Source organism: Flavobacterium sp. HSC-61S13 (assembly GCF_024171535.1).
GTDB lineage: Bacteria > Bacteroidota > Bacteroidia > Flavobacteriales > Flavobacteriaceae > Flavobacterium.
Map to the genome: position 1 here is coordinate 57,672 of NZ_JALJZV010000004.1, position 57,671 is coordinate 115,342.

Consider the following 57,671-nt stretch of genomic DNA (forward strand, 5'->3'; position numbering starts at 1 on the left):
GATTACTGCTGTGCGTACCGTATATTTTCACGGGCATAAAACCGCTTTTTTAGTTGATTATAAATATTTTCCAAATAGAGAAATTAAAAAGGGGATTGCACAACCGTGGCATATCGCCAAAGATTATAATACCGTTAAGGCTACAGAACGATTAGAAAGTACCAACAAGGAACTTCAGACCGTGGCATTTATCATTATCAAAAACGACAGTATTTGGTATGAGAGTTATTATGATGGTTATGATAAAGACTCTAAAAGCAATTCGTTTTCTATGGCCAAAAGTGTGGTTTCTGCCGCTCTAGGAAAGGCCATCATGGAGGGGAAGATCAAGAGTTTGGATCAAAAGGTCATTGATTTCTTACCGGAGTTAAAGGGAACTTATAAAGATCAAGTTACCGTAGGTGATTTGTCGTCCATGGCATCGGGTTTAAATTGGGACGAACAGTATTACAGTCCACTTTCGATCGTTACGAGAGCGTATTTCGATAAAGACCTGAGAAAAGTGATGTTGGGATTGGATATCAGTACGAAGCCGGGTCAGCATTTTGAATATAAAAGTGGCGACACCCAATTGTTGGCGATGGTTTTGGAAAAAGCCGTTAAGAAACCGCTGGCAGTTTATGTGTCTGAAAAATTCTGGCAACCTTTAGGAGCTGAAAATGATGCTTTGTGGCAATTGGATCATGAGGGCGACGGTATTGAAAAAGCGTATTGTTGTATCGCCAGCAATGCTAGGGACTTTGCCCGTTTCGGTAAATTGTATCAACAGCATGGAAAATGGGAGGGTCAGCAAATACTCGATAGCGCTTTTGTCGCCAAATCGATTCAACCGCGTTTTCCAGAAAGTCCGGAATATGGTTATGGCTGGTGGTTGAATAACTACCGCAATAAATCCATGTTTTATATGCGAGGGCATTTGGGGCAATTTGTTATCGTAATTCCTGAAGACGATATGATTATCGTGCGTTTAGGGCATCTTAAAGGGCTTCAAACCACTGCCGATGCACATAGCAATGATTTTTATATCTATGTCGATGAGGCATACCAAATGTTGGGACAAAGAAAATAACTAAGATGATCGATAAAATACTTTTAGAGCATATTTTGTTTCTCGATATTGAAACCGTACCAGAACAAGCGGCTTACGAGGATTTGGATCCGGAGATGCAAATGTTGTATGAAGCTAAAACTAGTTATCAGCGAAAGGACGCTGTCAGTGCGGAGGAATTTTATTCCCACGCTGGGATTTGGGCCGAGTTCGGTAAAATCGTTTGTATATCTGTCGGTTATTTTGTTTTTAAAAACGACATCAGGCAGTTTAGAACCACCTCTTTTTTTGGGGAAGAACCGCAGTTGCTAAAGGATTTTAGCGCATTGCTGGAAACGCATTTCAGCAAACCTCAATACGTGCTGTGCGGACACAATGCTAAGGAGTTTGACTATCCATTCCTAGCGAGACGAATGATTATTCACGGATTGAGAATACCGGCGAAACTCAATTTGTTTGGAAAAAAACCGTGGGAAATTCCTCATTTGGATACTTTGGAATTGTGGAAGTTCGGCGATTTTAAACACTATACTTCTTTAAAGTTATTGACGAAAATATTGGACATACCTTCGCCTAAAGGAGATATAGACGGTAGTCAGGTGGCTCAAGTCTATTATCAAGATCAGGATATCGATCGGATAATCACTTATTGCGAAAAAGATGTCGTTGCTGTTGCTCAGATCGTTTTGCGCTTCAAAAGACAGGATTTGTTGGTTGAAAATGAATTATTTTCAATTTGAGTTAAAGAAAAGTTAAAAGATGTATTTATGTAGGTTAGTTGGCAAAACATCTGCAAATTTGTGTCATTAAACAAAGAAAAATGAACAGTTATAAACATTATTCATCAAATTTTACCATGTGGATTCTATCCGCGAGGGATCTTGTTGTGTAGTTTTATTTCAGAATAAAAATATATATTTAGAGCCCTCGCCTTTTGCGGGGGCTTTTTTTTTACAGAAATTTAAAAGTGATCGAGTCCTTTTTTACAATTATAAAACCGCGTGTTAGTGTGGGATTTACTGTTGAAAAGGCGTTAGAGAACTGATAATCATTAAAAGAATACAGTATGAGTTTTAATTATTTTACATCGTCATTTATTTGCAAGTGTATGCATAATATGCACTTGTGGCTTTGCAGTTGCTTAAATTGATGTGTTTATAAGTTCGTACGAATGAAATAAAAAGTCTTTTTGGTAACTGCTCCAGAAAGACTTTTTTTATAGAATAAAATGAGATTTTTTAATTTAAAAACAAAAATAGGTAATGGGTAAAAAACTAGTAAAAGTACTGGGATTCTCAGCAAAGGAGAGCCAGTTTGTCGTCAAGTCAAAAGATTTTTCTTTGACATTAAACAACGAAGTGGGATTTGTCACTTCAAAACCGTCAAGTTCGGTTGAATTTCTATTGGCTAATTTGGCAGGCAGTATACACGCAGTGGGTAAGGCGGTTGCTAAAGAGCAGCAATTAAATTTGAGATCGATTCAGTTGGAGATTTCGGGAGAAATTGAAGCGTCTAAATGGGAGGCTTCTGAAAAAAGAGGGGATGTTGGATTTAAAACCGTCCATGTTGTGATCAAACCTACTTCAAGTGCTTCTATCGTAGCCTTGAAGAAATGGATGGATTCTGTGAAAAACCGTTGTCCAGTATATGCAAATATGAATAAATCGACTGCGGTTATTTTAACTTTGGTAAAAGAATATGATGTGGTTAATGTGGCGTAATAATGGCATAGCCGGCTATAAGGAGAAAGCGTTCTCTTTTTAATTAGTTGGAAAGAGAACGTTGTTTTTAAAGGCTTAGCATTTTTTATTTTAATACATTGCACTATATTTTTAAGCACAACATTACAGTATGTCATTAAAGAAAGTTTTAGAAGTTAATTCCGTCGCTATCGATTTTAAGGTTGATAAAATCTGGAAGCCCATTGTAAAAAGGCTTTCTTTTTATATTGGTCACAATGAGATTGTTGGAATAGTTGGGGAGTCGGGTTCTGGAAAATCCGTAACGTCTTTGGCTTTGATGGGATTGTTGCCTCAAGAGGTTTCTAGAATATCCAATGGAGAAATTGTTTTTGGTGATGTTGATTTGACCAAAATCAATCAAAAGGAATGGCGCGGAGTACGTGGCCAGAAAATAGCTATGATTTTTCAAGAGCCGATGAGTTCTTTAAATCCATCGATGACTTGTGGACTTCAGGTTGCGGAAATGTTGATGGAGCATACTTCGGCATCAAAAAAAGAAATCCGATCTGCGGTGATCTCACTTTTTGAGAAGGTTAAACTACCAAATCCCGAGGAGATCTTTATAAAGTATCCGCATCAGATTTCTGGTGGACAGAAACAACGGGTGATGATTGCAATGGCGATTGCCTGCAAGCCGGAACTGCTGATTGCTGACGAGCCAACTACGGCTTTGGATGTTACCGTACAGCAAGAAATTATTACATTATTACGGGATTTACAACAAGAAACCGGTATGAGTATATTGTTTATCACGCATGACTTGGCGTTGATATCAGAAATCGCACATCGTACTATTGTTTTGTATCAGGGTGAGATTGTCGAACAAGGTCTGACCACTCAGATTTTTGAAAATCCCACACATATTTATACCAGAGCTTTAATCAAGTCAAGACCATCATTGGATTACCGATTGGATCGATTGCCTACCATATCCGATTTTTTAAACAACACATCGATTTCCGAAATCGTCACAGACGAAGAGCGTCAACAGCGTCACGAGGAATTGTATAAGCAATCACCTTTGTTGGAAGTTCGCGATTTGGGTAAAACGTATTTTAATGGGGGAAATTGGTTTAGAAAGAAGGAGTTCCAAGCGCTTTCGGAGGTTAATTTAAAAATTTACGAAGGAGAAACTTTGGGATTGGTAGGGGAAAGTGGTTGTGGAAAATCAACTTTAGGAAATGCTATTTTGCAATTGGATCCCGCTACTTCGGGCACTATCTTTTATAGAGGACAGGATATTACAAAATTGTCCAAAAGTCATCTTCGCGCATTGCGAAAGGAAATACAAATTATTTTTCAAGATCCTTATTCTTCGTTAAACCCAAGAATTACTGTCGGAAAGGCTATTATGGAGCCGATGAAGGTACATGGTTTATACGGTTCTGATCGGGAGCGTAAAATGAAGACCATCGAAATTCTGGAGCGAGTAGGTCTTGATGAAAGTTGTTTTAATCGCTATTCTCACGAGTTTTCGGGAGGGCAACGCCAGCGAATTGGCATTGCTAGAACCATTGCCTTACAGCCTAAACTGATTGTATGTGATGAATCGGTTTCCGCTTTGGATATTTCGGTACAAGCCCAAGTTTTAAACCTGTTGAACGAACTGAAGGAGAATTTTGGATTTACCTATCTGTTTATTTCTCATGATTTGGCTGTTGTCAAATATATGTCGGATCAAGTAGCTGTGATGAGTAAGGGGCAAATCGTTGAAATGAATGAGGCCGATGATTTGTATAGAAACCCACAAACGGCATACACTCAAACTTTGATTCAGGCAATACCCAAGTCGAGACAGTAAGGTAGTGGCTAGTGGATGAGTACTAGTAAATAAAAAAGCCCTTTCATGATTAAGTAGAAAAGGCTTTTGTAGTTTTGATTAATATCCTCGGTAAGGAACTTCTTTTTCATGAAATTCAATGCCGTAATTCTCTAGTTCTTTGAGAATCGGTTCGTAAACATCTTTATCTATCGGCATTTGTACACCGGGTTTTGTAATGATGCCTTTTAAAATTTTTAAGGCGGCAATGGCAACGGGTAGTCCAACGGTTTTTGCCATAGCTGTATAGGTTTGATCGTCGCCGATACACACCATTTTGGAATCGATTTCCTTGTGTTCGCCATTCAATTCATAACCGAATTTGTGATACATCACAATCATATCCTTGTCGTTTTCCTTTAACGACCAGCTGTCGCTGAGTATTTTTTCGAGTATCTGTGCAGGAGTTGCATTTTTTAACCCGATGATTTTATCGGGATTAAAGATATCCAGTTCCATCAATTTATCCCACATGATGTCATCTTGGTCTAAATTTAAGGCCAAACGCAGTTTTATCTCCACTGAATCTGTACGGTGATAAGGCAGATAGGAATTAATAAAGTCGCGATACGACATATGTTCTGAATTGTCGATGGTGTAGGAGTCGTCGGTTAGTCCTAATTCTACAAACATATTCCATGCTTTGGAATAGCCAACTCTACGAATAGTTCCTCTGAAAACCGTTAGGGCATCGTCTAATCCGTATATCGAGCGGTATTTTAGTGAATCTCTATTGGCGTAACCTTCAAAACGGCCGTAGCCCTCAATTTCCATAAACTCAGTTCTTCTGAAAACCTTGTTGTATGGAATGTATTTGTATTGACCTTCCTGGATGAATTTCGCTGCGCCACCTTGTCCGGCAAGGACTACGTTTCTCGGATTCCATGTGAATTTGTAATTCCATAAGTTGTCGTCCGATTCGGGTGCAACCAAACCTCCACAAAACGATTCAAACAAGATGGTTTTACCGCCTTTTGCGCGGATTTCATCGAGTATCTTCATTGCGCTCATATGATCGATACCGGGATCTAATCCAATTTCATTCATAAAAACCAAGCCGTTCTTTTTGACCTCTTCATCTAAAGCGGCCATCTCTGGGCTTATATAAGAAGCGGTTACCAAGTGCTTCTTGTAGGTCAAGCAATCTTTGGCAAGTTCGATATGCATAAAAGCGGGTAACATGGAAATAACAATAGAGGCTTTGGCTATTTCTTCTCTTCTGTGCTCCACATCAAATAAATCAAGAGAAATAGCTGTTGCATTAGGATGATTTTGGGTCTTCTTTTGAGCTAATTCTAACGAAAGATCAGCTATAGTTATATGTAAATTTTCTAAATCAGATTTTTCTAACAGATATTTAATAAGAGATGAAGCAGATCTTCCGGCTCCAACAATTAAAATATTTCTCATAACTTGGCTTTTAATTAAGATACGAAAATAGCGATTTCGTTAGCGTTAAAAAATAAAAAACCCATTTAATTTGGGAAGGGAAATTAATTTTAAGAATCGTATATTTGAAATAAAAATAGTATGGACAAAAAAATAATCGGTTTGGCGGCTTTTATGGGCGGAATTGCCGTGATTTTAGGAGCATTTGGTGCTCACGGTCTTAAAGCCGTACTCGATGAGAATCAGTTGTTAACGTTTGAAACTGGCGTGAGATACCAGATCTATCATGCCTTGTTTTTGCTGTTCGTGGGTGCTGTACCTATATTGACTAGTAAAACAAAAAAAATTATAGGGTATTTAGTCGGTTTTGGAGTTTTGTTTTTCTCTGGATCCATCTATTTACTCGCGACAAACGGTTTAACTGCGGTTGATTTTAAATTTTTAGGACCCATAACGCCGCTTGGTGGGGTTTTATTAATTGCAGCTTGGTTTACGGTCGGCTATCAAGCCATTTTTGTCAAAAAAGGGATTTAAAAACGATTTTAGTGTCGTTATTTTTAAATTTATTTCTAAGTTTGCAAACATATTAACAACAACACATTTTATAGATATGAATGTTTCTAAATCTATCTCGTTAGAAAAATACGGAATTGCGGATGCGGTTGAGATTATACACAACCCTTCTTACGAATATTTGTATGACGAGGAAATTAGCCCGAAGTTAGAAGGGTTCGAAAAAGGCGAGGTAACAGAGCTTGGAGCAGTTAATGTAATGACAGGTGTGTTTACGGGACGTTCGCCTAAAGATAAATATATAGTTAAAGATGCGGTTACAGAAAATACAGTTTGGTGGAATTCTCCGCAAAGTGTAAATGACAATAAACCGATCGATCAAAATACTTGGAATGCGCTTAAAGAAACTACGGTAAAACAGCTTTCGAATAAGAAGCTATTTGTTGTTGATGCGTTTTGTGGTGCTAATGAAAACTCTCGTTTGAAAGTGAGATTTATCATGGAAGTAGCTTGGCAAGCACATTTTGTTAAAAATATGTTTATCCGTCCTACTCAAGAAGAGTTGGATAATTTTGGTGAGCCGGACTTCGTGGTTATGAATGCTTCTAAAGCTACTTTTGACCAATATAAAGACTACGGGTTAAACTCGGAAGTATATATCGCTTTTAACCTTACAGAGAAAATCCAAATCATTGGAGGAACTTGGTATGGTGGTGAGATGAAAAAAGGAATGTTTGCTATGATGAACTATTATTTACCATTAAACGGAATGGCTTCAATGCATTGTTCTGCTAATAAGGGTAAAGATGGTGATGTAGCTGTTTTCTTCGGTCTATCTGGAACGGGTAAAACAACACTTTCTACAGATCCTAAGCGTGAATTGATCGGTGATGATGAGCACGGATGGGACAACGATGGTGTTTTTAACTTCGAAGGAGGTTGTTATGCAAAAACCATTGATTTGAGTAAAGAACATGAGCCGGACATTTATAATGCCATCCGAAGAGATGCTTTATTGGAAAATGTTACGGTATTAGAAGGAGGGAAGATCGACTTTAAAGACGGTTCTACCACTCAAAATACACGTGTTTCTTACCCAATTTATCATATCGATAATATTGTTAAGCCGGTTTCTAAAGCGGGACATGCGACTAAAGTGATCTTCTTAACAGCAGATGCTTTTGGAGTGATGCCACCGGTTTCTAAATTGACGCCAGAACAAACAAAATATTACTTCCTTTCTGGATTTACAGCTAAATTAGCGGGTACTGAAAGAGGAGTTACTCAACCAGAACCTACGTTCTCCGCTTGTTTCGGAAAAGCATTTTTATCTTTACATCCAACCCAATATGGTGAGGAATTAGTGAAGAAAATGGAGGAGCATAATGCGACTGCATATATGGTGAACACCGGATGGAATGGAACAGGAAAGAGAATTTCTATCAAGGATACAAGAGCGATTATCGATCGTATTTTAGATGGTTCCATAGAAACAGCTGAAACTGAAATTGTTCCAATTTTTAACTTGGCAGTGCCAAAAGCTTTGGCGGAAGTGGATACAACTATTCTAGATCCTAGAAATACGTACCAAGATGCAGCGGAGTGGAATGCTAAAGCAAAAGATTTGGCTGCTTTGTTCGTAAAGAATTTTGCAAATTATACCGATAATGAAGAAGGACAATCTCTAGTTGCTGCAGGGCCACAGATTTAAGGTACTTTTTAAATATAAAAAAGCCCGATAATTTTAAATTATCGGGCTTTTTGTTTTTAAGGCTAAATACAGGTTGTTTTGTGTAAGACTAACTACGATGACTGCAAGTCTGAAAAAACTTCCTTAAATCGCTTAATAAGGCGGTTGTTTGTCTAGGCTATACGGGTTTGTTGTAAAACAAATGGCCTATCTTTTTGAGATAGCCCATTTGCTTATTTTCTATTCGGTTTTCGAATCTATAAAATATTTAATCGATCCACATTTATCCCGCAAACCTACTAGTTACTAATTACTAGTCACTGATTACTATTTATTAGCTTTGGCAATGTATTTCTCGAGCGCCATAGTCATCGAAGGAGCCTCAGGGCTTGGTGCCATGATATCTACTCTAAGACCGTGGTCTAGTGCTTCTTTTTGTGTGGTGCTTCCGAAAACTGCGATACGTGTATCGTTTTGTTCGAAATCTGGAAAATTCATAAAAAGAGATTTTATTCCGGTAGGGCTAAAAAACGCCAATACGTCATAATATACATCTTTTAAGTCCGAGAGGTCACTCATCACTGTTCTGTAGAAAACACCTTCTGTCCAGTCAATTTTCAAAGCGTTTAATGTCGTTGGGACATCGGCGTTTAATTGATCTGAAGCGGGTAATAAAAACTTTTCGTCTTTATACTTTTTAATTAAAGGTGCAATATCAACGAAGTCTTTAAGACCTACATAGATTTTTCGTTTTCTGTAAACTACATATTTTTGAAGATAGTAGGCTACGGCTTCTGATTGGCAGAAATACTTTAGAGTTTCAGGAACTTTATATCTCATTTCTTCAGCTACACGAAAAAAGTGGTCAACAGAGTTTTTACTCGTTAATATGATTGCAGAATAATTATTCAAATCAATCTTTTGCTGGCGAATTTCTTTGGCTGATACACCCTCAACATGAATAAAAGGTCTAAAGTCAAACTTTACCTTTAATTTTTGTTGTAATTCGAAATACGGTGAATTTTCTACTTTAGGCTCTGGTTGAGAAACCAAAATTGTTTTCACTTTCATATATTTTATGTTCTAATGCTCTAAGATTTTGTAAACCAATAATAAAGGAAAAAATAGGGAGCTATTTCAAGAGTGCAAAGATACAAAATAAAATAAAAGAATCTGTTAAGAATTAAATTTTGATAATTCCTTAAAAAGATAATGTATAATATGATGTTTGTTGTCATTAATGCAAGCATTATGATGAAAAGAGGGATTTTGCTTGAAAAATCATTATAAAAAAGAATGAGATTAGCCGGTAATATCAGTAAAGATACATAGGTACGGTAATTGACTTTTTGTAAATTGAATTGTTCGGAAAATTCCTCAATGTTGAATGCAATCGCTACGATTTTCTCGATTAAGTATTTGGCTAAAATAAAAAAGGTAATGAAATTTAGGATTCTGATAAAGGAGATAAACGAGTAATGGTTGAGATAGCCAAAGCTTTTTAAGCAAATCTGTACAAAGAAAGTACCCGATATCAATTGTACTAAAAAAAGGGAAATAGTAAAACTGTTTTTGATGTTGGCGCTGTCCTTGTAGATCTTGGTGTATTTCTCCGATACAATGAGGCGAAGATATTCGGCGAAACGAACTTCGTAAACATTTTTATTGATAGCAATAATACCAAAGCAAAGCAAAAACAGCAATGTTGCCCAGTCTTTGTTCTCAATCACTCTTTGGGTTAATGTAAAATCCATCATATCGGGTGTAAAATTACTAAATTTTTTTTCAGAAAAGGATATTGTAATTTATTTGTGGAATAACTTTATAGAAAAAGTTTACTTTTGCAAGTAAACCTTATTAAAATGGCTCAAGGAATTGTCATTATTCCCACGTATAATGAAATCGAGAACATACAGCATATCATAACCGTTACGATGAGTTTACCGGATCACTTTCATGTTTTGGTGGTAGATGATAATTCTCCTGACGGAACTGCTGATCTGGTTCGATCGTTGCAAAATCAATTTCCAGAGCGCCTTTTTTTAGAAGTGAGAAGTCAAAAGGAAGGCCTGGGTACGGCCTATGTGCACGGGTTTAATTGGGCCTTAGCCAGACCGTACAGCCATGTTTTTGAAATGGATGCGGATTTCTCACATAATCCACTGGATTTACCCTTGTTATTAAAAGCGTGTGAAGAAGGTGCTGATATGAGTATCGGGTCGCGTTATGTAACTGGAGTAAATGTAGTCAATTGGCCTTTAAACCGCGTTTTGCTGTCGTATTTCGCCTCAGTTTATGTGCGTTTCATTACTCGAATGAAGATCCGCGATACTACTGCTGGTTTTATCTGTTATAAACGGGAAGTTTTAGAGCGTATTTCTTTAGATCGTATCCGATTTATCGGGTATGCCTTTCAAATTGAAATGAAGTACCGCGCCTTTGATCTAAAATTTAATATCGTTGAGGTTCCTATTATTTTTACCGATCGAACTGTGGGCGAATCCAAAATGTCAAATGGCATTATTAAAGAGGCTATTTTTGGCGTGATATCGCTTCGAATTAAACAACTACTAAACAAACTATAATGAATACATTTTTAATTAAAAACGGACAACTAGTCAATGAAGGAGAAGTTTTTGTTGGGGATATCTTAATCGAAGAGGGCCGCATTGCAAAAATTGCGCCCGCTATTGAAAATATAAATAATGCCCGGGTGATTGATGCTCAGGGATGTTGGGTTTTACCGGGTATGATTGATGATCAGGTTCACTTTAGAGAGCCGGGTCTTACGCATAAAGGGGATATTGAAAGTGAATCGCGTGCAGCTATTGCAGGAGGAATTACTTCTTTTATCGAACAACCCAATACGGTTCCCAATGCAGTTACTCAAGAATTGTTGGAAGATAAATATCAAATCGCCAGCGAGAAATCTTTTGCAAATTATTCCTTTATGATGGGGGGAACCAACGATAACTTGGAAGAGGTTTTAAAGACCAATCCTAGAAATGTCGCTGGTATTAAATTGTTTTTGGGTTCATCTACGGGTAATATGTTGGTGGATAAGGAAGAGGTTTTGGAGAAAATCTTTTCGAGTACCGATATGTTAATCGCGGTGCATGCTGAAGATGAAGCAACGATACAGCAAAATTTGGCGCGTTATAAGGAGCAATATGGAGAGGATATTTCCGTGGCTTGTCATCCTTTAATCCGCAGTGCTGAGGCTTGTTATTTATCCTCGTCTAAAGCGATTGCCTTGGCAGAGAAAACCGGTGCAAGGTTGCATGTTTTTCATGTGTCTACCGCTATAGAGACCAAACTTTTTAGAAATGATATTCCGTTGCGCGATAAAAAAATAACTGCAGAGGTTTGTGTGCACCACTTGTGGTTCTCCGACGAAGATTACGCGACTAAAGGCAATTTGATTAAATGGAACCCAGCGGTTAAGAGCAGTTCAGATCGTGCGGCGCTGTGGGAAGCATTACTAGATGATAGAATTGATGTGATCGCAACCGATCATGCTCCACATACTTTGGAAGAAAAGGCAAAGCCTTATAGTCAAGCACCTTCGGGAGGTCCTTTGGTACAGCACGCCTTGGTGGCTTTGCTCGAAGCAAGTAAAGAGGGTATGATAAGTATTGAGAAAATTGTTGAGAAAACAGCGCATAATCCAGCTATATTATTTCAAATTGAGCAGCGTGGTTTTCTACGCGAGGGGTATCATGCCGATTTGGTTTTGGTAGATCCAAATTCAGATTGGACGGTCAGTTCTGATAATATTTTGTATAAATGTGGATGGTCGCCTTTTGAAGGTCAGACTTTTAGTTCAAAAATAACGCATACCTTTGTCAACGGGAATTTGGTGTATGAAGACGGGAAAATAAATGAGAAAAAATCAGGACAACGTTTGTTGTTTTTAAGATAGTGGTTATGAAAAAAATGGTTTTGTTGTGTTGCCTTTTGAGTCTAATTTCTTGTAAGGAGGAATTGGAGAAGCCGAAGAAATTTATCGAAAAAGATAAAATGACCGATGTTTTGTACGATATGGCTTTGCTAAACGGTATGGAGAGTATGGGAGTTTTTTATGCCGATACGACTGCCTCGATAATTACTGCTTCCTCCATTTTAAAAAAGTATAAAATCGACAGTTTGACCTTTGTTGAAAACAACCGCTATTATATTGAACTCGAAGATGAATCGTATTTTCAAATTCAAGAAGAGATCAAAAAACGCTTGGAAGTCAAGAAAGAAAAATTGAAAAAGGAAGTGGAAGCTGAGCAGGAAAAGGCAAAGTTAAAGGAGGAAGATGAAAAGGTAAAGGCAGTGAAAACTAATGTGAAATTAAATAAGTTGAGCAAAGTGGCTGTAGAAAATCAGCCGCAGGAATAAAGGAATAATCAAGCGTGTTGATTATTTTGGAATTATCATAAATAGAATTAGAATGAGAAGCTTTCGCGGTAGCCCGGGAATAGCTTCTTTTTTTTGCTGTAAAAAGCGATATGATGTAATCCAGTCTCCAAGCCAAACTGGTTACCATTGGAGAAGCGTATAGATTGGGTCTTTTTTTGCCCAGTAAATCAGCCAGTTTGTTGAGTAGATCTTGAAAATTGATGTTTTCGGAAATCACGACGTAATTTTGGTTTTTTATCGAGCTGTTCATCAATTGAATCATGATGCGGCACACGTCTTCTACGGCAACAATCCCTACGGTTCCCTTGGTATAAAAAGGCATTCCCTGATTGATTTTGTTCAGCAGTTCGCCCGAGCTTTGGTTCCAAAATCCAGAACCGAAAATTACACCTGGATTAACGATAATAACCGGAAGTCCCTCTTGACTTGCCCGCCAAACTTCGATCTCACTGCCGTATTTACTGATGGCGTAGTCGTTGTGGTAGCTGTCGGGATTCCAATTGGCGGTTTCGTCTATAGATTTGTTTTTGTCGATGGTTTCTCCCAATGCAGCTATAGAGCTAACATGGCAAAATTTATCGATTTGATAAGCTATGGAAAGGTTGACTAGATTAGCTGTTCCCTCAATGTTGGTTTTGCGTAAGATTTCTTCTTCTTTCGGGTCAAAAGTCACATAAGCGGCACAGTGATAAACTTGTCGAATATCGGTAAAGGCATTTTCCAGAGCAGGAATGTCATTTAAGTCTGCTTTGATCCATTCGATTTTTTGAAATAAAACCTGCTTATCGGCATCGGCAAATAACTGTCTGGTTTTCTCAATATTTTCTTCTGTACGGTAGATGGCGCGAATCGCTTCGTTTTCTTGAAGCAATTGAAGCAGCAAATGCGCTCCTACTAAGCCGGTTCCTCCTGTGACTAATATCATATGCAGACAAATGTAGAAGTTTAGTTTTACATACTGAAATTTTTTTGTACTAATCACGGGTTTATCGAATCATGGATTTGCCAATAGGCGAATTTGCGAATTCAATTGTTTATATTTGTAAAAAATAATTAATTAAATGAAGAATTTTATTGAAGAAGTGACTTGGAGAGGAATGCTCCACGATGTGATGCCAGGCACCGAAGAACATTTATTGGAGCAAATGCGTGTTGCGTATGTGGGAATCGACCCAACAGCGGATTCATTGCATATTGGACATTTAGTAGGAGTGATGTTGTTAAAACACTTTCAATTGGCAGGGCATAAACCCGTAGCCTTAATTGGAGGAGCAACGGGAATGGTGGGAGATCCATCAGGAAAATCGAACGAGAGAAACTTGCTCGATGAAGATACCCTACGCCACAATCAAAATGCTATAAAAGGACAGTTAGAGCGTTTTTTAGATTTTAATTCCGGAACGGATAATGCCGCGGAATTGGTGAATAACTACGATTGGATGAAAGATTTTTCATTCTTAGATTTCATTCGTCAAATCGGGAAGCACATCACGGTCAATTATATGATGGCAAAAGATTCTGTGAAAAAACGTTTAAATGGTGAGTCAGCCGAGGGAATGTCTTTTACAGAGTTTAGTTATCAGTTGTTACAAGGTTATGATTTCTTACATCTGTTTCAACAAAAGCAAGTGACTTTGCAAATGGGTGGTTCGGATCAATGGGGGAATATCACTACGGGTACCGAAATGATTCGTCGAGTGGCTTCAGGTAAGGCTTACGCATTGACTTGTCCATTGATTACAAAAGCAGATGGTACTAAATTCGGAAAGTCTGAAGGAGGGAATATTTGGTTGGATGCCGCGAGAACATCACCTTATAAATTTTACCAATATTGGTTAAATACCTCGGATGCGGATGCTGAGAAATACATCAAAATATTTACATTTATTACGAAAGAGGATATCGTAACGCTTACGAATGAACATCAAGAAGCGCCGCATTTACGTGTGCTTCAAAAGCGTTTGGCTGCGGAGTTAACCACTATGGTGCATTCACAAGCGGATTTGGACAATGCAATTCAAGCGTCAAACATACTGTTTGGAAATTCGTCATCTGCAGATTTAAAACAGCTGGATCAACAAACGTTTTTAGATGTTTTCGAAGGGGTTCCTCAAGCGGAAATCAGTCGCGAAGACATCGAAGCGGGATTGAGCATTATAGATGCGCTAGCGGGTAAATCGGGCTTCACAACATCCAATGGAGAGGCTAGAAGAGCGCTACAAGCCAATTCTATTGCTGTAAATAAAGAGAAAGTTACCGAAGAGTATACTGTTACATCACAAGATTTAATCAACGACCGTTTTGTATTGTTACAAAAAGGGAAAAAGAATTATTTTGTGCTCGTTATAAAATAAACTATACCACCATCAGATTACAACCTCTGATGTCGGAATGATCAAAGCGACCCAACACTTCGAAAGAATGGTTGGGTTGTTTTTTTCCCAAATCTTGAGTAGCGATAAAGGAGCAGGAATTGATATTGGCTAAATCAATCACATTGATTCCTCCGGTTTTTCCAGCGGGTAGATAACTCAAGGCATCTTCGGTATCGCGAATTAGGATATCCATCCAAGGAGGGCATTCAAAAACGCCATTACCCAAGGAGTAGGCTTGTGAGAGTAATTCAGTCATGCCGTATTCGGAGTGAATTTCACTAACACCAAAACCGTGACATAAGATCGTGTGAAGTTCTTCACGGATCATTTCTTTACGTTTGCCTTTCATACCTCCGGTTTCCATAATCACGGTATGCTGTAGTTGAAATTGGTGACTTTCAATCAAATCCAATAGCGCATAGGTCACCCCGATTAGCAGGATATTTTGGCCTTCTTTTTCCAATTCGAGTATTTTGGACGTTAGCTCGCTATAGTTATGAAGATAAAAACCGCTTTCCGGACGATTGGATTGTTCGATTAAATCTTTAACCATATATATTAAGGACGAACCGTCGCGTTCCAAGTACGAAGGCAGTAAAGCCAAGACCACATAATCCTCTATGTTGCCATAGAAATGAGAAAAGGCTTTTCTAAAGCTCATTTCATAAAACGATAAGTCGGTCACGTGATGGCGACTGGTAACGATTCCGGTGGTTCCGCTACTGGTGAAGGTAGTCTGTATCGGTTGGTCAGAACTTAAAATTTCTTTGCTTTTAAAGAACTCTATGGGTAGGAAGGGAATGTCGTAAACGGTGCTGACGTTCGAAGGGGTTTTTTTCAACAAATCACAAAATTGCTGGTAAACCTGATTTTGAGCATATTGAAAACGAAATGTTTTCAAGGCCATTTTTTGGAATTCCTTGGTCGTATTAATTTGAATGATGTCTTCGGCTGTAATCACGTTGAACTATTTTGTACAAAAGTACAAATAAAAAAGCATCGATAGGATCGATGCTTGGATTGTATTTGAATCTAAAGGTCTTATCTGATGACTAATTTTCGAGTAGCAGTAGCGTCCTTTTCTGTGATTTTAATAATATATACTCCTGGATTGATATTGGAAATATTGAGCTCTTTGGTTGTCATTGAAGAACTAAATATTTTCTTTCCTAAAATATCATAGATCCCGATTTCCTTAGGTAAATTACTGTTGCTGGTAATAAATACTTTGCCAGATGAGGTTGGGTTAGGGTACAACTGTAGCCCTTCGATACTCTCAGCGGGTTTCGAATTAATAGGATCGGTAACTTGTCCATATGCCATAGTATTAAAGCATAGAACGAGCAAGAGCGATAAAATATAAAAGTATTTTTTTTCCATAAAACATTATTCTACTGTAAATATAATCAATTTATTGATATATAATACTAAAAAAAGTCACCTACTAAGTGTAAGTGACCTTTTTAACATTTTTATGCGGGGATTTCTTACAAGCCTATAGTCCAGCCTTTTGCCCAACTTGGTACCTCAGCTCCTTTTTCAGCTCCAGTTGCATTAGCGTTTTCAGTGTATACACCGTCTACATTTACACTTTCTTTTGCTGTATTCTTACCTTTTGATTTTGTAGTCACTTTGTCAAATTTAACATTAGTGATTTTTAGTGAACCGTTGGTCACATTAGCAAGGGTTTCATCGTGCTCTACATCAAATCCAACTGTAAAATTACTGATGAATAAGTTGTCGATATTCGCTTTGGTTCCCTCTCTTAATTTTAATGCTTGTGGTTCTGCTCCTTGTTCTCCTAAACCGATAAGCGTTACGTTTTTAATCGTTGGATTGGCAATTGGAGTAGCTGCTCTGTTGGTAGCGTTGTTGTCTGCTTCTATACCGCGGTTACCTCTTCCAAATTCTAATTTTGCATACCAGTTAGAATTGGTTCCTACCCAACCTTCTGTCCAGTCAAACTGATCATCTTCATTTCCGTTAGATACTAAGTATTTCGTGTTTACGGTTCCTCCGAAAAATTCAAAACCATCATCAGCTCCTTTGTAAGCTTGTACATATTCTACTTTAGTACCACTACCAACTCCGAAGAATGAAAGTCCATTGAATTCTTTTTCCGTATTAAAACGTGCTCCAGCATATTCAATTCTCAAATAAGTAATCGATCCTGAACTGTCATCTGAAATCTCACCACCGTAAGTCAATTCTGAAACCTCGGCAGTTGCTGTTTTTCCTTTGTTGATCGGTGCTTTTCCGCAGATTACTAATCCACCCCACTGTGCTTGTTCTTGAATATTTGCCGTCATCACAACCGGTTTCTCAGCCGTACCGTTTACAAATATCTTTCCTCCTTGTGCTACTGCTATAAATGAAGTAGTACCTCCTGTTCCGATAATTTTTGTTCCTGCAGGAATGACCAAAGAAGCACCGTCTTCAACTAAAATTCTTCCATTAAGTATATATGTTTTTGAAGCGTCAAGAGTTACTGTTCCTTTTGATATTTTCCCGTTGAAGTTGTTTTCGTTTAATACGAAATCACTAGTGTTGCCTGGAGGATTGGTAGTGTTATCATCACTGTTACTACAACTTACCAAGAATAAACTTGATAAAAATAAAATTCCGAATGCGTTTCTAACTAATTTTTTCATGTGTTTTGGTTAATTGATTATTGTTATACAAATTTGCGAGAAAGTATTTTATTGGTGGTTAAGCGAATATTATTGAATTAACATTGAAAAGTTGCCTTTGTGTTAGCTTATTATTAAGAACGTTAAGTGATGGAGCAAAAAAAAAGTAGCTCCGAAGAGCTACTTGATGTTGGTGTGTTTAAAATTGGTAGTTTAAACTCAGGCTAAAGCTTTTTCCGAGTTTATAAGATTGTACCAAAATATCCTGAGTCAGATTTTCTTGAACCCGTTCGATTTTTGGATCGATCAAGTTTTTTACATTTAATCCCAATCCTAGGTTGTCGCTAAGTTTTGTTTTGAATATGAAATCCAACGTTCCAAATCCCTTGTCAACAGAATTCCCTAATTGTTGAGATCCCAAAGAGTAAATACGGTCTGAAATATAAGCGTATGAAACCGTTGCCATAACACTGCGTTTGTTCCATTCCTTGATGTAGCTGATATCGGCATTCATAACCAAATCCGCCGCTCCTGTGAAACTCGCGTTTTTATGAGTGAAGTCTGCCCCAAAAGCATTTTCTTTTCTAACTTTTTCAGAATCCAGTTCCTGACGTGTTTTCATATAAGCTGCATTGAAACCAGCAGAGATCTTATTGGTGTTTAAATCGTCAAATGAAAATAAATTTTTTCTCAATTCTAATTCAATACCAGCAGCATATCCAGAGTCTCCCGTATTGGCAAAAGAAATATCGTCTGATGAGGAAGTGATTGTAATCTCATTAATAGGATTTTGAATGTATTTACCAAAGGCCGTTAGGGAAATGATCTCGTCGTTCTCCGGGAAAAATTCCCATTTTAAATCCAAGTTATAATCATCTGAAGGATACAGGTCAGGATTTCCTTTTATCGAACCGGTTGCTTTTTCATACATAAACAATCCACGTTCTTTAAATTGCGGAAGCGTATAGGTTTTAGAAGCAGCAAGGCGTAAATTGTTTCTGTCGTTTAGGGCGTATTTTAACGATAAGTTCGGTAAAAAAGCGGTTTTGTCAAAAGTGTTTTTATCTCCCTCTAGGTCTAACTGGGTTTTCCATTCGATCTCTTGTGTGATTTGCTCTAATCTCAAACCAACAACAGCTGATAGTTTAGGAGAAACCTGGTATTCCAAAGCGGCAAATCCTCCGTTGATACTTTGTTTTCCTTGGTATGTCTGCGGTGTTAATGCAATGTTTAGGTTTTTATCTCCTAAAAATGTTTCAAATTGGAAATCACCATTGTCAAAACCCGTTTTATTTAAAACCGCATCCAGGTTGTAAGGATCAACAGCTACATTACGTAAACTATTTCCCAAACGGTAGTTAAACTGGCTCGCTTTAAAATCTAAGTTTTTAAAGCGGCTATTATAACCTACAGTTATTTTTCCACGGTATAATAAATCTTCGTTTTTCCCAAATTTATAGTCCAAAGATATTTTAGCCGCCGTTTCGTCTTCGTTTAGATTCTGATAATAGCGGTGGTTGTCGGTAACCGAGTTGGTGGTAAAGAAATATTGGTTGTCCTTGATACGAAATGTGTTTTGAATACGATCTGGCATGTCGCTTTTAATCGTATTATAAGAGCCTCCCCAATTTAATTTGAATTGCTCATTGAATTGGTGTTCTCCCAATAATTGGTTGATCAACAGGTTGTTTTGTATATAATTTCCACGTCTTAAAAAACCGCCTTCTGGACCATCGGCCAAATCTCTCATATAACCTCGGTATTCTTCATTGCTTTCGGAAGAGCCGTTGATATACAATAAATTATAAGCAATTTTATTTGATGGATTAATGCTGTATTGCGCATTGAACATTCCGGTAGTGTTGGTGGTGTATTCGTAGTCCTTTGTCTCAAAGTCTTTAGTGGCATCACCCTGAGCCTGTACGGACTTTACAATACCCTCTTTGTATTTGTATTTATTGCTAAAGGAAGCCGTAGCGAATAAGTTTAATTGACCTTGTTGACCAATATTAAACGATTTTCCCGTATTGAAACCGAAATTAGAACCTATTGGAGTTCTGTTTTTCAGATTTAGGCTGTTGTCGAATTGGTAGTTGTTTAGTGGATCTTTTGGGGTGTCATTTTTAGAGAAACCCATATAATTTCTGTCAGAAAGCAATAGAAATTTATCCTGTCTTACTGCATTGGAATTGACTTCTGAACCGATAGAAAAGTTAAAAAAACCTTCGCCACTATGATCCTTAGAGATGATATCAACGTGACCTCCGGCGAAATCACCAAAGATTCGGCTGGAATAGGTTTTGTCGATAGAGATGTACTCTACAATATCAGTAGAAAAAAGATCTAAGCTGATGTTCTTTCTCTCGGGATCGTTGGAAGGAATAGGTAGTCCATTCATCGAAGTAGAATTGTATCGATCACCAAGTCCGCGTACAAAGATCGCTCCAGAGCCTTCTTGTTTTACGACTCCAGTAGTTTTGGCTACCGCTGCGGCAACATCGCTAATTCCCTTACGAGATAACTCTTGAGAACCGATGTTTTGCTTGATTTCCAAAGAGCGGTGTTGGTCTAGTAAAAGGGCTGTTTCCTTTACCTTTTTAGAGGTTGCTTGTACTACTACGCCTTCTAGCTCTGTGCTGTTAGAAGATAAAGATTGGTTTAAAGATTTGGTTTCTCCTTTTACAATGGTAACCACAATGGATTGTGTTTCGTAACCGAGGTAACTAAAAAGTACCGTGTGTTTTCCAGAGGGAACTTCCATTTTGTAATTCCCATTGCCATCTGAACTGGTTCCGATGGTGGTTCCTTCTATGCTAATGGTTGCAAATGCCAAAGGAGCAAGGTTTGATTCTAGGTCAGTGACCTTTCCTTTTAAGGTCCCGTTTTGCGAATAAACTCCACATGTAAATAACAATGCGAATAGTAATAGATGTAATTTCATTTTGTAGTTTGTTAGGTAGTGCAAATGAATTACCTAAATGTGATTACCAAGTTATCGGGCTGTTACTAATTTGTTGTGTGAAAATCATTAAAATGTTAAGACATTAAATTACCGTTAACAGATGATTTGGTTTTGTATTATCTTTATCTTTACCATTCTAAACAAGCTATAAGCAAGATGAAAAAAAAGGAAATTAAGATATTGTTGGTTGATGATGAACAAGATATCTTGGAGATTATTGGATATAATCTTGTTCAAGAAGGTTATCAAGTTATTACAGCTAGCAATGGAAGAGAAGCTGTGCAGAAAGCACAAAAGGAACATCCTCACTTAATCATTATGGATGTGATGATGCCAGAAATGGATGGGATGGAAGCCTGCGAGCACATTCGAAGAATTCCAGAATTGCAAAGTACGATTATCACTTTTTTGACAGCTAGAGGGGAAGATTATTCGCAAGTAGCTGGTTTTGACGCAGGAGCTGATGATTATATTACCAAACCTGTCAAACCGAAGGTTTTAATGAGTAAAGTGAAGGCCTTATTGAGAAGGTTTAAAGAAGAGGAGAAAAGTGGTGACATCATTACTGTCGGTGAGATTGAAATCAATAGAGAAGAATATAAGATTGTTAAAGAAGGGGTGGAAATCATCTTGCCGAGAAAGGAATTTGAACTTTTTTACCTTTTAGCATCTAAGCCGGGTAAGGTTTTTAAACGCGAGGAGATTTTAGATAAGGTTTGGGGTAATGAAGTCATTGTTGGTGGAAGAACTATCGACGTGCATATCCGTAAACTAAGAGAAAAAATCGGAGATGAATGGTTTAAAACCATCAAAGGAGTAGGATATAAATTGGATCTATAATGAGCGTACGCTTTAAGAAATCATATAAGTTTGCCTTAAAATCAGCGTTGTTTATCACGGTTTTTAGTTTTTTAATCCTGATGATTTTGCTGGTTCTTTTTTTTGAAGTGAACCTCTTGATGTGTTTTATTTTTGGATTGGCTGTTTATGTCTTTTCATTTTTTGTAATTCAGTATCGCGTGGAACACTTTGTATATCGCAGAATCAAAAAGATATATGACAATGTATCTATACTGGATTCATCCGTGTTGCGAAGTAAAGCAATTACTACGGATATGGAGACCCTCACCAATGAAGTTCAGAAATTCGCTACCTATAAAAAGATTGAGATAGAGTCCTTAAAGGTCAGAGAGGAATATCGCAGGGAGTTTTTAGGTAATATCTCACACGAGCTTAAAACACCTTTGTTTACGGTTCAGAGTTATCTTTCTACCTTATTAGATGGAGCAATTGATGATAAAACCGTTCGAAAAAAATATGTGGAACGGGCAGAGAAAGGCGTGGAACGTTTGATTTATATCGTAAAAGATCTCGATATGATCACTAAATTAGAAACCGGCGATCTGCATTTGAACTATTCCGAATTTGATATCGTTAAAGCAGTGGAAACCGTGTTCGAATTGCTGGAAATGCGAGCGGAACAAAAGGAGATTTCATTGATTTTTGATATGAACTATGTAAATCCTATTATGGTTTATGCCGATGAGGATCGAATAGTACAGTTAATCAGTAATTTGGTTGAAAACTCGATCAAATACGGTAAAGTGAAGGGAACCACTGAAGTGAGTATAGAGGATTTGGTCAATAATAAAATCATTGTTCGTGTAACGGATAATGGTGATGGAATCAAAGAAAAGTACGTACCGAGGTTATTTGAACGCTTTTTTAGAATTGACAAAAGTGGAGCGCGCTCTGTCGGAGGTTCTGGTTTGGGATTATCCATTGTCAAACATATTGTTGAAGCCCATGAAGAACACATTTATTTGGAAAGTAAATACGGCTATGGGTCAGAATTTTCGTTTACTTTGGAACGGGCTAAATAGGTCTTTCCAAAGTATCGGTGTATAATGTTTTCTAAGGCCTTGATATAGGGGAATTCGATTTAATTCTTCGATCTGAAAAGCATCCTGCTTACAATGCGGAACAAGGCCTCTTCGGTCGAGTTCTTGTGCTAAGTATTCTTGTTCGTATTGACCTGGAGTAGGAATAAAGAAGGCTTTTTTATTCAGATGAGCCAAATCCATAATCGTTGTGTATCCCGATCTGCATAAGACCATTTTACTTTCATTGATGGCAAGTTCCAACTCGGAAGAAGTCATGTAGTTGTAGGTGGTTTTGTTGAGGCGTTTTACTACGGTTTGTTGACCTTCAATAATTCCTCTTACAAATAATATCGTGCCTTCAAAACGTTTTAATTCGCGTTGAAGCTTAAGTTCCAGTAGCGAACGCTGAGGTTCTGGACCAGATAGTAACACCAATAAATCGTATTGTTGTTCCACGGCTTTTTTGTGAAAACGGCTTAAGGCTCCGATGTACTTTAGATTCAGTGAACTATGATCTAAATGTCCCAATTTTCCGGTTAAATTTTCTTTGATTTCCGAATCGGGTACCCAGCATTCTTGAAACTTGCGGATAAAGTATTGATGTATTTTGGTGCTCCACCACGAAGTGCTGCCCGAGAGTATTTGTAATTGATGCGTAATAATGACACTCGGAACGCTTTTTGAATGGAGGCCCAGTCGGTTGTCTGAGATTACCCCATCCAGTTGGTAGGTTGTAATCCACTGTTTGAGTATTTTTTTTTCTCTTACAATGGCGAGATAGATCTGCGGTAGTTGCGCAATCATTTGAAGTTTGAAAAAGCGGGCTTTTTCGGCATAAGTGATCTTATAGGAGGGGAGGGTTAAAAACAATAGGTTGGGGAACTCTTTCTCTAATAGAGACAAGGCCTGACCATCTGAGGCTATGATCGGTTCATAACCAGAATTGATTAAGGCATTGATGATGGGGATACAACGCGTGGCATGCCCGAGTCCCCAATTGAGTGGTGCTACCAAAATTCGTTTTTTGGGATTTTTGGATTTTGATATCATGGCCGGTTGTTTTACTGCTGTAATGGAGATCGGATCTTTCATAATTCAAGAGATTAAAAGTAAAGCAAACCAAATGCAGTAGTTTTCCATAGGGGTCTAGCTGCTTTAGTATTCTTTTATTTTAACGTCTAATATAAAAGTCTTTTAGATTAAGTATATTTCCTTAATTTTACCAAAAAATTAAATAATAGGGTGGGAAGTAAAAATAAATTAAAACGCTTTAGAGAAAACGAGACTTTCGGAAACGTTTTTCAGCCAAGTAGAGAAGAGATGGTGGGTGATTTTCCTTTAAAAGGAAAGTGGAATACAGAGTTTTTCAAAAACGAACAACCGATTGTTTTGGAGTTAGGCTGTGGAAAAGGAGAATACACCGTAGAATTGGCCAAACGTTTTCCAGATAAAAATTTTATCGGAATTGATATTAAGGGAGCGCGCTTTTGGAGAGGTGCAAAAACGGCTGTAGAAGACAATTTAAACAATGTGGCCTTTCTTAGAACACAAATTGAATTGATTGAATCTGCTTTTGCTGTTGATGAAATTAGCGAAATCTGGATTACTTTTCCAGATCCTCAAATCAAATACAAACGAACCAAACACCGATTGACGAATTCGGAATTTTTACAGCGTTATAAAAGAATTTTAAAGGCTGATGGAATCGTGAACCTTAAAACGGATAGTGAATTTATGCACGGTTATACGTTGGGATTATTGCACGGTGAAGGCCATGAGGTTTTATATGCCAACCATCACGTATATAAAAATGAGGGCGCGCCTTCAGTGGTTACAGAAATTCAAACGTTTTATGAAAAGCAATACTTAGAACACGATAAGGCGATCACTTATATACAGTTTAGAATTAAGTAAATGGAGTATCTTTATTTTTTGCTATTTGGTTTTGTTGCGGCAGTAATTGGAGTTTCCCTACCGGGATTGCTCAATATGACTGCGGTTAAAATAGCTTTAAAGGAAGGTAAAGAAAGCGCCTATACGTATATGTTAGGTGCTTTGATCACCATTTTTGTACAGACTTATATCGCCATTTTCTTTGCGAAAATGATTGAGTCTAGCGTTGTAATTTCAGAAACCTTACAAGAGATTGGACTCGTTATTTTTACGGCTCTGACAGTATATTTTGTCTTCTTCGCCAAAAAGAAGGAAAACAAAGAAAATCAAGCTGAGTTGGTTGGAGGAAGTACCATCGCTATAAAGAATCGTTTTTTTTATGGAATATTTCTAGCAGCGCTCAATGTATTTCCTATACCATATTACGTTTTCTTAAGTATTACTTTAGCCTCTTATGATTTTAATGTCTTTTATGCACTTCATACTTTTTTACTGTCTATTGGTGTGGTTTTAGGTTCCGCACTAATGTTGTATCTGTATGTGTTGTTTTTTAAAAATTCCGATAAAGAGGAACATTTTTTGCTAAAAAATATCAATTATTGTATCGGTGTAGTTACGGGAATCATTGCTTTGATTACCTTATATAAATTATTGAAATAAATGGCTGACGAACACAATTTTTTCGAAAGAGTATATATTGTGGTTCGTCAAATTCCCTACGGAAGCGTAACGACTTATGGAGCCATTGCCAAAGCGCTGGGAGCAGCAAGATCTGCTCGTATGGTTGGTTGGGCAATGAATGCTTCTCACGGATTAGATGATGTGCCAGCACATCGAGTAGTCAATCGGAAAGGGCTGTTGTCGGGTAAACATCACTTTGATGGGACTCATTTAATGCAACAACTCTTGGAAAGTGAGGGTATTGAAATAGTCGATAATCAAATTGTAAACCTCGAAGCACATCTCTGGATTCCTAAGTTAGATTTTGAAGAGGAAGGTGAATAGAGAAAACCGTTTGCAGATCCTTTCTGTTGTAAAGAAGGTATCCGCCGTGCATTTCCACCATGTTTTTTGATAGCGGAAGTCCAATTCCTGCCCCCTCCTTGCGCGTAGTGTAAAACGGGATAAAGATTTTGTCTTTAATCTCCTGCGGAACTCCCAACCCGGAGTCTACAAAGTCAATGATAAGTCGTTGGTTTACTATGGCTGTTTTTATCGTGATGACTTTCTCTTGTTGCTCTGCAATCGCATGCATCGCATTAGTTAAGAGGTTGATGAACACTTGCTCCATCTGATGGCTGTCCCAATGCACAATCAAATCGGCATTAAATTGTTGTATGATGATGATGTCCTTACTCTTAAACAAGGGCTGCATGGTCTGTATGCTGGCTTCTAAACTCGTGTTTAAGTTGATAAAAGATTTTTTTGGCGTAGGTAACATTGTTAATTTTCGATAGTTTTCGACAAAGTATTGCAAGTGATTACTTCTGTTTACGATGGTTTTTATACTGATGGAAATGTCTTCCATATCTTCTGTTGTCAAGTTTTCCTCGTCTAAAATTTCTTGAATATTATAGGCTAATGAATGTATCGGAGTCAGGGAATTCATCAATTCATGGGAAATGATTTTCATCAAGTTTAGCCAAGTATCCTTTTCTTTTTTGTCCATGACACTTTGTATGGAATCTAGTAGGATGATGTAGTACTCTTTGTGAAGGGTTTTTGTTTTTGATGTTTGAAGCATAAAGGATTGTTTCTCTTCTCCCTCTAAGCGGATATCTATAGCGGATTTAATCTCTCGAAACTCGATCTCTTCGATGTATTGACTGAGATTTGGGATCAATTTTTGCAAGGTTTTCCATGTTTTTATTTTCGGAACCGAAAAATAATCAGAGAAGTAATCGTTGATTAAAAAGATATCCCAGTTCAAATCTTCCTTTTTCTCCAAAATCAAAATACCCGACTCCAAATTGTTGAGAATATTGAGGTATACCAATTCTTTGGACTCGTGGTCCTGTTGGTTTTGCTGTAGTTTTTGATAGAGATTTTGTAAGTTCTGTAGCGTTTCGTTGTGTTGTTTTTTGTCCGTTTTAAGTGAGAAGTCATCATATAACATAGCAAGCAAAACCCGGTCAATGGCATCATAGTGTTTTTTAATTCTGAAGTAGAGTTCCACTAATAGAAGTAAGATCACAAAACACACGAAGAACAACGAGAAAAAATTATGCATTTGGTAGAGCCTAAAACAAGCTGCAGTACAAACGAGTATGGCTAAGATACGGACAAAAAGCGATTGATAAAAAGAGGTTGTTTTCAAAAAGAGCTTATTTAATATTGTGTTTTTCCAGTCTGCGGTATAAAGCGGATCTTGACAGTCCCAACTCTAAGGCGGTCTGGCTGATATTTCCTTGGCATTTATTCATGGCTTTTAAGATAGATACCCGTTCGATTTCGTGAAGTGAGGCTTCATCTTCATAGGGAGAGATGGCCAGGGCTGAAATTCCGAAATCAGCTAATTTCAAGGCTGCTGAGTCACTCAGTATCATGGCGCGTTCTACTCGGTTTTGCATTTCGCGGATATTTCCTTTCCAGTCGTACTTGCTTAGTTCGGTTCGGGTTTGGCTATCAATAGTGGGAATTTCTCTGTCGTATTTTTTTGCATTTTGATTTAGAAAGAAATCCATCAGTGGAGCGATGTCTTCCCGGCGTTCTCTCAATGAAGGTAAGGTCAAAACAACCGTGTTGATGCGGTAGTATAGATCTTCTCTAAAAAATTTGCGTTCTACTTCGGTTTCAATATCGGCGTTGGTTGCAGTGATAATGCGTACATCCACGGCTCTGGTTTTGGATTCTCCGAGCCGAGTAATTGATTTGGATTGAATGATTTGTAAAAGCTTGGATTGTAGATGTAAAGGGACATTGCCAATCTCATCCAAAAAAATAGTACCGCCATGAGCCATCTCAAAGCGTCCTGCCGTATCTTGTTTGGCATCGGTAAACGCGCCTTTTGCATATCCGAAAAGTTCACTTTCAAATAGATTTTCGTTTAGAGAACCCAAATCCACATGTATAAATGCCTGATTTTTACGGGCAGATTGATCGTGAATGTACTTGGCTAATACGTATTTTCCAGTACCGTTTTCTCCCAATATAAGCGTGTTGACATCTGTTTTAGAAACGCGATCAGCCATCTCATAGACCTTTAAGATACTAGGAGCTGTTCCTTTAAAGAAGCTTATTGTAGGGATGGTCGTGTCTATTACTTTTTTGCGAAATTGTTTAACCGTTTCTTTAATAGTATTGAGTAGTTGATCGTTGTTCCACGGTTTTAAAATATAATCTATAGCACCGAGCTTAATGCCCTCAACCGCTGTTTCGATATTCGAATACGAGGTCATTAAAACTATTTGAACCTGTGGAGCAATTTTTTTAATCTCTTTAAACCAAAAGATACCTTCCTTTCCATCTTCATAGCCCAATCGGTAATTCATATCCAATAAAATGATTTCGATAGGGTGTTCAGATAGTAATTCAGGAATCTTTTTAGGATTGGTCGTCGTGATGACCGTTTCAAAATGCCTTTTTAAAAGCATTCTCGCCGCGATTAAGATCTCTTCATTGTCGTCAAGAATCAAGATCGTTGTATTTGTTTTCTTCATAAAGCAAGTATGGGTTTTAAAACCGAACAACCAGGTGTTCAAAAGCGAACAGTCTGTATTTTGTTGGTTATATATCTATTTGATTATTAGCGTGCTATCTTGTGGTTAATTTTTGGTACGTTTTTGCTTTATACTAGTAATAATAAAGCGATTGTATCAGTCTTAACTATGTAAAAATAATTAAAATTGTGACGCAGTAAGCCTTATCTCAGTAATAATACAGTGAAACCAGCTGATGGGCTTTTGTGATGGGTTACTTTAATTTTGAAAAGGAAGCCTAGAGATAGCCTAGCCGTTTCTCGGATTAAAAAAAAGGAATACATTTACTTCTAATAGATTTTCTAATAGAATCTATTTGTGGAGATGGTTTAATTGACAATAAATTTAGCACTTATCAAGGAGATGATTGAGATTGAAAATTTAACGAGAATATTTCAAAGTGAGGAAGTGGAAACTACGGCACTAAATGGAATAAATATACAAGTGAATCCCGGTGATTTTATTTCAATTATGGGTCCTTCGGGTTGTGGGAAATCAACTTTGTTGAATATAATAGGTCTATTGGACGCAGCATCTTCAGGTAGCTATAAATTGCTGGGCGAGGAGATGGTAGGACTTACCGAGCAAAGACGCGCAAAGTTTCGCAAGGGGGATATCGGTTTTATCTTTCAAAATTTTAATCTTATAGACGAGTTAGATGTATTTGACAATATAGAACTGCCGATGATTTACAATAATATTCCTGCATCGGAACGTAAAAAGAGAGTAGAAGAGATGGCAAAACGCTTAAACATTATACATCGATTAAAACATTTTCCTCAACAGTTATCTGGTGGTCAACAACAACGTGTGGCTGTAGGTAGAGCGTTGATTATGGAACCCAAGATTATTTTGGCTGATGAACCGACGGGAAACCTTGATAGTAAAAATGGGAACGATGTTATGGAGCTGTTGACCGATTTGCATATTGCAGGCGCCACTATAGTCATGGTCACGCATTCCGAGCATGATGCTTCCTATTCTCAAAAGACGATTTTGATGAAAGACGGTATGATACTGACCGAAAAAAGCAATGTTAAAACAATAGATGTGTTCACAGAATAAAAATTTAAAGAGATGACAGATGGTACGATTGACGATTAGTTTTTTTATGCTGCTGATGACTTGGTTGCTTCAAGCGCAGTCTAGCGAAACCAGAAAAACGACCACTTTTGATGGTATACAAGTTTCGATGGGGGTCCAAGTGATCCTCCAACCCGATCAAAATGGAGATATCCGAGTGGAGACTGATGGAACAATTGATTTAAAAAATATTTACACCGATGTTCGCAATAACACACTGAGAGTTTCTATAGGGGTGACCGGTAGACGATCGGTATCGCTAAATCGTTCGCCAGCGGGTGTAATTGTCTATGTTTCTCAAAAAGATATCTCGCGATTGATGGCTGATTCAGGTGGAAGAATAAAGGTGACAAAACGACTTAAGGGTGGAAAAGTAACTATTAATTTGGATTCCGCTGGTAGAATAGAAGGTGATTTTTCGGCAACGACTATGGTATTTATTATGGATTCTGCCGCCACTTTTAGTGGCAATGTATCGGCTACTAAAGTTCAGGCAAGTTTGGATAGCGCTGCGGTTATTGATATCACAGGTGAAGCCGAGGAGTTGTTGTTGAATATCGATAGCGCCGCCAATTTTAGAGGTAAAAACTTTAGACTAAAAAAGGCTAAAGTCGAAGCAGATAGTTTGGGTAAAGCAGAGGTAAATGTATCCGAGAGTTTAGATGCTTATGCCGATTCTATGGGTAAAGTCATTTATTATGGTAACCCAAAAAATGTAAAAAAATATACAGATTCCATGGGTTCTGTAAAAGCAAATTAATTTTATGCTTAAAAATTGGTTTAAAATATATCTACACCTGACCTTTAAAAATAAATTATTTTTCTTTTTAAATATAATTGGTTTGGCCATTGGGATATCGGCCTTAATTCTGGCGGTATTGTATTGGCAAGATGAACACCGTTTTAATGCGTGGAACACCGACCGCGATCGAATTTTCGAAGTGACTTACCACCTAAACGATGAAGGTTTTGTCGCCAGTTCAAGTGCTCTGGGGCCGAAGTTATATGAGTATCCTGATCTCGTTGAGGAGTACTGTTATTACTCATTTGAATATCTCGAGTTTTTTGCAGAAACAGAATTTAAAAAAGGAGTGATAGGGAAAATTGCCAATACTCAGGAATCCTTCTTTGAATTTTTTCCTTTCCCTTTTGTATATGGAGATGTTCAAACTGTTTTTAAAGAACCGGGAAGTATTGCCATTTCGGAGGCTGTTTCTAAAATGTATTTTGGCGATAAAAGCCCGATAGGAAAATTTCTGTCGTTGGCTCATCAGCCTTACAAGGTTAGCGGGGTTTATCGATTGAATCAACACAGTTCAATTGCGCCCAATATCGTACTCAACAGTATTGAACGCGAAACCAAACGCGATGAGGAACTGTGGTTAAGCATGAATCTAGGGTTGCTGATTAAAGCAAAAAAGAAAACGCATAAAAGACCTCTAGAGAAATTGACTACCCAGCTGATTCACGATAGTATCAGCAAGACCTATGCTCGTGAACAAGGTATTTCAGTCGAAGAGTATGTTGAAAATTATGGCGGTAAAACCGATGCTCGATTTACTTCCTTGGCTGATGTCCGTTTAAATGTAGAGGATAGTGGTTTGATAGAAGGAGCTGGAAATGTAGAGTTTATGTATGTAGCTCTTAGCTGTGCTTTAATGATTTTGTTGCTCTCCATTGTTAATTACATCAATCTGACCAATGCCTATGTTATTCGTAGAATAAATGAATTGGGGATTAGAAAGATCTTAGGAGCGAGTAATAAGCAAATCGTGGGTCAATTGGTCTTTGAGACTTTGATTAATAGTGCAATTGCGGTAGTTATTGCCTTGGTCTTTGTAGAATTTATATTGCCACATTTTTCAATCTTTATCAACAAGAACTTAATCTTGAATTTACTGGATTTTTGGCAGATCATTGCAGGAATTGTTTTTGTCGTAGTCGTATTAGGCGGTTTAATACCAGCTCTGTTTATCTATAAAGTCAGTTTTCTAGCCATTTTAAAAGGGAAATACACCAAGAGCCAACGCGGTATCAAATTGAGAAATGTTTTATTGGTAGTGCAATTTGCGATAGCATTTTTCTTTGTAGTCGGAGGTTTGGTGATTGCGCGTCAAGTGGATTTTATGGCCACAAAAGAATTGGGGTTCCGAGGTGATCAAATTATACAAGCCAAATTATACAACCATCAATCGCGTCGGAAGTTTTTAGAAACCGAAGAGTTCAGTAGGAAATTGTGTCGAATAAAAGGGGTCGAGGGCATTGCGCTTGGGACTATACCTTTTTCAAATAAGAATATGCCGAGGGGAACTTTGATGATAGACGGAAAACGAGTGGAGTTTGATATTGCAGGGGTGGATTTTAAATATCTGGCTATGTTGGGCTTTCGCAGTAAAACGGCCAACGATATCCGTAAAGATACTGTGGTAGATTCTATAGCAACGGTGGCGGTCAATAATCGTTTGGTGGAAGTTTTAGGGATTGAAAATCCCGTTGGTAAGGAGTTTATGTATAATAAATGTAGATATAGGATATCCGCTGTGCTTGATGATTTTTATAGAACGGGCTTTTATTCAAAGATCAGTCCAATGGTTCTATTTGATTATACGGCTATTGACTTCCTGGTCTATCATATCAACGAGGTTTCTATAAAGATTAATTCAGCAGATACCGATAAAACGATTAAGGAAATCGAAGCGTTTTGGCACAATAATGTCGATGCTGAATATCCTTTCCGAGCGGTCTTTTTGGACAAGCAATTTTCAGAAAATTACCTGCAATATACCAAGCAACGCAATTTATTAAGAGGACTAAATCTCGTGGTGGTTTTTATATCCTTATTCGGTCTTTTTGCTTTGGTTTCGTTTTCGATAGAGAGTCGATTGAAGGAAATTGTTATTCGAAAGGTTTTAGGTGCGGAAACAGGAAATTTGATTCGAAATCTTGTAACAAAATATGTATTTCTCTGTCTAATTGGTTTTGTAATTGCGATTGTTCCGACGTATTTGATCATGAATCGATGGTTAGATAATTTTGCTTATCACAACAAGCTGTCGTGGATCCCTTTTGCATTGGCATTCGTTAGTTTGGTTTTTTTAACCTTGATCGTGGTCGTATTCAGAGCGTATTTTGCAACCCGAATAGACCTGTTGAAACATTTAAAGTATCAATAATATAGGGGAGCGGTAGGCTCAACCTGATATTAAAACGATAATAAATAATATTGGAAAAGTGAATTGAATTAGTTAGTATGAGTTCGGTTCTTGGATGAAGAGGGTTTTAAAACATTAAAACCCTCGGATTTCACCAATTTTTTGGAGTAAACTCCCCTGCAAGTACTTCAAAAGCTTTTTAAATAAATATATCCAAATACAAAATATCTAATCATTAAATCTATACAAGATGAGAACAGTAATAATTGTTTTTTTATTAGCAAGTCTAGGAATGACTGCACAGGTAAAAGAAAGCAGAAGTGCAAGCGATTTTAATCGCGTAAAAGTTTCTCAGGGAATTGAGTTGAACTATAAGGTGTCCAACACCATAAAAATTATAGTTGAGGTCGAAAACAAGGCACAATTGGAGGGTGTTATTACCGAAGTTAATAACAAGGTATTAGAGGTCTATATACAATCCAATAAAAGCAGCTGGGGCCTAGGTAGTAAAAAGCACCAAAGTGTCAAAGTATTCGTAGAAGGACCAAATTTGGATGGGGTGACGGTATCATCGTCGGCTATGTTTGTAGCAGAAAACACGATAAAGACTACTGATTTCGCTGTAGAGGTTTCTTCGTCAGGTTTGTTTAAGGGGGATGTGAAATCTCAAAAAAGCAAGATTGCAGTATCTTCTTCGGGTAAGGTGAATGGGAATTTTCAAGCCACTGACTTGGTGGATATCAACACGAGTTCTTCGGCATCATATCAGGGAACTGTCAGTGCGAAAGAATTGAAAATGGGAACGAGTAGTTCCTCTAAAATCGAAGTGTCTGGTGACGTAAATAGCGTAAAATCGGAGTCTTCCAGCTCGTCTAAAATTAAAGCGACCGAGCTTAAGGCGAAAACGGTAACTGCTGTAAGCAGCAGCTCATCATCGGCTTATTTTTCTGTGTCGGAAAGTATAGATGCGAAGGCTACCTCATCTGGTAAAATCCATTATATAGGTAATCCAACGCATGTAAATGTTAAGAAATCCTCTTCGGGCAAGGTGACTAAAGCTTAACGCCTTTGCGTGTGTCCCCAATTCTTTTTTATTCAATTTTGCGAGTTTCCCAAAAGGGGGCTCGCATTTTTTCAAATAAGCGGGGCAATTACCGTCAGAAAAACAAGCGTTTGCTGGCGTTTTAGCCCTTTAAAAACTTTTGAATATTTTCTTGTATTTCCTCTTTTGACTTGGTGTAATTAGAGATATAAACAACTTCTGCTTTTTTGTTATACAGTACTATTCTGCCTAAGTCAGCCATCGGTTCCGGATCGCCAGCACGTTTTAGGAATTCTTTGTATTTAGTGCGTTGTCCTTTTCCGAGTTCGTCTTTTATAATATAGATGTTTTTTACTTCGGGATAATTTGTCGCAAAGAAAGCCTCTGTTCTGCTTAAATCTGATGTGGAGTTTTCTTTAGAGTGTATCATAAGAATAAAATTAAGATCTTCTCGAGTAGAAAAATCCACTAATAATTTGGGTAGTTCTTGTATGCAGGGAGCGCACCAAACGGCAAACATGTAGACCAAGGTTTTCTTGCCCGTATTTTTGATCATACATTTCACATCTTCATTGTCAATTCGATACATGAATTCAGATTTTGCCGTTTTCTTGATTTGGCAATCTTGTGTCATTTTTTGACTGTGTGCAGACAGGGACACCATAAAAAGCACTAGCGCTATAAAATTATTTTTTGTAATCATTATTTTCTTCATCAATTAATGATAAATATAGTATTAAAAAGAGTTGGAACGCACTATTGTTTTGTAATATTATTTGGAAGGTGTGCTGTTTTAGACCAGTGTTGGCTGAAGCTCTTTTGAGCATCATAGTTTTTCTCTATAACAGTTGCATTCTTATCTATATTTAGAATACATTAACTTTAAAATCTCGACATTTACCATTATATTTGCCTATTAACGACGGTGGTATTAATCTGTTGGAAACGAAACGTATATAATGAAATTAGATAGAAAAGAAATTCTGAAAGCATTAGAGACCATTTCTGTTGCTGGAGAAGGAAAAAATATGGTAGAAAGTGGTGTTGTTCAGAATGTTATGACCTTCGGTGACGAGGTAGTCGTAGATTTAGTATTGACCACTCCTGCCTTACACATCAAAAAAAGAGCTGAAGTCGATGTGATGAAGGCAATTCATGATCAAATCGACGAAAAGATCAAGGTTAAGGTGAATATCAAAGTAGAGAATGCGGAGAAACCTGAAATCAAGGGCAAAGCAATTCCTGGAATCAGTAATATCGTGGCTATTTCTTCTGGAAAAGGAGGGGTAGGTAAATCTACGGTGACGGCAAATATAGCGGTGACCTTGACAAATATGGGATTTAAAGTCGGTGTTTTAGACGCGGATATTTATGGGCCATCGATGCCTATTATGTTCGATGTTGAAAATGCTCGACCTATTTCTGTAGAGGTTAATGGAAAATCGAAGATGAAACCGATCACGAGTTACGGTGTTGAAATTTTGTCGATTGGGTTTTTTACCAGACCAGACCAAGCGGTTATCTGGAGAGGACCTATGGCTTCCAAGGCGTTGAATCAAATGATTTTTGATGCGGATTGGGGCGAATTGGATTTTTTATTGTTAGATCTACCTCCGGGAACAGGTGATATTCACTTGTCTATTTTACAATCGTTACCTGTTACAGGTGCTGTTGTAGTGAGTACGCCTCAAGCAGTAGCCTTAGCTGATGCTAAAAAAGGTGTATCGATGTTTATGTCAGACAGCATCAATGTTCCGGTATTGGGAATTATCGAAAATATGGCTTACTTCACTCCTGAAGAATTGCCAAATAACAAATATTATATCTTCGGAGAAGGGGGAGCTCGAAACTTAGCTCAAGATTTAGAAGTGCCTTTCCTTGGAGAAGTACCTTTAGTGCAGAGTATACGAGAAGCAGGTGATTACGGTCGTCCAGCAGCCCTTCAAGAAGGAACGGTAGTAGCGAATGCGTTCGATGCGATCGTTAAAAACGTCGTGCAAGAAGTAGTGAAGCGAAACGATAGTTTACCAGCTACTGAAGCAGTTAAAATTACGACTATGGCGGGTTGTTCTGCAGTGGGAAAAAACTAATACGGACTTTTTTACACTCATTTAAAATTTAATTATGACAACAAATACTATTCAACAGAACGTTGAGAAAGCCTTAGAAGAAATTCGTCCTTTTTTAAAATCGGATGGCGGAGATATTACGCTGATTTCAATCGATGATAATAAACACGTAAAAGTTAGGTTAGAAGGGGCATGTACTTCTTGTAATGTCAATCAGATGACCTTGAAAGCAGGAGTGGAAACAACTATTAAGAAGTATGCTCCTGAGATTGAAACCGTTGTAAACGTAGAGTAAGAGGGTAAAGTGCCCGAGCTTTTTAGCATTCTTTATTTCCAAAATGATGTCGTTTCAATCGGGGTGAATTGACATTAATCATGGTGTAGGCTAAAAAGATTTATAACCTTTGTAATAAATTTTTAGAACTATGATTCAAACCGATATCTTAATCATTGGTGCTGGTCCAACAGGATTATTCACCGTTTTTGAAGCGGGACTTTTAAAATTAAAATGCCATATTATCGATGGACTACCGCAACCGGGAGGACAATTGACCGAGTTGTATCCTAAAAAACCAATTTTTGATATACCGGGATATCCTTCTGTAGGGGCTGCAGAATTAGTAGATAATTTAATGGAGCAAATCAAGCAATTTCAACCGGGGTTTACCCTTAATGAAGTTGCTGAAACTATAGATAAATTAGAGGACGGTACTTTTGTTGTGACCACTAATAAGGGAACAAAACACCATGCGAAAGCCGTTGCCATTGCAGGAGGTTTAGGTAGTTTCGAACCGCGTAAACCACTCATTGATAACATCGGTTATTACGAGGATAAAGGCGTGGAGTATTTTGTTAAAAACCCAGAGCTATTCCGCGATAAAAAGATCGTGATTTCTGGAGGAGGAGATTCTGCTTTGGATTGGAGCGTGTTTTTAGCCGATGTAGCCAAAGAGGTTACCTTGGTACACCGACGTAACGAATTTCGTGGAGCTTTGGATTCTGTAGAGAAAGTACAGCATCTAAAAGATCAAGGTAAAATCAATTTGATTACACCTGCTGAGGTAATTAGTATTCATGGCGAAGATCGTGTTGAAGGAGTGACTTTAGAGCGCGACGGACAACAAGATTTGTTGGCTTGTGATTATTTTATCCCTTTATTTGGTTTGACACCAAAGTTAGGTCCTATTGCAAATTGGGGATTGGAAATTGAGAAAAACGCGATCAAAGTAAACAATGCCTTAGATTATCAAACCAATATAGAAGGCATTTATGCCATTGGGGATATCAACACGTATCCGGGTAAATTAAAGTTGATTCTTTGCGGTTTTCACGAGGCGACATTAATGTGTCAAAGTGTTTATAATCGATTGAATCCAGGGAAGAAATACGTTTTAAAATATACTACGGTTTCGGGTATCGATGGATTCGATGGATCAAGAAAAGAAGCTGAAAAAGCAGTTGTAAAAGCTATAGATTAAAAATCATGTCAGATATTAAGATTACTATCGTTGATAGAGAGGGTGTGCGTCATGAAGTAGATGCGCCAACAGATATGAATATGAATATCATGGAGTTGGTTCGTGCTTACGAACTAGCCCCGGAGGGAACTATTGGTATTTGTGGAGGAATGGCGATGTGTGCTTCTTGTCAATGTTATATTTTAAATGATGTAGTGTTACCTGAAAAGAATCCCGATGAGGATGCGATGTTATGGGAAGCATTCAATGTAAAAGATAACAGTAGATTAGGATGTCAGATTCATATCACTCCTGAAATTGAGGGATTGGAATTGGAACTCGCTCCCGATATGTAATGAGGTGTTTTAAGTTTTAAAAAAGCAGCTTGTCCGATGGATAAGCTGCTTTTTTTATGAAGTTTTTTGCTAAATGGCGTTTTATGCTTATCTTTAATAAGAGCGGTAGGGGACTTGCCCCTGTTGTTTTGGTAGTGGAGGTTTGTTTTCTCAGTATAGTAGTACATACGATACAGTTTCGAAAACGATATTCAATTCCGGTTGTTGTACTGCTGTGAATCTCGAATGTTGTCGTTGTGGCTTGCGAATTGCTAAATAAATCTAGAAGAAATAACCCCTTGGTCTGTGATAAAAAGAATTGTTGTAATTATGCCTTTTACCTTTGATTTCTACTGACAGATTACTTACTTTTGTTTTTCTATTTTAATTAATTGACTATAAAATGAAACCAGATTTATTTCAAGCCCCTGATTACTACTTGTTAGATGATTTATTGTCTGAAGAACATAAATTAGTTCGTGATGCAACTCGTGCATGGGTGAAACGCGATGTTACACCTATTATTGAAGAGTATGCGCAACGAGCAGAATTTCCTAAGCAATTGATCAAAGGCTTAGCGGAAATAGGTGGTTTTGGTCCTTATATTCCGGAGGAATATGGAGGAGCGGGATTAGATCAAATCTCTTATGGTTTAATTATGCAAGAAATCGAGCGTGGAGATAGTGGAATTCGTTCGACTTCTTCTGTGCAATCTTCTTTAGTAATGTATCCAATTTGGAAATATGGAAATGAAGAGCAACGTAAAAAATACCTTCCGAAGTTAGCTACTGGAGAATTTATTGGTTGTTTTGGATTAACAGAGCCTGATTTTGGATCCAATCCAAGTGGTATGATAACCAACTTTAAAGACATGGGTGACCATTATCTTTTGAATGGAGCAAAGATGTGGATCTCGAATGCACCGTTTGCGGATATTGCTGTAGTTTGGGCGAAAAATGAAGAAGGACGTATACACGGTTTGATTGTTGAAAGGGGAATGGATGGTTTTTCAACTCCAGAAACACACAATAAATGGTCGTTAAGAGCTTCTTCAACAGGAGAATTGATCTTTGACAATGTAAAAGTACCTAAAGAGAATTTATTGCCTAATAAATCGGGTCTAGGAGCACCACTAGGATGTTTGGATTCGGCTCGTTATGGAATTGCTTGGGGTGCGATAGGGGCAGCAATGGATTGTTATGATACGGCTTTGCGTTATTCGCAACAACGTATTCAGTTTGACAAACCTATTGGTGCGACTCAATTGCAACAAAAGAAATTGGCAGAAATGATTACTGAAATCACCAAAGCGCAATTGTTGACTTGGAGATTGGGTGTTCTGAGAAATGAAGGTAGAGCAACTACTGCACAAATCTCTATGGCAAAAAGAAATAACGTGGATATGGCTTTGACCATTGCTCGTGATGCTCGACAAATGTTAGGAGGTATGGGGATAACAGGAGAGTATTCTATTATGCGTCATATGATGAATTTGGAGTCTGTAGTTACCTATGAAGGAACACACGATATTCACTTGTTGATAACGGGTATGGACGTGACGGGATTCCCGGCATTTAAGTAAAAAACTAAAAGGTTAAAATGATACCAAAAGCTTCTCTTAATCGGGAAGCTTTTTTAATTTTGTAAAAAAAGAGTCATGACTATTTCAGAAATTAATAAGCGTATACAGCCGCAACGGGAGTTGTTGTTGCAACATGCGTTATACCATAAAATTCAAACGGTTTCACATCTACAAATCTTTATGCAAGGGCATGTTTATGCTGTCTGGGATTTTATGTCGTTACTGAAGGCTTTACAACAAAAACTGACGTGTACTACCGCGCCATGGTTTGCATCACCCAATCCGGAAACCCGTTATTTGATTAACGAAATTGTTTTGGCAGAGGAGTCGGATTTGAGTATAGATGGGCGACGTTTGAGTCATTTTGAAATGTATATAGAGGCGATGCAAGCATCGGATGCCAATACCGAGGAAGTGCTGCACTTTATAGAAGAAGTTCGCCGATGTGATTCGGTGTTTACTGCTATAGAGCAGTCGGCATTACATCCAAAAATTAAGGCGTTTTTACAGTTTAGTTTTGGAGTGATTGCCACGGGGAAAAGTCATGAAATTGCTGCGGCATTTACCTTTGGTCGAGAAGATTTGATACCCGATATGTTTACCGAGATATTAAAGGGGTTTGAACAGAATTTTCCGCAAACGGATTTGTCTAAACTGATTTATTATTTTGAAAGACATATTGAATTGGATGCCGATGAACACGGACCGATGGCAATGAAAATGATTGCGGAGTTGTGTGGTAATGATGCTGAAAAATGGGAAGAGGTAGCGGTGGTTTCCAATGAAGCATTAAAGAGGAGAATTGGATTGTGGGAAGCGATAGAAGAACAAATTGAAAACGCCAAATAATAATATTAAAGAGATAATTCATGGAAAATTTACAAAATAAAAAAGCCATCGTAACTGGTGGTGGACGTGGTTTGGGCAGAGCGACTGCAATAGCTCTTGCTCATGAAGGTGTTGATGTGGCTATAACGGGTAGAAACGAACAAAACTTACAGACGACCGTAAAAGAATTGCAGGCAATTGGTGTAAAAGCTACTTATGCTGTTTTTGATGTAGTGGATAGAGTGGCTGTGCAAACGGCTGTAGAAAAACTAATCGAAGAATTGGGTGGCATTGATATATTGATTAACAATGCTGGAATTGCGGAGTTCGGGAGTTTTATAGACATGGATGCAGAGCGATGGGAAGAGATATTAATGACCAATGTTATGGGTGTTTATAATGTGACTAAAATGGTTTTACCTCATTTGATCAACCAGAACTGCGGTGATGTAGTCAATGTTGCTTCGACAGCAGGAATTAATGGTAATCCTACGACATCGGCTTATTCTGCTTCAAAGTTTGCTTTAATTGGGATGTCGGAATCGTTGATGAAGGAAGTACGTAAAAACAATATTCGCGTTTGTACGTTAATTCCAAGTACGATTGCTTCGGACATGTCGATAGATTTAGGGTTGACAGACGGTAATCCAGACAGTGTCTTGCAACCAGAAGATTTTGCAGAATTGGTTGTTGCCAATCTGAAGTTGCCAAGACGAGCGATGTTAAAATCGGCCTCTTTATGGTCGACGAATCCATAAAAAAAAGGTTGTCTAAACAGACAACCTTTTTTTGTTAGTCGTAAATTGGGATTCGAGAATCGAGTCATGAATTACGAATCCCGATTAACCAATCGCAGTATATCACCAAAAACCCCGCGAGCAGTTACATGGGCTCCTGCTCCTGCACCTTGAATTACAATTGGTCGACTGCCGTACGATTCTGTATAGATTTCAAATATGGAGTCGGATCCTTGTAATTGCCCTAAGGCGCTAGATTTGGGAACAGAAACCAATTGTACATCAAGCTCTGCTCCATCTTCACGACTGAGGTCTCCATGTAGATCTCCCACGTAACGCAATACGTGATTCGGTTCTTGTTTGGCTTTGATTTCGCTATACAGCGGGTTGAGTTCTTCCAAACGGATTAAGAATTGATCTACTGCTCCCGATTGGAGGTTTTCTGGGATTAGATTTTGGATCCTAATATCACTCATTTCGTTGGGTAATTCCAGTTCCCGTGCGAGTATTAAAAGTTTTCTAGCCACATCATTCCCGTTGAGGTCTTCGCGGGGATCGGGTTCGGTAAAACCTTTGGCAATGGCACTTTCTAATACGGTGCTTAAATCAGCTGTTCCCTCGGAAAATTCATTAAATAAATAACTTAAGGTTCCTGAAAACACCCCTCGAATTCGCGTGATATTTTCACCGCATTGATGCAATAATTTTATGGTGTCGATCAGCGGTAAACCTGCTCCAACATTGGTTTCGTACAAAAATTCTTTATGGTATCTTTTTAAGTCCAGACGCAATTGCTGGTAAAACTCATAAGATTGTGTATTGGCAATTTTGTTAGCGGCGACTAAATCAAAACCGTTGCGGATCCAGAGTGGGTATGTTTCGGTAAAGGCTGCGCTAGCCGTTAAGTCAACGGCGATTAAATTCTCTAAGTGATGTTGATTGGCTAGATCAAAGACCGTTTGTGGGGTGCTGAGTAAATCACTTGCGCTTAACTGTTGTTGCCAGTCATCTTGGATGCCGTTTTTATCGAACAACAATTGTTTGGAATTGGAAACACCAACTATTCTTACAGAAACATTCTTTTTAGCTTCTAGGGTTAGTCGGGTTTCTAGGAGTTGTCGGATTAAAACACTGCCCACTGTTCCTACGCCAAAAATAAATAGATTGATCTTTTTGTTGATTCCGAAAATTTCGCCGTGAATGATGTTCAGGGCTTTTTGCAGTTGATGGTGATGCAGTACCAGACTAATTTGACGACCGGCTACGGTATTACTGATTAAAACCGGAACGATTTGGTTGTTGATTAAAGCGGTATAGGATCGATTGAAGGTTGATAGATCTTGACCAATAATCGACAAGACGGATACGTTGTCAATGGAAAAAATCGTGCTGATGTCTTGGGACTCTATTTCGGGTTTAAAGGCGGTATGTAAGGCTTCTAGTGCTTTTTCGGAATCTTCGGCATTGACAACAAAAGAAATGCCGCGTTCAGACGCTCCTTGAGCGATGACGTTAACACTGATCTGATGATGAGCCAGAGTTTCGAAAATACGAGCATCTACACCGATTTTTCCCAATAAGCCTTTTCCGACCAATTGTATTAAGCTGGTTTTTTCCAAAACGCTCAATGCGCGTATACCGCTACTTTTAGAATTCCCGCTGATTAAAGTTCCGCGATCTTCCGGGTTAAAAGTGTTGACTATTCGCAATGGAATTTGTTTGTTTAGCAATGGAATGATGGTTTTGGCATGCAGTATGCTTGCTCCTAAATGTGCCATCTCGTTGGCTTCATCGTAACTTAGATCATCTATTTTTTGAGCGTCGTGGACCCAGTCTGGATTGGCTGTATAGATTCCATTGACATGGGTATAGCTTTGCAGTTCTGTTGCAAACAAATAGGAGGCAAATAGGGAGGCACTGTAGTTGCTGCCGTTGCGTCCAAGGGTCGTTGTTTCTCCGCTACAGGTAGAACCTATGAAACCGGTGATAATTCCTATTTTTCCCTGTAAATTCTCTTCGAAATAAGCTAAAGTATTTTGTTTGGAGGTTTCGTCTAGTGGTAGCGCTTGCCCAAAATTTGAATTGGTTCTCAATAGGGGTCTGGCATCTACATAATGAACGGGTAAGCCCTTTTGAGATAGATGATGCGTCAGGGTTTTTGCGGCTATAATTTCTCCTTGTGCCAGAAGTAGATCCTTGTGTTTTGCACTATAATCCCCTAACAGTGAAATGCCTTCAAGTAAGTTATCTATTAAAGCAAATTGTGCGTTCACATCTGCATCTGTATGGGTGTAATGTATCGTTTTTAAACGTTTTAATCCGCTTTTATAGTCGTCATTTTGAGAGGCAAGTTCAAGGAGTTGTTCTAATTGGTCGGTGGTGTCTCCAAAAGCAGAAACTACTACGTGAAAATCGGAATCGCTTTTATAGTGCTTGGCAATGATCGAAAGTACTGTGTTAAAACCATCGGGTTGTGCCAATGATTTTCCGCCAAATTTTAATATTTTCATGGTTGTTTTTTATTTTATATACAGGTTTTTTGACATACCCGTAGATCGATTTTTTAGTAAACTTTGACACCACCATATCGTAGTTTCGGAATGGTTTTGTGCTGTTTGAATGGGTTGTTAGGTTGGGTTAACTCCCGCTTTTTAGGCCAAATATTGGCGTTAAAATACTGTCTAATTGTGCTGTTTCAATTAAGAAGGCATCGTGACCGTGAATGGAGCTGATTTGGTGTAAATATGAATTTGTTGAGCAGTTACGCAGATAAATAGCGGTTTCTTCTATGGCGTTTGCGGTGAAAAATAGATCCGTGTCAATGCTAATCTGATGAATCTCCAGATCTTTATGCTGTGCTAATAATTTTAAGTCGTTCCACTGTTGATTGGCGCCAATAGTTTTTAACAGGTGGTTCATCAATTGGTAGGAGTGTAGCGAAAAGCGTTCGGTCAGTTTATTTCCATGATGTAAAAGCCAGCTCTCGGTTTGATAAGAGCCATCCGTTTGTCTATTTCCTTGAAATTTCTGCGTGATGGATTCCGGGGTACGATATAAAAACATGGCATGTATACGAGCATCATGCACGGGCTGCGTAGAGTTTTTTAATATCTGTTGTTGAATCAATACATTTCCAATAATCCAATCGGTCGCTTTCCAGTGGCTTGCGATTGGAATTAAATAGTTAATGGCATGGGGTCTTTGAAAAGCCATTTCCCAAGCAATCCCTCCACCAAGACTTCCGCCAATTACGGCAAATAGCTCGGTAAGTTGTAATGCATCGATGCCTTGCCAATATAGATGTGCTACATCATAAGTGCTCCAATTTTCCCAATCCAACACCGATTTTCCACGGCCATTTCCAGGGATATTAAAGGCCACGATCGTATAGCGATTGGTGTCGATGGTTTTCTCTGCACCAATCAGCGCTTTCCACCAACCATTTTCACCGGTAACGGTTGAGTTTCCGGTCAATGCATGAAGTACAAATACTACAGGCGCGGTATGTATGGGGCATCCAAAAATTTCATAGTGCAGCGTAACTTGCTGTGTGCTGCCGTTTGTAAAACGTATTGGATCGAGGGATAAATTTAGGAGTGAACTCATGGTGTATGGAATTATAGTTTTAAAAAGGCCTGCTCTAAATCATTTTTGAGGTCTTCAATCGCTTCAATACCGACAGATAGACGTATTAAATCACGCGTAACTCCAGTTGTTTTTTGTTCTGTATCACTTAGTTGTTGATGGGTAGTACTGGCTGGATGTATGATTAAAGATTTGGTGTCCCCAATATTGGCTACCAGTGAAAATAGTGCGGTATGGTCTACTACTTTTTTAGCAGCTTCATAGCCTCCTTTTAAACCGAAAGTAACGACACCGCTTTGTCCTTTTGGTAGGTATTCATTGGCGAGTTGGTGATATGCACTGGATTTTAAACCCGGATAGTTTACCCAAGCCACGGCTTCTTGTTTTTCAAGCCATGTTGCTAATTCCAAGGCGTTCTCACTGTGTTTGATAATACGTAAAGGGAGTGTCTCCAAGCCTTGTAAGATTTGAAAAGCATTGAACGGGCTTAATGCCGCGCCAAGATCACGTAATCCTTCAATACGAATTTTTGCAATATATGCAGCATTGCCTAATGCTTCGTGGTAAACTAGACCGTGATAGCCTGCCGCGGGTTCTGTGAATTCAGGAAATAAACCGCTTGACCAGTCGAAATTTCCAGCATCGATGATAACGCCGCCTAATGATGTACCGTTTCCAGAAATGTATTTTGTTAGCGAATGGATAACGATGTCTGCTCCGTCTTTAATCGGGTTCCATAGACACGGTGATGCTACGGTATTGTCTACTATAAAAGGAATTTTAGCTTCTTTGGTGATTTTGGAAATGCCGCGCAAGTCTAAAATATCCAATTTAGGATTTCCTAAGCTTTCAACGAATACAACACGCGTGGCTGGAGTAATGGCTTTTTGGAAGTTTTCGATATCGGATGGATCTACAAAAGTAGTGTGTATGCCCAATCGCGGTAGTGTAACGCTGAGTAGGTTGTAGGTTCCGCCGTATAAGCTGCTTGAGGCAACAATGTGATCGCCGGTTTTAAGTAGTGTTAATAGAGCTGTTGAAATCGCTGCTGCTCCTGACGCTGTTACTACGGCTCCAATTCCACCTTCAAGCGCAGCAAGGCGTTGTTCGAGTATGTCGTTGGTTGGGTTATTTAGGCGGGTATAGATGTAACCGGGAATAGATAAATTAAAAAGACCTGCTGCGTGTGCGGTGTTTTGAAACACATAAGAACTGGTTTGATAAATTGGAATGGCTCGTGTGCCTGCAACAGCATTGGTGTCGTGTCCGTGATGTAAAGCTAGGGTTGAAGATTGTTGTGTACTCATGATTTTAGTTTTTTGATTTTTAAAAATGGGTTAAATAAAAAAAGTCCCTTTGGCTAGGGCCAAAAGGACTTCAAGTGAAAACGATACAATTTATTCGTTAGCTTGACTTTAGGCAATAGCGGAGGTGGATGTGCATCATCATTTGCATCATCATCATCATTTGCATTCCGTTATTGTTGGTATAAGCTACGATCATTGTGAGATTTTTTTAATAAAAAAAGCCTTTGCGTTGGCAAAGGCTTTTAGTTGTATTTTTTATAGTTGAATTATAAACACAGCAAGCCTTGCGGATTTTTCCACATCATTGGCATAAGCATGTTTACAATAATTAAATTCATTTTATTTGGATTCTTTTGTTGGGACAAATGTAGAAAAGAAAAATAGATAAAAGCAAGTTAATTTTAAATTTTAACATTTTAATTTAAAAAATCGTTTTATAATTTAAGGTAGTAATCCTTTACGAGCTCAGTGAATTCGGGAGTATATTGGTGTCTCTCTACTTCTAAAATAAGTTCGTCTTCGATAGGATTTTCTATTGTTTTTCTGCCAAAAGCCAATAGAGACCGTTTTGTTTCTGCGGTACTATGACCTTTAACGCGCGTAATTTTGAACGGATATAACTCCAATTCGCGGGCTATTTCTATAAAATTAGTTTCCTCTTTAAAAGGAATTATAACAGAAAAGATACCGGTTTCGGACAGGAAAATGGAAGCTGCCTCAACAAGGTCCTCAAAAGGCATGGCCGTCTCAAAACGAGCCAAATCTCTTTGTTCATCATTGCTGTGGTAGTCGTCTGTATAGAATGGGGGATTGGAAACGATCAGATCGTATTCGTCTTCTATTTCATCGACAAACTCATCGAGTCCTGCGTGATAACAGAATAGTCGATCGGCCCAAGGGCTGTTTTCGAAATTTTCGACGGCTTGTTCATAAGCGCTGTCATCGATTTCTAGAGCGTCAATTTGTTCGGCATAACTGCGTTGTGCCAACATTAGAGCGAGTAGTCCAGTGCCGGTACCAATGTCAAGTATGCTGTATAGATTTTCGGGTAATGGGGTCCATGCGCCAAGTACAACACCGTCTGTGCCTACTTTCATAGCGCAGCGATCTTGATGGATGGTAAATTGTTTAAAGCGAAACATAATTAAAATTATTTTTCGAGGTAAATATCAATTAAGCCAACAGGAGCATTAAGGATTACTTTATGGTTTTTACGATCGATTTCGTGAATAAATTCATCAATCATCGGAATTAAGATTTCCAATTCATCGCGTTCGATAACAAAAAGTGCCTGTGAAACGCTGTCGTTGATGTGGACTAATTTTCCGACATAACCGAATTGAGTGTCTTCAACATCAAATCCAATGACTTCGTGAAAATAGAACTTATTACCTTCCAGTTTAGGAAGCATTTCTAAGGGTAGGTAGATTTCTGCTCCAATAATCTTATCTGCATCCTCTTCGGAATACATATCTTCAAATTGAATTCGCAAGAAATCATTTTTGTGTATAGAGGAAAACTCTATAAAATAAGGAACCAAGTGTCCGTTGAATTCAACGAACACGGATTCCAAATTTTCGTATAACTCCGGTTCGTCAGTGTCCAAATAGGCCAAGACTTCTCCTTTGAAACTAAATTTTTTGGCGATTTTGCCTAAATAAAAACAATCCTCTTTACGCATATCGCACAAATAAATTTAAGCTTGAGTTTCTTCGTTGTTTTCTTCTGCTACTTCAGCTTCTGGAGCAACAGTTTCTTCTACAACAGCAGCAGCTAAAGCTTCTTTTGCAGCAGCAACACGTTTTGCGTTTACTTCTTTCTCAGCAGCGATTGCTTTTGCTTTCACATCAGCTTTGTTTGAAGATAAACCGTCTTTTTTAGAAGTGATTTTGTTGTCTTTTTCTGCCAACCAAGCTGCGAATTTCGCGTCTGCTTGCTCTTGAGTTAAAGCTCCTTTTCTAATACCACCTTCTAAATGGTGTTTTAACAATACTCCTTTGTAAGAAAGAATTGCTTTTGCAGTATCTGTAGGTTGTGCACCATTGTTCAACCATTTTACAGCACTGTCAACATTGATGTCAATAGTTGCAGGATTCGTGTTTGGATTGTAAGTACCGATTTTCTCTAAGTATTTACCATCTCTTTTTGAGCGCGCATCAGCAGCAACTACCCAGTAAAAAGGTTTTCCTTTTTTACCGTGTCTTTGTAATCTAATTTTTACAGACATAATCTAATTGTGATTAAATTGAGGTTCCCGACCTCGGTTAATTAAGGCGCAAAGATAATTCTTTTTTTGAAAACTAGATTTTATTAGTGCTAAATTATACCGTCTTTTTGGAAATCAGTAATTTATAGGTGTTTTCTATGGATTTATTAAAACAAAAAGGGGTGATTAAAAACGGTAATGGCTGGATTGATTGTGATGGAGAACAGGTTATTCTGAATGTTTTTTATATAAATATCGCGGTAACTTCAATAAAAACCCCTATTATTGTTTATATATTAAGGTCTGTTGTCGTTAACTTGATGATTTCACATAGGCTTAATATGAATTTTTTAGGCAATTGTTAAAAGTTAATATTTTATTAAAATAAGTTATGATATTAATTTTTAAAAAGTTATTTTTGTTTCCAAATGGATTAAGAGACCAATTAGTTATGAAAAAAATAATCTTTATACTGGCACTTTCGTTAGGATTGATGGCTTGTGAAAATGATGTTAAGTTTAATAATCCGGCTTTTGAGGCGGAAAAAAATTATACCGCTCCGTGGAAAGCTAATGAGTTTAGTGCTTCGGTTAACCAAGGTGTTATTGTTATCACCGCTACAGATGGTGTTGAGACCCTAGTGTTGAGAACAGCAGCCTATGATTTTGGAGGTAAATATGAAATGGGTATTATTGAAAGTAATAGAGCCAAATTGGTTCAGGTTTTCGAAGATGGGAAACAAAATATCTTTGAAACTGGAGTTAATGTTGGTAGTGGATATATCGAATATGCGCCTATAGAAGATCAAGTTCCCGGTACGATCACTGGTAAGTTTGTCCTTTCACTTAAAGGAGAAAAAGATGCTAGTGTGACTTTCCAGAAAGGTGTTTTCTATCGTGTTCCTATGGAAGAGGCGAAATAAAAGTAAAGTTTAATTTATTTTTCAACTAAGGCTGCTTTATTTTTAAAGCGGCCTTTTTTTTAACCCAATTTTAGATTTTAAAACGGTAACTTTGAATTTCTCTTTTTTTTAAAAGATCCAAGTCTAATCCTCAGATAATAAGTTATGTATTTAATTTTTGATACCGAAACTACCGGTCTTCCAAAGAGTTGGTCGGCGCCATTAACCGATACGGACAACTGGCCAAGGTGTATTCAAATCGCCTGGCAATTGCACGATGAGATGGGGAATATGGTTGAGCATCAAGATTATTTGATTAAACCAGAAGGGTTTAATATTCCTTATGATGCCGAACGTATTCATGGTATTTCAACGGAACTAGCCATGGAGCAAGGTATTCCCTTGGCGGATGCTCTGGGGAAGTTCAATAAGGCTTTGAATAGAGCAAAATTTCTGGTTGGACAAAATGTCGGTTTTGATGTTAATATCATGGGATGTGAATTTCATAGGTTGCAAACAGCAAGTCCGATGTTATCGATGCCAGTTTTGGATACTTGTACCGAAGTAACCGCTCAGTTGTTAAAACTACCTGGCGGACGTGGAGGGAAATTTAAACTGCCTACCTTAACAGAATTACACTCCTATTTGTTTGGTGAAGCTTTCGCTGAAGCGCATAATGCTACTGCCGATGTGGAGGCAACGACACGTTGTTTTTTGGAATTGGTTAAGCGTGACAATTATTCTACGGAAGAATTGCAGGCCGATCCTACCTATTTAAAAAGATATAAGGAAGCGCACCCAGAACCTTTCCAAAAGGTAGGGCTTAAACATATCAACTTACAAAAAGCTTCGGAAGATATTCGGAAGCGCTTGGCAAAAATGCAATCGGTTTCCAGTGATGTATTGGTTTCCGATGAGGATAAAAAGCGTTTTGCCGCAGCTAAATTTGCACATTTACACAACCATACTCAATTTTCGATTTTACAATCGACCATTTCGATTCCAGCCTTGGTGAAATCAGCAGCAAAATACAATATGCCTGCGGTTTCGATGACCGATCACGGAAATATGATGGGGGCTTTTTTGTTTGTTAAAACCGTTTCAGATCACAATAAAGGGGTTGAAGCGAAGAACAAGGAATTGGTTGAAAATGGTGAATCACCTTTAGAATTGATTAAACCGATAGTTGGTTGTGAATTTTTTGTCTGTGAGGATCATACCGATAAAAAAAGAAAAGACAACGGTTATCAAATTGTACTTTTTGCAAAGAATAAGAAAGGGTATCACAATTTGGCAAAGATGTCGTCAATAGCGTACACAGATGGTTTTTATTATGTGCCGCGAATTGATAAAAAAGTGATTCAACAATATAAAGAAGATATTATTGTCTTGTCGGGAAATCTATCGGGAGAGGTGCCTAATAAGGTATTGAATCTCGGTGAAAAGCAAGCAGAGGAAGCTTTGCTGTGGTGGAAAGAGGAATTCGAAGATGATTTTTACATTGAATTAATGCGTCACAACCAAGAGGATGAGAATCGCGTTAATCAAACTTTAATCGATTTGGCTCGTAAACACGAGGTAAAATTGATAGCTACCAACAATACCTATTATATTAATAAGGAAGATGCTAATGCGCACGATATTTTATTATGTGTAAAGGAGGGTGAGAAACAGGCTACGCCGATTGGGCGGGGTCGTGGTTATCGTTACGGTATGCCGAATCAGGAGTATTACTTTAAGTCTCAAGAAGAGATGAAGGAGGCTTTTACAGATGTACCTGATGCGATTTATAATATCGAGGAAATCATTGATAAAGTAGAACCCTTTGTGTTGCATCGGGATGTATTGCTACCGAAATTCGATATTCCTCAAGAATTTGTACATGCGGAAGATGATTTGGGAGATGGGCAGGGCAAGCGCGGTGAAAATAGTTTTCTAAAGCACTTGACTTATCAAGGCGCGGAGCGCAGGTATAAAGAGATCACAGAAGAGATTAGAGAGCGACTCGATTTTGAGTTGGCTACGATAGAGCGTACGGGATATCCGGGATATTTCTTGATTGTGCAAGATTTTATTGCTGCAGCACGAGCGATGGGTGTCTCTGTGGGACCAGGAAGGGGGTCTGCAGCGGGATCTGCGGTGGCCTATTGTTTGGGGATTACCAATTTGGATCCCATTGCATACGATTTGCTTTTTGAGCGTTTCCTTAATCCGGATAGGGTTTCGATGCCTGATATCGATATTGACTTTGATGATGAAGGTCGAGGTCGTGTAATGGATTATGTAATCGATAAATACGGAGCCAATCAAGTAGCTCAAATTATCACTTATGGTAAAATGGCGACTAAGTCAGCTATTCGAGATACGGCTCGAGTTTTGGATTTGCCGTTGTTTGAGGCCGATCGAATAGCAAAGTTGATTCCGGCTATGATGCCGTCTAAGTGGAATTTAGCTCGATTCTTGTCAGAAGATGAGGCTACGGTTAAAAAAGCTTTGCGTTCGGAAGAATTTGATAAGGTTAAAGAGTTGATTGCTATCGCTAATGAATCGTCTCTTGCGGGAGAAACGATACAGCAAGCGAAAATATTAGAAGGTTCGATGCGTAATACGGGAATTCACGCTTGTGGAGTAATTATTACTCCAGATGATATTACCAAATTCGTACCGGTTACTACGGCAAAGGATTCGGATCTGTATGTAACGCAATTTGATAATGCCGTTGCGGAAAGTGCCGGACTTTTAAAGATGGACTTCTTGGGGTTAAAGACCCTGACCTTAATTAAAGATACGATAAAATTAGTAAAATATAGAACGGGAATAGAGATTGATGCCGATGAGATTCCGATTGATGATGTCAAGACTTACGAATTGTTTCAAAGAGGAGAAACGGTCGGGGTGTTTCAGTATGAGTCGCCCGGGATGCAGAAGTATATGCGCGAATTAAAACCGACGGTTTTTGCTGATTTAATTGCGATGAATGCCTTGTATAGACCGGGGCCTTTGGAGTATATACCGTCCTTTATTCGTCGTAAAAATGGGGAAGAGCCTATTGTTTACGATTTAGATGCCTTGGAGGAATATTTGAAAGAGACTTATGGAATTACGGTTTATCAGGAACAGGTAATGCTTTTGTCGCAAAAATTAGCTGGATTCACCAAAGGTGAGGCCGACGTTTTGCGTAAGGCAATGGGTAAAAAACAAATCGAGGTTTTGGATAAGATGAAGCCAAAATTTGTTGAACAAGCTGCATTGAATGGTCATGATCCTGTTATTTTAGAAAAGATCTGGAAAGACTGGGAGGCCTTTGCTTCCTATGCCTTTAATAAGTCTCACTCGACGTGTTATGCGTGGATTGCTTATCAAACGGCCTATTTGAAAGCGCATTACCCAGCGGAATATATGGCTGCGGTTTTGTCTAATAATATGAACGACATCAAACAAGTGACCTTCTTTATGGAGGAATGTCGTAGAATGGGCTTAAAAGTATTGGGACCTGATGTCAATGAGTCCTTTTATAAGTTTACGGTAAATGATGACTATGCTGTTCGATTTGGAATGGGAGCGATAAAAGGAGTGGGTGCTGGTGCGGTAAATACTATTGTAGAGTGTCGCAAAGACGGGGATTATCGATCTATTTTTGATTTGGCCAAACGCATTGATTTAAGAGCGGCTAATAAAAAGGCTTTTGAAAATTTGGCTTTAGCCGGTGGTTTTGACTGTTTTGAGGGAACGTTGCGAGCGCAATATTTTCATACCGATGGAGATGTAAGTACGTTTTTGGAGAAAGCCATTCGGTATGGAGCCAAATTTCAGGAAAATGAAAACTCCTCACAGGTGAGTCTTTTTGGAGAAAATAGTGATGTGCAGATTCCAGAACCGGTCATTCCAGAATGCCCAGATTGGAGCACGATGGAAAAATTGGCGAAAGAAAAGGAAGTAGTCGGTATTTATATTTCGGGACACCCACTAGATGATTTTAAATTTGAAATGAAGTACTTCTGTAATGTTAATTTGGAGCAGTTAAAGAATTTGGGCCCCTTAGTCGGGCGTACGGTTTCTTTTGCAGGGATGATTAGTAACGTGCAGTTTAGGACTACGATGAAGGGGAAGGATTGGGCGATGTTTACCGTAGAAGGTTATGACGAAACCTATGAATTTAGAATGTTTAATGAAGAGTTTTTGAAATTCAGGCATTTTTTATTGAACAATCAGTTTGTTTATTTCAAGGTGACTATAAAAGAAGGGTGGATTAAAAATGAAGCCGGAGAGCGAAGTGATCCGCGTTTGCAGTTTTCGGAATTAAAACTATTGCACGATGTAATTCCGACCTATGCAAAAAAATTGATTATTCAAATGAATATCAACGAACTCAAGGACAATCAGATTGAAAAAATCCGAATGTTATTTGATACTTATCAAGGGAATAAAACGGTAACTTTTGAGGTGGTGGAAATTGAGAAGGTACAGCAACGTATTGAAATGGAAGCGATTACTCAGTTGATTCAAGAGGTGGATCCTGATGGTGAGCCGGTATTGGATGTGGATGAATCACAAATAATTATTCCGGAAGTCAAGGAGGAGTTTCGGGTGTTGAATAAGTTAACCATGCCGAGTAGAAATTCTAAAATCGATATTTCAGCCGACTTATTAGAGGAGTTGGAGCAGCTGCAAGTGCACTTTAGGTTGAACTAAATTCGTACTAATAATAGCAGTATAGATAAAAGTAATGGAGAACTAAATTAATTATTCAATTATTTTATTAGATTTGTATAAGAAACAAAAAAATATAACAATGGCTTTAGAAATTACAGACGCTACTTTTGAAGAAGTAGTATTAAAATCAGATAAACCGGTAGTGGTTGATTTTTGGGCAGTATGGTGTGGACCTTGTAAAATGTTAGGTCCCGTTATTGAAGAATTAAGTTCCGATTTTGAAGGTAAAGTCGTAGTTGGTAAGGTAGATGTTGATGCAAATCAAGAATTTGCTGCTAAGTACGGTGTTAGAAACATTCCTACGGTACTTATTTTCCAAAATGGAGAAGTAGTTGGTCGTCAAGTAGGTGTTGCTCCGAAGCAAACTTATATGGATGCTATCAACGGTTTGATATAATCACTTTCAGATTTTAAATAAAAAGAGCCCTCCATTCGGAGGGCTCTTTTTATTTGGGGTATTCAGTAAGTTTAGATTATGGTTACTAATAGAGGTGCTTAGTGTTGTTTTTTTGTAAAGATGGGAGTTGATGCTTCTTAAGGCATTTCAGGCTCTCTTATGTCTTTATATACGCGTATGGCTTTGTGTTTTTGTAGATGATCTCCTTTTTTATTGGGAAGATGTTTTTACGGAACTTTTTGTTGTTTGGGTTATTTGTTGTTTTATGTAATGGTGATCGTCTTTAGAAAAGAAGCTATTAAGTACAATAGGGTAAAAATATGTTGAAGGCGGTAAGGATTTTAATCGATGTTGAAAAGAATTGGGGGTAGAGCATTACATCTATGTTATGTGGGTTTTGCCAGTAGTGGCTTGTGAAAATCTTATTTTTATAAATCGCGCAATAAAGCCGAAATTATTTTTATTTTTTTTTAGGGGGCAGAGATCGGTAATTAATAAAAAAATCAAAAAAATATCGATTTCTATTAGGTTGAGGGTCATTGGTGTTATAAAAAAGCTTTGAAAAAGATTGATATTTTTGCTCTCAAAGTTTGCGTAGTTCCAAAATGGTTGTATATTTGCACCGCATTAGAGCAATGGTTTGGTAGTTCAGTTGGTTAGAATACATGCCTGTCACGCATGGGGTCGCGGGTTCGAGTCCCGTCCAGACCGCTAAAAAGCAAAGAGGATGTCTCTCAACGTGAGAGACTTTTTTTACCTCTTAAAAAATATAAAGAAAGTTGTGTTGTTCGGTACGCAAGTACCTGGTTTAGTAGTTAGACCAATGAAAAGCTTTCCGTGATTGGAGGGCTTTTTTATACGCACTTCGAGTTTTATATTTTTAGGTCTTTTCCTTCTAATGAGTAATATTTTTTTTGGTTAATAATAATTACTGGTTTGGTAGTTCAGTTGGTTAGAATACATGCCTGTCACGCATGGGGTCGCGGGTTCGAGTCCCGTCCAGACCGCCAGTACAAAGAAAGCCTCTCATTTATGAGAGGCTTTTTTTGCCCTAATAAAAATAGGGATAAGATTAGTTGTGTTGTTATGGTACGCAAGTGCCAGGTTTAGTAGTTAGACCGATGAAAAGCTTTCCGTAAGGGAGGCTTTTTTATTAAATTTGACAGGGTTTGCATACAAAGGTTGTTGATCATCGCATAGAGATGATAAGGTTATACTGGTTTGGTAGTTCAGTTGGTTAGAATACATGCCTGTCACGCATGGGGTCGCGGGTTCGAGTCCCGTCCAGACCGCCAGTTTAGAAAAAGAGTTGCAGCTTGCTTCTTTTTTTTGTCATGAGTAAATATTATATTAAAAATGAATGCTGTTAAGTATTACCGTTTTTAATAATCCTATCGGGAAAAAAAGTTATGCTGGTTTGGTAGTTCAGTTGGTTAGAATACATGCCTGTCACGCATGGGGTCGCGGGTTCGAGTCCCGTCCAGACCGCCAGTAAAAAAAAGCCGCTCATTATGAGCGGCTTTTTTTATGCCAATAAAATACCTCAACATACGATGTTGAATACCTATAACTTGTTTTCTAGAAATGAGCAGTAATGCTAAGTTCAAAGTTGTGATAGGTTTGGTTGTGGATAGTAACTACAACGCGTTGCCAGAATCACTCTAAAGCCACGATAAGCCGTTTATACAAACTTTGAAGTGTGAAGGCAGGTATCGCGAGGGAGTTGTGGTTTTTATCGAATGTAAGCTGCAAGTATGCTTTAAAAAAGCCGTTCTCATTGGAAAGCTTTAGTAAAAATACAAAAAGCGACTATCGGGTAGATAATCGCTTTTATAATGACTTATGGTTAAACCTTATTTGACTATTTTTTCCACGGTCAATTGATCCATGGTGAAATACAAAGCCGTGTTAGCACCCCATTGACCTACATCAGTGGTTTCTAAGAAGAATAATAAGTATTCTACTTCACCTAAAGAGGATAAGTCTACTTGATTCCAATCTTTTGAAATCGTTCCAACTTGTTCTCTAAAATCCACAAAATAATGAGTTACAGGTTTTTCAGCTGAAAGTACACCTGCCTTGTTTACTCCGTAAATATGGATAGCAAAAAAGTCTCCTTTTTTAAATTTGCGCGCATAAGCATCGCCATTTAATATACCGTAGTATGGCCATGGGCTGATTGCTAAGGATACGCTTTTCGCTAAGTATTGGTTTTGATCATCTGTGATTTTTACCGTACTAGAAAAACGATCTACCGCAATTTTTTGCCCTTGCTGAAGTAAACTCGCGTTGGGTTTATGATCGGCAAAAGATACGAGAAAAGGACTTCCTTTGCCTTTAACGCCGCCTTGTGGCATGGTTCCCCATTGGTTCTGCAACCAACCGTCTTCGCTGTTTATTTGATCGCTATTATCCTGACTGTTTGAAACGGTGAACCCCATCCAAGTATAATATTCTGGAAAAGCTATATGGTTAAATTGAAAGATACCAGCATGTAGTTCTGCATCTTCTTCAAAAGTTCCCTTCCAGATTTTACCTCCAGCCGTTGCTTGTCCGTCACTTAAATTAAATAACGATAGATCCAAACTAATTAGTTCAGGCTTAACTTCTGGTTCAGTGGGTACTTCTGGAGTATCGTCAGCTACTACTTTAAAGATATAGGTATAATGACGTTGACGACCGTTTTCAACCGCTCTTAACGCTATTTTTTGTTCGCCTACTTTTGCAAAAGTATAGGTAAAAGAATTTTCTTCGGAAATAAGCTTTTGGTCAGCATACCAAAAAAATTTAGTATTCTCTGCAAAAGTATTTTTAGGTGTGAAATAAAAAGGTTTTGTCGCGATGGGTGATTCTTCCGAACGTATTATTTGTTCGATATCTGTAGGTATACTAGAATCGTCGTTGCTACAAGAGTTGAAACCCAATCCTATAAAAAGCAATAGGGTTAGGCTATAGAATAAGTTTCTTGTTTTTGAGGAAATACTCATATTCATTGTTGGTAAAATTTAGGTTTGATATAATATGAAAACAAAGGGGTTTGATAACCCTTTGTTTTATTAATTGTAAAAAAGGAGTTATTTAATGATCTTCTCTACAGTCAATTGATCCATACAGAAATATACTGCGGTATTTGGACCAACACTTGGGGAGGAATCGGTAGATTCTAATTGGAAGAAAATGTATTTTACTTCTCCAAGAGTTTTTAAATCTACTTTTTCCCATGCCTGAGACATTTGGAGTTTGTCTCCTCTGAAATCAGCTAAATAATGTGTTACTACCTCTGGTTTTACTTTGTTGTCTTTATCCACTCCATGAACGGTAATTTTAAAGGTATCTCCTTTGACAAATGGACGCGCAAATCCGTCTCCGTATAGATTTCCATAATAAGGCCAAGGATGGTTGGCGATTTGAACACTAGTTGCTTTAAAGGAATGATTTCCATCTTCAATTTTAACCCAGTTTGAGTATTTTTTTTCGTCGAAAACACCTTCTTCAGCATTCCAGTCTTTATCGTAATAACCCCAGTATCCAACGATGTAAGGTGTTCCTTTGCCCTTAACTCCACCTTGAGCCATATTCCCCCATTGGTAGTTTAACCAGCCTGCAGAGCCACCACCTTCAGCGTGGTTTACATTGCCTGTGCTATTGGATACTGTAAATCCATCCCAGTAATTCCACGATTCATTTCCAGTGTGGGAAAAAGTGAAAATTTGAGAAGAAAATTTAGCTGTTTCTGAATAGGTTTCTTGCCAGTAAAAACCACCAGCAGTAGGGATTCCTTTAGAAAGGTCAAATTTTGTTAAGTCTAAAGTGATGTACTGCGGTTCGTCTTTAGCAATAACTTTAAAGATATAAGTGTAGTGACGTTGGATTCCGTTTTCAATAGCACGCAGTCCAATTTTGTATTCACCAACTTTTGGGAAAGTATGGGTAAAAGTACCCTCCTCAGATATTAAGGTTTGATCGTTATACCAGTAAAATTTAGTGTTTTCTGGAAAGGTGTTTTTAGGCGTAAAATGATAAGGTACCGTTGCAATAGGATTGTCTTCTACGCGAATGATCTGTTCGTGATCGGTAGGAATACCGGAATCATCATTGCTACAAGAGTTTAAACCCAGTCCCAAGAAAAGGAAAAGCGTTAAACAATATAGCATTTTGTTTTTGGGTGATGTTAGTGTAAAGTGCTTCATATTTAAATTAGTATTGATTATTTTCTAGTTGGTATCGC

50 protein-coding genes and 4 tRNA genes (2 of these 54 cut by a window edge) are annotated in these 57,671 nt (G+C 38.1%); 33 read left to right on the forward strand and 21 right to left on the reverse strand.

Annotation, left to right across the window (positions count from 1 at the left end):
- From L1275_RS05190 to L1275_RS05205, 4 genes are all read left to right on the forward strand, one after another.
- Positions 1-1,069 carry the 3' portion of a serine hydrolase gene (locus tag L1275_RS05190; protein ID WP_253470522.1) on the forward strand. 89 nt of this gene lie to the left of the window's left edge, so 1,069 of the gene's 1,158 nt are visible here — the last part of the coding sequence; its start codon lies beyond the left edge, outside the window; the stop codon is at positions 1,067-1,069.
- Between the two features lie 5 nt (positions 1,070-1,074).
- Positions 1,075-1,788: a 3'-5' exonuclease gene (locus tag L1275_RS05195; RefSeq protein ID WP_253470524.1), complete on the forward strand. Its 714-nt coding sequence runs from the start codon at positions 1,075-1,077 to the stop codon at positions 1,786-1,788.
- Between the two features lie 522 nt (positions 1,789-2,310).
- Entirely contained in the window at positions 2,311-2,769 is a 459-nt protein-coding gene (locus L1275_RS05200) for an OsmC family protein (RefSeq protein ID WP_253470526.1), read from the forward strand.
- Between the two features lie 130 nt (positions 2,770-2,899).
- Positions 2,900-4,591 carry an ABC transporter ATP-binding protein gene (locus L1275_RS05205; protein ID WP_253470528.1) on the forward strand — a complete coding sequence of 564 codons (1,692 nt, stop codon included), beginning with the start codon at positions 2,900-2,902 and terminating at the stop codon, positions 4,589-4,591.
- Between the two features lie 78 nt (positions 4,592-4,669).
- Here L1275_RS05205 and L1275_RS05210 read toward each other — a convergent pair whose 3' ends face one another.
- Complete coding sequence (locus tag L1275_RS05210) at positions 4,670-6,019, reverse strand: saccharopine dehydrogenase family protein (RefSeq protein ID WP_253470530.1); 1,350 nt, start codon at positions 6,017-6,019, stop codon at positions 4,670-4,672.
- A 120-nt stretch (positions 6,020-6,139) separates the two neighbouring features.
- Here L1275_RS05210 and L1275_RS05215 point away from each other — a divergent pair, with 120 nt between their 5' ends.
- Positions 6,140-6,532, forward strand: coding sequence for a DUF423 domain-containing protein (locus L1275_RS05215; RefSeq protein WP_253470532.1), 393 nt, complete (start codon positions 6,140-6,142; stop codon positions 6,530-6,532).
- A gap of 76 nt (positions 6,533-6,608) precedes the next feature.
- The gene (gene pckA, locus L1275_RS05220) at positions 6,609-8,222 is read left to right on the forward strand and encodes a phosphoenolpyruvate carboxykinase (ATP) (protein WP_253470534.1); all 1,614 of its coding nucleotides are present in this window, start codon (positions 6,609-6,611) and stop codon (positions 8,220-8,222) included.
- A gap of 306 nt (positions 8,223-8,528) precedes the next feature.
- On the opposite strand, the gene L1275_RS05225 is transcribed toward pckA, so the two are convergent.
- A complete protein-coding gene (locus L1275_RS05225; RefSeq protein WP_253470536.1) occupies positions 8,529-9,272 on the reverse strand; it encodes a uroporphyrinogen-III synthase in 744 nt (247 codons plus the stop codon).
- Positions 9,273-9,292: 20 nt separating this feature from the next.
- On the reverse strand, positions 9,293-9,958 hold the full coding sequence (locus L1275_RS05230) for a DUF4271 domain-containing protein (protein WP_253470538.1): 666 nt from the start codon (positions 9,956-9,958) through the stop codon (positions 9,293-9,295).
- A 105-nt stretch (positions 9,959-10,063) separates the two neighbouring features.
- Between L1275_RS05230 and L1275_RS05235 the strand changes: the two genes are divergently transcribed.
- From L1275_RS05235 to L1275_RS05245, 3 genes are read left to right on the forward strand one after another with little or no spacing between them, the layout of a single operon-like run.
- A complete protein-coding gene (locus tag L1275_RS05235) occupies positions 10,064-10,786 on the forward strand; it encodes a polyprenol monophosphomannose synthase (protein WP_253470540.1) in 723 nt (240 codons plus the stop codon).
- On the forward strand, positions 10,786-12,123 hold the full coding sequence (locus tag L1275_RS05240; RefSeq protein ID WP_253470542.1) for a dihydroorotase: 1,338 nt from the start codon (positions 10,786-10,788) through the stop codon (positions 12,121-12,123). The genes L1275_RS05235 and L1275_RS05240 overlap by 1 nt, the downstream gene beginning before the upstream one ends.
- Positions 12,124-12,128: 5 nt before the next feature.
- Positions 12,129-12,587: a DUF4296 domain-containing protein gene (locus L1275_RS05245; RefSeq protein ID WP_253470544.1), complete on the forward strand. Its 459-nt coding sequence runs from the start codon at positions 12,129-12,131 to the stop codon at positions 12,585-12,587.
- Here L1275_RS05245 and L1275_RS05250 read toward each other — a convergent pair.
- On the reverse strand, positions 12,529-13,533 hold the full coding sequence (locus tag L1275_RS05250; protein WP_253470545.1) for an NAD-dependent epimerase/dehydratase family protein: 1,005 nt from the start codon (positions 13,531-13,533) through the stop codon (positions 12,529-12,531). The two genes, L1275_RS05245 and L1275_RS05250, sit on opposite strands and share 59 nt — an antisense overlap.
- A 136-nt stretch (positions 13,534-13,669) precedes the next feature.
- Between L1275_RS05250 and tyrS the strand changes: the two genes are divergently transcribed.
- A complete protein-coding gene (gene tyrS, locus L1275_RS05255) occupies positions 13,670-14,962 on the forward strand; it encodes a tyrosine--tRNA ligase (protein WP_253470547.1) in 1,293 nt (430 codons plus the stop codon).
- 1 nt (position 14,963) lies between these two features.
- On the opposite strand, the gene L1275_RS05260 is transcribed toward tyrS, so the two are convergent.
- The 4 genes from L1275_RS05260 to L1275_RS05275 form a co-directional block, all read right to left on the reverse strand.
- Positions 14,964-15,944, reverse strand: a complete 981-nt coding sequence (locus tag L1275_RS05260) for an acyl transferase (protein ID WP_253470549.1) — start codon at positions 15,942-15,944, stop codon at positions 14,964-14,966.
- 80 nt (positions 15,945-16,024) lie between these two features.
- A complete protein-coding gene (locus L1275_RS05265) occupies positions 16,025-16,306 on the reverse strand; it encodes a T9SS type A sorting domain-containing protein (protein ID WP_253470551.1) in 282 nt (93 codons plus the stop codon).
- Positions 16,307-16,470: 164 nt separating this feature from the next.
- Complete coding sequence (locus L1275_RS05270; RefSeq protein ID WP_253470553.1) at positions 16,471-17,634, reverse strand: hypothetical protein; 1,164 nt, start codon at positions 17,632-17,634, stop codon at positions 16,471-16,473.
- Positions 17,635-17,812: 178 nt separating this feature from the next.
- On the reverse strand, positions 17,813-20,554 hold the full coding sequence (locus L1275_RS05275) for a TonB-dependent receptor (protein WP_253470555.1): 2,742 nt from the start codon (positions 20,552-20,554) through the stop codon (positions 17,813-17,815).
- 177 nt (positions 20,555-20,731) lie between these two features.
- Between L1275_RS05275 and L1275_RS05280 the strand changes: the two genes are divergently transcribed.
- Both L1275_RS05280 and L1275_RS05285 read left to right on the forward strand, forming a co-directional pair.
- Positions 20,732-21,415 carry a response regulator transcription factor gene (locus tag L1275_RS05280; RefSeq protein ID WP_253470557.1) on the forward strand — a complete coding sequence of 228 codons (684 nt, stop codon included), beginning with the start codon at positions 20,732-20,734 and terminating at the stop codon, positions 21,413-21,415.
- Positions 21,415-22,458: a cell wall metabolism sensor histidine kinase WalK gene (locus L1275_RS05285; RefSeq protein WP_253470558.1), complete on the forward strand. Its 1,044-nt coding sequence runs from the start codon at positions 21,415-21,417 to the stop codon at positions 22,456-22,458. Before L1275_RS05280 ends, L1275_RS05285 begins: the two co-directional genes overlap by 1 nt.
- Here L1275_RS05285 and L1275_RS05290 read toward each other — a convergent pair.
- The gene (locus L1275_RS05290; RefSeq protein ID WP_371923432.1) at positions 22,423-23,550 is read right to left on the reverse strand and encodes a glycosyltransferase; all 1,128 of its coding nucleotides are present in this window, start codon (positions 23,548-23,550) and stop codon (positions 22,423-22,425) included. The two genes, L1275_RS05285 and L1275_RS05290, sit on opposite strands and share 36 nt — an antisense overlap.
- Before the next feature lie 150 nt (positions 23,551-23,700).
- On the opposite strand from L1275_RS05290, the gene trmB reads away from it, so the two are divergent.
- The 3 genes from trmB to L1275_RS05305 are packed head-to-tail and all read left to right on the forward strand — an operon-like array spanning position 23,701 to position 25,356.
- Positions 23,701-24,372 carry a tRNA (guanosine(46)-N7)-methyltransferase TrmB gene (gene trmB / locus L1275_RS05295; protein ID WP_253470560.1) on the forward strand — a complete coding sequence of 224 codons (672 nt, stop codon included), beginning with the start codon at positions 23,701-23,703 and terminating at the stop codon, positions 24,370-24,372.
- Positions 24,373-25,011, forward strand: a complete 639-nt coding sequence (locus L1275_RS05300) for an amino acid permease (RefSeq protein WP_253470562.1) — start codon at positions 24,373-24,375, stop codon at positions 25,009-25,011.
- Complete coding sequence (locus L1275_RS05305) at positions 25,012-25,356, forward strand: MGMT family protein (protein WP_253470564.1); 345 nt, start codon at positions 25,012-25,014, stop codon at positions 25,354-25,356.
- On the opposite strand, the gene L1275_RS05310 is transcribed toward L1275_RS05305, so the two are convergent.
- Positions 25,325-26,668 (reverse strand): PAS domain-containing sensor histidine kinase, encoded by a 1,344-nt coding sequence (locus L1275_RS05310; protein ID WP_253470566.1) that lies wholly within the window; start codon positions 26,666-26,668, stop codon positions 25,325-25,327. The genes L1275_RS05305 and L1275_RS05310 overlap by 32 nt on opposite strands.
- 7 nt (positions 26,669-26,675) lie before the next feature.
- The gene (locus L1275_RS05315; RefSeq protein ID WP_253470568.1) at positions 26,676-28,010 is read right to left on the reverse strand and encodes a sigma-54 dependent transcriptional regulator; all 1,335 of its coding nucleotides are present in this window, start codon (positions 28,008-28,010) and stop codon (positions 26,676-26,678) included.
- Between the two features lie 402 nt (positions 28,011-28,412).
- Here L1275_RS05315 and L1275_RS05320 point away from each other — a divergent pair, with 402 nt between their 5' ends.
- The 4 genes from L1275_RS05320 to L1275_RS05335 all read left to right on the forward strand — a co-directional run bounded on the left by L1275_RS05320 (position 28,413) and on the right by L1275_RS05335 (position 33,347).
- On the forward strand, positions 28,413-29,114 hold the full coding sequence (locus L1275_RS05320) for an ABC transporter ATP-binding protein (RefSeq protein WP_253470570.1): 702 nt from the start codon (positions 28,413-28,415) through the stop codon (positions 29,112-29,114).
- 19 nt (positions 29,115-29,133) lie between these two features.
- Complete coding sequence (locus L1275_RS05325) at positions 29,134-29,892, forward strand: GIN domain-containing protein (RefSeq protein ID WP_253470572.1); 759 nt, start codon at positions 29,134-29,136, stop codon at positions 29,890-29,892.
- Positions 29,893-29,896: 4 nt separating this feature from the next.
- Positions 29,897-32,305 (forward strand): ABC transporter permease, encoded by a 2,409-nt coding sequence (locus tag L1275_RS05330; protein ID WP_253470574.1) that lies wholly within the window; start codon positions 29,897-29,899, stop codon positions 32,303-32,305.
- A gap of 229 nt (positions 32,306-32,534) precedes the next feature.
- On the forward strand, positions 32,535-33,347 hold the full coding sequence (locus L1275_RS05335) for a GIN domain-containing protein (RefSeq protein ID WP_253470576.1): 813 nt from the start codon (positions 32,535-32,537) through the stop codon (positions 33,345-33,347).
- Between the two features lie 121 nt (positions 33,348-33,468).
- Here L1275_RS05335 and L1275_RS05340 read toward each other — a convergent pair whose 3' ends face one another.
- Complete coding sequence (locus tag L1275_RS05340; protein WP_253470578.1) at positions 33,469-33,960, reverse strand: hypothetical protein; 492 nt, start codon at positions 33,958-33,960, stop codon at positions 33,469-33,471.
- A gap of 325 nt (positions 33,961-34,285) precedes the next feature.
- Here L1275_RS05340 and L1275_RS05345 point away from each other — a divergent pair, with 325 nt between their 5' ends.
- The 7 genes from L1275_RS05345 (at position 34,286) to L1275_RS05375 (ending at position 40,355) form a co-directional block, all read left to right on the forward strand.
- Complete coding sequence (locus L1275_RS05345; RefSeq protein WP_253470580.1) at positions 34,286-35,416, forward strand: Mrp/NBP35 family ATP-binding protein; 1,131 nt, start codon at positions 34,286-34,288, stop codon at positions 35,414-35,416.
- A gap of 34 nt (positions 35,417-35,450) precedes the next feature.
- Complete coding sequence (locus L1275_RS05350; protein ID WP_253470582.1) at positions 35,451-35,690, forward strand: NifU family protein; 240 nt, start codon at positions 35,451-35,453, stop codon at positions 35,688-35,690.
- Positions 35,691-35,820: 130 nt separating this feature from the next.
- Positions 35,821-36,873, forward strand: coding sequence for an NAD(P)/FAD-dependent oxidoreductase (locus L1275_RS05355; RefSeq protein WP_253470584.1), 1,053 nt, complete (start codon positions 35,821-35,823; stop codon positions 36,871-36,873).
- Between the two features lie 5 nt (positions 36,874-36,878).
- Entirely contained in the window at positions 36,879-37,208 is a 330-nt protein-coding gene (locus L1275_RS05360) for a 2Fe-2S iron-sulfur cluster-binding protein (protein ID WP_253470586.1), read from the forward strand.
- Between the two features lie 382 nt (positions 37,209-37,590).
- On the forward strand, positions 37,591-38,769 hold the full coding sequence (locus L1275_RS05365; RefSeq protein WP_253470588.1) for an acyl-CoA dehydrogenase family protein: 1,179 nt from the start codon (positions 37,591-37,593) through the stop codon (positions 38,767-38,769).
- 75 nt (positions 38,770-38,844) lie between these two features.
- Complete coding sequence (locus tag L1275_RS05370) at positions 38,845-39,618, forward strand: DUF3050 domain-containing protein (RefSeq protein WP_253470590.1); 774 nt, start codon at positions 38,845-38,847, stop codon at positions 39,616-39,618.
- A gap of 20 nt (positions 39,619-39,638) precedes the next feature.
- Positions 39,639-40,355 carry a 3-ketoacyl-ACP reductase gene (locus tag L1275_RS05375; protein ID WP_253470591.1) on the forward strand — a complete coding sequence of 239 codons (717 nt, stop codon included), beginning with the start codon at positions 39,639-39,641 and terminating at the stop codon, positions 40,353-40,355.
- 71 nt (positions 40,356-40,426) lie between these two features.
- Here the strand turns inward: L1275_RS05375 and thrA are convergent, their stop codons facing one another.
- The 6 genes from thrA to L1275_RS05405 form a co-directional block, all read right to left on the reverse strand.
- On the reverse strand, positions 40,427-42,844 hold the full coding sequence (gene thrA, locus L1275_RS05380) for a bifunctional aspartate kinase/homoserine dehydrogenase I (protein WP_253470594.1): 2,418 nt from the start codon (positions 42,842-42,844) through the stop codon (positions 40,427-40,429).
- Positions 42,845-42,971: 127 nt separating this feature from the next.
- On the reverse strand, positions 42,972-43,940 hold the full coding sequence (locus tag L1275_RS05385) for an alpha/beta fold hydrolase (protein ID WP_253470596.1): 969 nt from the start codon (positions 43,938-43,940) through the stop codon (positions 42,972-42,974).
- Between the two features lie 11 nt (positions 43,941-43,951).
- Positions 43,952-45,226: an O-acetylhomoserine aminocarboxypropyltransferase/cysteine synthase family protein gene (locus L1275_RS05390; RefSeq protein ID WP_253470598.1), complete on the reverse strand. Its 1,275-nt coding sequence runs from the start codon at positions 45,224-45,226 to the stop codon at positions 43,952-43,954.
- A gap of 434 nt (positions 45,227-45,660) precedes the next feature.
- Complete coding sequence (locus tag L1275_RS05395; RefSeq protein WP_253470600.1) at positions 45,661-46,368, reverse strand: tRNA1(Val) (adenine(37)-N6)-methyltransferase; 708 nt, start codon at positions 46,366-46,368, stop codon at positions 45,661-45,663.
- Between the two features lie 8 nt (positions 46,369-46,376).
- Positions 46,377-46,907 carry a ribosome maturation factor RimM gene (gene rimM, locus L1275_RS05400; protein ID WP_253470602.1) on the reverse strand — a complete coding sequence of 177 codons (531 nt, stop codon included), beginning with the start codon at positions 46,905-46,907 and terminating at the stop codon, positions 46,377-46,379.
- A gap of 15 nt (positions 46,908-46,922) precedes the next feature.
- Positions 46,923-47,453 carry a 30S ribosomal protein S16 gene (locus L1275_RS05405; protein WP_253470604.1) on the reverse strand — a complete coding sequence of 177 codons (531 nt, stop codon included), beginning with the start codon at positions 47,451-47,453 and terminating at the stop codon, positions 46,923-46,925.
- Positions 47,454-47,883: 430 nt separating this feature from the next.
- Between L1275_RS05405 and L1275_RS05410 the strand changes: the two genes are divergently transcribed.
- The 7 genes from L1275_RS05410 (at position 47,884) to L1275_RS05440 (ending at position 54,934) form a co-directional block, all read left to right on the forward strand.
- The gene (locus L1275_RS05410) at positions 47,884-48,354 is read left to right on the forward strand and encodes a DUF6252 family protein (protein WP_253470606.1); all 471 of its coding nucleotides are present in this window, start codon (positions 47,884-47,886) and stop codon (positions 48,352-48,354) included.
- A 144-nt stretch (positions 48,355-48,498) separates the two neighbouring features.
- Positions 48,499-53,025 carry a DNA polymerase III subunit alpha gene (dnaE, locus tag L1275_RS05415; RefSeq protein ID WP_253470608.1) on the forward strand — a complete coding sequence of 1,509 codons (4,527 nt, stop codon included), beginning with the start codon at positions 48,499-48,501 and terminating at the stop codon, positions 53,023-53,025.
- A gap of 73 nt (positions 53,026-53,098) precedes the next feature.
- Complete coding sequence (gene trxA / locus L1275_RS05420) at positions 53,099-53,443, forward strand: thioredoxin (protein ID WP_255555187.1); 345 nt, start codon at positions 53,099-53,101, stop codon at positions 53,441-53,443.
- A gap of 637 nt (positions 53,444-54,080) precedes the next feature.
- A tRNA-Asp gene (locus L1275_RS05425) sits at positions 54,081-54,154 on the forward strand.
- Between the two features lie 222 nt (positions 54,155-54,376).
- Positions 54,377-54,453: transfer RNA gene (locus L1275_RS05430), tRNA-Asp, on the forward strand.
- A gap of 208 nt (positions 54,454-54,661) precedes the next feature.
- Positions 54,662-54,738, forward strand: a tRNA-Asp gene (locus L1275_RS05435).
- A gap of 119 nt (positions 54,739-54,857) precedes the next feature.
- Positions 54,858-54,934 (forward strand) — tRNA-Asp (locus L1275_RS05440).
- Positions 54,935-55,296: 362 nt separating this feature from the next.
- Here the strand turns inward: L1275_RS05440 and L1275_RS05445 are convergent.
- The 3 genes from L1275_RS05445 to L1275_RS05455 form a co-directional block, all read right to left on the reverse strand.
- The gene (locus tag L1275_RS05445) at positions 55,297-56,436 is read right to left on the reverse strand and encodes a DUF4465 domain-containing protein (protein WP_253470610.1); all 1,140 of its coding nucleotides are present in this window, start codon (positions 56,434-56,436) and stop codon (positions 55,297-55,299) included.
- A gap of 81 nt (positions 56,437-56,517) precedes the next feature.
- Positions 56,518-57,633 (reverse strand): DUF4465 domain-containing protein, encoded by a 1,116-nt coding sequence (locus tag L1275_RS05450; RefSeq protein ID WP_253470612.1) that lies wholly within the window; start codon positions 57,631-57,633, stop codon positions 56,518-56,520.
- A gap of 17 nt (positions 57,634-57,650) precedes the next feature.
- Positions 57,651-57,671, reverse strand: the 3' end of a protein-coding gene (locus tag L1275_RS05455) for a PKD domain-containing protein (RefSeq protein ID WP_253470614.1). The gene runs 987 nt beyond the window's last position; only the last 21 of its 1,008 coding nucleotides appear in the window; its start codon lies off the right edge, out of view; it ends in the stop codon at positions 57,651-57,653.

What these genes read in the sequence shown, in the direction of transcription:
- L1275_RS05195 (WP_253470524.1), top strand. Translation starts at nt 1,075, where the DNA reads ATGATCGATAAAATACTTTTAGAGCATATTTTGTTTCTCGATATTGAA.
- L1275_RS05200 (WP_253470526.1), top strand. Translation starts at nt 2,311, where the DNA reads ATGGGTAAAAAACTAGTAAAAGTACTGGGATTCTCAGCAAAGGAGAGC.
- L1275_RS05205 (WP_253470528.1), top strand. Translation starts at nt 2,900, where the DNA reads ATGTCATTAAAGAAAGTTTTAGAAGTTAATTCCGTCGCTATCGATTTT.
- L1275_RS05210 (WP_253470530.1), bottom strand. Translation starts at nt 6,019, where the DNA reads ATGAGAAATATTTTAATTGTTGGAGCCGGAAGATCTGCTTCATCTCTT.
- L1275_RS05215 (WP_253470532.1), top strand. Translation starts at nt 6,140, where the DNA reads ATGGACAAAAAAATAATCGGTTTGGCGGCTTTTATGGGCGGAATTGCC.
- pckA (WP_253470534.1), top strand. Translation starts at nt 6,609, where the DNA reads ATGAATGTTTCTAAATCTATCTCGTTAGAAAAATACGGAATTGCGGAT.
- L1275_RS05225 (WP_253470536.1), bottom strand. Translation starts at nt 9,272, where the DNA reads ATGAAAGTGAAAACAATTTTGGTTTCTCAACCAGAGCCTAAAGTAGAA.
- L1275_RS05230 (WP_253470538.1), bottom strand. Translation starts at nt 9,958, where the DNA reads ATGATGGATTTTACATTAACCCAAAGAGTGATTGAGAACAAAGACTGG.
- L1275_RS05235 (WP_253470540.1), top strand. Translation starts at nt 10,064, where the DNA reads ATGGCTCAAGGAATTGTCATTATTCCCACGTATAATGAAATCGAGAAC.
- L1275_RS05240 (WP_253470542.1), top strand. Translation starts at nt 10,786, where the DNA reads ATGAATACATTTTTAATTAAAAACGGACAACTAGTCAATGAAGGAGAA.
- L1275_RS05245 (WP_253470544.1), top strand. Translation starts at nt 12,129, where the DNA reads ATGAAAAAAATGGTTTTGTTGTGTTGCCTTTTGAGTCTAATTTCTTGT.
- L1275_RS05250 (WP_253470545.1), bottom strand. Translation starts at nt 13,533, where the DNA reads ATGATATTAGTCACAGGAGGAACCGGCTTAGTAGGAGCGCATTTGCTG.
- tyrS (WP_253470547.1), top strand. Translation starts at nt 13,670, where the DNA reads ATGAAGAATTTTATTGAAGAAGTGACTTGGAGAGGAATGCTCCACGAT.
- L1275_RS05265 (WP_253470551.1), bottom strand. Translation starts at nt 16,306, where the DNA reads ATGGCATATGGACAAGTTACCGATCCTATTAATTCGAAACCCGCTGAG.
- L1275_RS05270 (WP_253470553.1), bottom strand. Translation starts at nt 17,634, where the DNA reads ATGAAAAAATTAGTTAGAAACGCATTCGGAATTTTATTTTTATCAAGT.
- L1275_RS05275 (WP_253470555.1), bottom strand. Translation starts at nt 20,554, where the DNA reads ATGAAATTACATCTATTACTATTCGCATTGTTATTTACATGTGGAGTT.
- L1275_RS05280 (WP_253470557.1), top strand. Translation starts at nt 20,732, where the DNA reads ATGAAAAAAAAGGAAATTAAGATATTGTTGGTTGATGATGAACAAGAT.
- L1275_RS05285 (WP_253470558.1), top strand. Translation starts at nt 21,415, where the DNA reads ATGAGCGTACGCTTTAAGAAATCATATAAGTTTGCCTTAAAATCAGCG.
- L1275_RS05290 (WP_371923432.1), bottom strand. Translation starts at nt 23,550, where the DNA reads ATGAAAGATCCGATCTCCATTACAGCAGTAAAACAACCGGCCATGATA.
- L1275_RS05300 (WP_253470562.1), top strand. Translation starts at nt 24,373, where the DNA reads ATGGAGTATCTTTATTTTTTGCTATTTGGTTTTGTTGCGGCAGTAATT.
- L1275_RS05305 (WP_253470564.1), top strand. Translation starts at nt 25,012, where the DNA reads ATGGCTGACGAACACAATTTTTTCGAAAGAGTATATATTGTGGTTCGT.
- L1275_RS05315 (WP_253470568.1), bottom strand. Translation starts at nt 28,010, where the DNA reads ATGAAGAAAACAAATACAACGATCTTGATTCTTGACGACAATGAAGAG.
- L1275_RS05320 (WP_253470570.1), top strand. Translation starts at nt 28,413, where the DNA reads ATGATTGAGATTGAAAATTTAACGAGAATATTTCAAAGTGAGGAAGTG.
- L1275_RS05325 (WP_253470572.1), top strand. Translation starts at nt 29,134, where the DNA reads ATGGTACGATTGACGATTAGTTTTTTTATGCTGCTGATGACTTGGTTG.
- L1275_RS05330 (WP_253470574.1), top strand. Translation starts at nt 29,897, where the DNA reads ATGCTTAAAAATTGGTTTAAAATATATCTACACCTGACCTTTAAAAAT.
- L1275_RS05335 (WP_253470576.1), top strand. Translation starts at nt 32,535, where the DNA reads ATGAGAACAGTAATAATTGTTTTTTTATTAGCAAGTCTAGGAATGACT.
- L1275_RS05340 (WP_253470578.1), bottom strand. Translation starts at nt 33,960, where the DNA reads ATGACACAAGATTGCCAAATCAAGAAAACGGCAAAATCTGAATTCATG.
- L1275_RS05345 (WP_253470580.1), top strand. Translation starts at nt 34,286, where the DNA reads ATGAAATTAGATAGAAAAGAAATTCTGAAAGCATTAGAGACCATTTCT.
- L1275_RS05350 (WP_253470582.1), top strand. Translation starts at nt 35,451, where the DNA reads ATGACAACAAATACTATTCAACAGAACGTTGAGAAAGCCTTAGAAGAA.
- L1275_RS05355 (WP_253470584.1), top strand. Translation starts at nt 35,821, where the DNA reads ATGATTCAAACCGATATCTTAATCATTGGTGCTGGTCCAACAGGATTA.
- L1275_RS05360 (WP_253470586.1), top strand. Translation starts at nt 36,879, where the DNA reads ATGTCAGATATTAAGATTACTATCGTTGATAGAGAGGGTGTGCGTCAT.
- L1275_RS05365 (WP_253470588.1), top strand. Translation starts at nt 37,591, where the DNA reads ATGAAACCAGATTTATTTCAAGCCCCTGATTACTACTTGTTAGATGAT.
- L1275_RS05370 (WP_253470590.1), top strand. Translation starts at nt 38,845, where the DNA reads ATGACTATTTCAGAAATTAATAAGCGTATACAGCCGCAACGGGAGTTG.
- L1275_RS05375 (WP_253470591.1), top strand. Translation starts at nt 39,639, where the DNA reads ATGGAAAATTTACAAAATAAAAAAGCCATCGTAACTGGTGGTGGACGT.
- thrA (WP_253470594.1), bottom strand. Translation starts at nt 42,844, where the DNA reads ATGAAAATATTAAAATTTGGCGGAAAATCATTGGCACAACCCGATGGT.
- L1275_RS05385 (WP_253470596.1), bottom strand. Translation starts at nt 43,940, where the DNA reads ATGAGTTCACTCCTAAATTTATCCCTCGATCCAATACGTTTTACAAAC.
- L1275_RS05390 (WP_253470598.1), bottom strand. Translation starts at nt 45,226, where the DNA reads ATGAGTACACAACAATCTTCAACCCTAGCTTTACATCACGGACACGAC.
- L1275_RS05395 (WP_253470600.1), bottom strand. Translation starts at nt 46,368, where the DNA reads ATGTTTCGCTTTAAACAATTTACCATCCATCAAGATCGCTGCGCTATG.
- rimM (WP_253470602.1), bottom strand. Translation starts at nt 46,907, where the DNA reads ATGCGTAAAGAGGATTGTTTTTATTTAGGCAAAATCGCCAAAAAATTT.
- L1275_RS05405 (WP_253470604.1), bottom strand. Translation starts at nt 47,453, where the DNA reads ATGTCTGTAAAAATTAGATTACAAAGACACGGTAAAAAAGGAAAACCT.
- L1275_RS05410 (WP_253470606.1), top strand. Translation starts at nt 47,884, where the DNA reads ATGAAAAAAATAATCTTTATACTGGCACTTTCGTTAGGATTGATGGCT.
- dnaE (WP_253470608.1), top strand. Translation starts at nt 48,499, where the DNA reads ATGTATTTAATTTTTGATACCGAAACTACCGGTCTTCCAAAGAGTTGG.
- L1275_RS05445 (WP_253470610.1), bottom strand. Translation starts at nt 56,436, where the DNA reads ATGAATATGAGTATTTCCTCAAAAACAAGAAACTTATTCTATAGCCTA.
- L1275_RS05450 (WP_253470612.1), bottom strand. Translation starts at nt 57,633, where the DNA reads ATGAAGCACTTTACACTAACATCACCCAAAAACAAAATGCTATATTGT.